We start from the raw sequence: 57671 nt of genomic DNA, 5'->3' as shown, positions 1-57671 counted from the left end.
GTGTGGTTGTCTATCTCTTAACTCATACATACCGACACTCTTTAACGATTCTTCAACCCTATGTTTTATTTCTATAGGATCTATCCCTAGGTTTTCTGGGCCAAAAGCAACATCTTCCTCTACTATTGTAGCAACAATTTGGTTATCTGGATTTTGAAATACCATACCTGCTGTTTGCCTTATATCCCATAATTTATCTTCTTCTTTTGTATTCATTCCATCTATAAGTATATCTCCTTCAGTGGGAACCAGTATAGCATTTAAGTTCTTAGATAATGTAGACTTTCCAGAACCATTGTGACCAATTATAGCAACAAATTCACCTTCTTTTACATCTAGTGTTAATCTGTCTATTGCTTTAAAAGTGCTATCTTCTGTAATATACTCATAAGATATATTATTCACTTTTACTATATTGTTCATTTATTTACTCCTTTTCATAAGTAATTAAAGCAACTTCGTCATATATAAATAACTAATACCTTATTAGTGTTAATAAACTCTATTTTTTGAACAAAAACCATTTTGACTAGTATTATATCATAGTTCATCGCAAAAAACACAAGTACGTTTATCTTAAAATCTACTTATATCTGCCGCTAGCATACATTTTTCTTAATTTTATAATTATATGTTCAATTATATTTTATGAACTATAAATATATCTAAACAAGGATCATATTTCAAATTATACATCATAGATTTTATCTACTATTCCCCCGTAATTTTTATCCTTTGTAAGTTTGTTTTTTGCACCTAACTTTATCTGAATATAAAAATATAGCCTTTATAAACTATAGAATCTATCATAGTTTATAAAGGCTATAAAACAAACCTACAGTGGATTAAAGATATTATTTTTGTACAAATTTATATTTAAAAAAGGATTAAGCTATAAGCTTAATCCTTCACAAGAATTATACTAATTCTATAAATGCCATTTCAGCAGCGTCCCCTCTTCTTGGACCCTTCTTTATTATTCTTGTGTATCCACCGTTTCTCTCAGCATATTTTGGAGCTATTTCAGTGAATAAGTTGTTTACTACAGTTTCATCTATAACATAAGCTAAAACTTGTCTTCTAGCATGAAGATCTCCTCTTTTAGCAAGAGTTATCATCTTTTCTGCCATTCTTCTAGTTTCCTTAGCTCTAGTAACAGTAGTTTCTATTCTTCCATTTCTTAGTAAATCAGTTACTAAGTTTCTTAACATAAGGTTTCTGTGAGCTGTCTCACGTCCTAATTTACGGTAAGTAGCCATGATATCCCTCCTTCACTAACTATTCTTCGCTTGGTTTTAGACCTAATCCAAGTTCTTCTAACTTTTGGATTACTTCTTCTAAAGATTTTTTCCCTAGATTTCTAACCTTCATCATATCGTCCTCAGACTTATTAGCTAATTCTTCAACTGTGTTTATTCCCGCTCTCTTTAAACAGTTGTAAGATCTAACTGATAAATCTAATTCTTCTATAGTCATTTCAAGAACTTTTTCTTTTTGGTCTTCTTCTTTTTCTACCATTATCTCAACATTGCTTACATGCTCTGTTAAGTCTATGAATAGATTTAAATGTTCAACTAAAACTTTAGCTGCAAGAGATATTCCCTCTTGAGGGTTTATGCTTCCATTAGTCCAAACTTCTAGTGTTAATTTGTCATAGTCTGACTTTTGACCTACTCTTGTATTTTCAACATGGTAGCTCACTTTTTCAATAGGAGTATAGATTGAATCTACAGGTAAAACTCCTATAGGCATATGCTCTGTCTTGTTTTCTTCAGCAGAAACATAACCTCTACCTTTATCTATCATTATTTCCATATTTAACTTAGCATTGTCATCTAATGTTGCTATTTTTAAATCTTTGCTTAATACTTCAACATCAGAAGGACATATTATATCAGCACCAGTTATAGTACATGGACCCTCAGCCTCTATTTTAAGAGTTCTGCTTCCTTCACCATCTATAGTAGCTGAAAGTTCTTTTAATGCTAATATTATTTCAGTAACATCTTCTTTAACACCAGCAACAGTTGAGAATTCATGAAGAACTCCATCTATTTTTATAGCATTAACTGCTACACCTGGTAAAGATGATAATAATATTCTTCTTAAAGCATTACCTACAGTTATGCCATAGCCTCTTTCAAGAGGCTCTATGACAAACTTTCCATATCTATAATCTTCGCTAAGCTCTATTATATCTACTTTTGGTTTTTCTATTTCTATCATGGACAAAACCCTCCTTTAAATTTATTAATCCACTGAGGGTAAACAAAATCTCAAAAATAAATTTTAAAATATATTTATTACTTAGAGTAAAGCTCTATTATTAAGTGCTCTGCTATTTCAAGATCTATATCTTCTCTTGATGGGTTAGCAACAACTTTAGCGCTCATTTCGTCTAAGTTAGTTTCTAACCACTTAGGAGCTATTCTTGTATTGTTTTCTACTAAAGCTTTGAATTTAGCAGATGATTTTGATCTTTCTTTAACTGTTATAACGTCACCTGGCTTAACTGTTATAGAAGCTATATCAGCCTTGTGTCCGTTTAATAAGAAGTGACCGTGTCCTACTAATTGTCTAGCTTCTTTTCTAGATGAAGCTAATCCCATTCTGTAAACAACATTGTCTAATCTTCTTTCTAATAAGCTTAATAAGTTTTCCCCTGTTATACCAGCCATTTTTTCAGCACGCTCGTATAGGTTTCTGAATTGAGTTTCTAAAACTCCGTATATTCTCTTAACTTTTTGCTTTTCTCTTAATTGTAATCCATAGTTAGAAACTTTCTTTCTTCCTTGTCCATGTTGTCCTGGAGCATAGTTTCTCTTAACTATAGCACATTTATCAGTATAACATCTGTCACCTTTAAGGAATAATTTCATTCCTTCTCTACGACATTGTCTGCATGATGCACCTGTGTATCTTGCCATGTCTTTACACCTCCTAATTTACTTGTTTATATAATTACACTCTTCTTCTCTTTGGTGGTCTACATCCATTGTGAGGGATTGGAGTAACGTCCTTTATCATAGTTACTTCTAATCCAGTAGCTTGTAATGCTCTTATAGCAGCTTCTCTTCCTGAACCTGGCCCCTTTACGAATACTTCAACAGTTTTTAAACCGTGTTCCATTGCAGCTTTAGCAGCAGTTTCAGCAGCCATTTGAGATGCGAAAGGAGTCGCTTTTCTTGATCCTTTGAATCCTAATTGTCCTGAAGATGCAGCTGATATAGCGTTCCCATGAACATCAGTTAAAGTTATTATTGTATTGTTGAAAGTAGATTGTATATGAGCTTGCCCACGTTCTATATTTTTACGCTCTTTTCTTCTTACACGTGTAACTTTCTTTTGCTTAGCCATTGTTTTCCCTCCTATCTAGTTTTTATTTATTACTTCTTCTTCTTACGAGATACAGTTTTTCTAGGACCTTTTCTAGTTCTAGCGTTAGTCTTAGTTCTTTGTCCTCTTAGTGGAAGACCTTTAGCATGTCTCATACCTCTGTAACATTTTATATCTCTTAATCTCTTTATATTTAAAGCGATTTCTCTTCTTAAGTCACCTTCAACTAAGAAATCATTATCTATTATCTTTCTTAATTCGTTAACTTGCTCTTCTGATAAGTCTTTTATTCTTACGTTAGGATCTATGTCAGCTTTAGCTAATATTTCGTTAGCAGTTGCCTTACCTATACCGTATATATAAGTTAAGCCTATTTCCGCTCTTTTTTCTCTAGGTAAATCTACCCCAGCTATTCTTGCCATTAGTTCGCACCTCCTACACTTAATTTTTTCGATTCTAAACTTGTGTTAATTCATGTTAAATCCGAAACAGATTTCAACGATTTTAAAGTTTAATTGCTAATATCACAATTAAATATTATACTACAAAATTTTACAAATTACTAGTATAATTTATTATCCTTGCTTTTGCTTGTGCTTTGGATTTTCACAGATAACCATTACTTTACCTTTTCTTTTTATAACCTTGCACTTTTCGCATATTGGTTTTACTGATGGTCTTACTTTCATTGTTAATCCCTCCTTAGACTAATATTAAAATAGTCTACTTCTTACGCCAAGTGATTCTTCCTCTTGTAAGGTCATATGGAGAAAGCTCAACATTCACCTTATCACCTTCAAGGATTCTTATGAAGTTCATTCTTAGCTTTCCAGATAAGTGACATAATACTTCATGTCCATTTTCTAATTTTACTTTAAACATAGCATTAGGTAAGTTTTCTGTAACTGTACCTTCTAGTTCTATAACATCTTTTTTGGCCATTAACTAACCAAACCTCCATTTCAATAAGTTAAATCCTTTGATCTAACTTAGTAAGTTGAGCTCTTAAAAAAGCATCTGTATTATTCTGCTTAGATATAATCATTTGTTTTGCTTCTTCGCTAATAAAGTCATATATCTTTAAGTGCTTAACTTTTTTTAGCTTAGGCTTACCAAGTTTTCTTGTCTTACCATCAGATATTAAAACATATTCATGGTCAACTACTTCTACTATAAAAAATAGTCTTCCTTGTTCTCTACCTGATAAAGCTTTTACAACTTGACCTATACTTAGCTTATTTAATAGCATTTATTCACCTACTTTATGATTAAAGTGCTGATAATATCAGCGGCTCATCTTCAGTGATTGCTATTGTATGCTCATAATGAGCTGATTTTTTGCCATCTATTGTGACAATTGTCCAGTCATCTGCTAATGTTTTAACGTGATATTTACCAGCGTTAACCATTGGCTCTACAGCTAAGACCATTCCTTCTAAAAGTCTTGGACCTTTACCTGCTGGACCATAGTTAGGTATTTGAGGATCTTCATGAAGTTCAGTTCCAACTCCATGACCAACTAAATCTCTAACTACTGAAAAACCATGTTTTTCAACGTGTGCTTGTACTGCGTGTGAGATATCAGATAATCTATATCCTAGTTTAGCAAATTTTAAACCTTCATAGAAGCTTTCTTTTGTTACTTCTATTAATTTCCTATCTTCTTCAGATATTATTCCTACCCCATGAGTTTTCGCAGAGTCTGAATGATATCCTTTATAATAGGCACCTACATCTAAACTTATAATGTCGCCTTCTTTTAAAATTCTGTTAGCATTTGGTATACCATGAACTACCTCTTCATTTATAGAAGCACATATAGATCCTGGGAAACCGCCATAACCTTTAAAAGATGGAATTGCATTATATTTTCTTATATTCTCTTCAGCTATTTTATCTAACTCTAGTGTAGATATTCCCGGAATAACAGCTGATTTCAATATCTCATGAGTTTCAGCGACAATTTTGCCCGCCTCTCTCATAAGTTCTATTTCTTTTTTTGATTTTAATGTAATCATTATTTTTCACTTCCTAAAGCGTTTACTATATCTTCAAATACCTTATCTATAGATTGTTCCCCATCTATGTTAGCTATTATACCTTGTTTGCTATAATAGTCAACTAATGGTCTAGTTTCATCTAAGTAAACTTGTATTCTCTTTGATACAGTTTCTTCTGTGTCATCTGCTCTTTGGTATAATTCACCTTGGCATACATCACATACTCCTTCAACTTTAGGAGGATTAAACTTAACATGATACGTAGCACCGCAAGATTTACATATTCTTCTTCCTACAGCTCTACCAACTAATATTTCCTTATCAACTTCGATATTAACTACCTTGTCTAAAGCTATATTAGTTTTATTTAAGAACGTATCTAAATGTTGAGCTTGAGCAACATTTCTTGGGAATCCATCTAACATAAATCCATTCTTACAGTCATCTTGAGATACTCTGTCTGTAACTAAACCTACAGTTAACTCATCTGGAACTAATAATCCTTGATCTATATATTCTTTAGCTTTCTTTCCAAGCTCTGTTCCTTCTTTTATGTTCTTTCTGAATATATCACCTGTTGATATATGAGGTATATTGTATTTTTCAACAATACCTGCTGCCTGAGTACCTTTACCAGCACCAGGAGGTCCAAGTAATATTATTCTCATACTATCATCTCCAATTTATTTTAAGAAACCTTGGTATGTTCTCATAACCAGATTTGATTCTAACTGTCTCTTAAGTTCTAATGCAACACCAACAACTATTAGTAAAGATGTACCTACTAGTGTTATTTGAAGTTTCATAAAGAACATTATTATAGCAGATACCATAACGATACAAGCTAAGAATAAAGCTCCAGCTAGAGTAAGTCTTGATAATATTCTATTTAAATAATCTATTGTAGGTTGTCCTGGTCTAATACCTGGTATAAACCCACCGTTATTTTTCATATTATTTGCTATATCTTCTGTATTAAATGATACAGTAGTATAGAAATAAGAGAAGAATACTATCAGCAGAACTTCAAGCGCTCTATAAATCCAAACTCCTGGAGATTGTACTGGATTTAAATATGTTTGCACAAAAGCTTGAGCATCTGCACCCATAAACATTGCTAAAGTTTGAGGGAATGCTAAAAGTGAACTAGCGAAAATTACTGGTATAACTCCCGATTGATTAACTTTCATAGGTATATGAGAACTTTGTCCTCCATACATCTTTCTTCCAACAACTCTTTTTGCATATTGTACTGGGATTTTTCTTGTGGCTTCTTGTATATATGTGACTGCAGTTATTGTTAAAAGTATTACTACTGCTAACAGAGCTACTGCCCATATAGCTATTTTGCCACTTTTTACTAAGTTTACAGTTGATATAACATCTACTGGTATTCTTGAGATAATACCTATAAATATTATAATAGAACTTCCATTACCTAATCCTTTTTCAGTAATTTTGTCCCCTATCCACATTAGAAGCATACTTGCTGATACTAATGTCAATATAACTGTTATAATAAAGAATGCATTATCACTTTTTAAAGCTCCTCTTACAATACCTAGCGTTATCGCTATAGCTTGAACAAAAGCTAATGCTAATGCAATGTACTTAGTATATTTATTAATCTTTTTCTTTCCTTCTTCACCAGACTTTTGAAGTTCTTCCAAACTTTCAAAACCTACAGTTAGAAGTTGTATTATGATAGATGCTGTGATATATGGTCCTACACCTAATGCAAATAGTGTAAAGTTACTAAATGCACCTCCAGTGAACAGATTATATAGGGAAAGAAGACCATTTGAGTCAACCATTCCCTTTATAATACTTGTATCAACTCCAGGAACAGGTATAGCTGCACCTATCCTAAATACTACAATCATCATCAAAGTATATAATATTTTTCTTCTTACATCTTTAAGCTTCCAAGCTTGTTTTAAGTTTGACAGCACGATATCACCCCGCCTATTCGGCTAAGAGCAGCAGATTAGATTAAACTAATTCTGCCTTTCCTCCAGCTTTTTCTATTTTTTCTTGAGCTGAAGCAGTAAACTTAGCAGCCTTAACTGTTAACGCCTTTTCTAAGTTTCCTTCACCTAAGATCTTTATGCCGTCTTTTTCTATTTTGCTTATAACTCTAGCAGCCTTTAAAACTTCAGCAGTTATTTCAGTTCCGTTTTCGAATCTGTTTAAAGCAGCTACATTAACTTCTGTATAAACTTTCTTGAATATGTTGTTGAATCCTCTCTTAGGAAGTCTTCTAGCAAGTGGCATTTGTCCACCTTCGAATCCAACTCTAACTCCACCACCTGAACGAGACCATTGTCCTTTTTGTCCACGTCCTGCAGTCTTACCTTGTCCAGTAGCAGTACCTCTACCTAATCTTTTCTTAGCTCTTACTGCACCTTCAGCAGGTTTTAACTCATGTAACTTCATGGATTGCACCTCCTTATTCGTCTTATCTATTTATTACTCAGCTATTTCAGTTACTTCTACTAAGTGACTAACCTTAGCTATCATCCCTCTTATTTGGGCATTATCTTCTTTAACAACTACTTGTTCTCTTTTTCTTAATCCTAACGCTTCTACGTTTTTCTTTTGGTTAGGAGTAGTTCCTATTATACTTCTAACTAATTTTATTTGTAATTTAGCCATTTCTTACTACCTCCTTACCCTAGAAGGTCCTCAACTTTTTTACCTCTTAATTTAGCTATATCTTCAGCTCTCTTAAGAGATTTAAGTCCTTCTATTGTAGCATTTACCATGTTTCTTGGGTTGTTAGTTCCTAAAGATTTAGCTCTAACATCTGTTAAACCAGCTAACTCAAGTACGGCTCTAGCAGGTCCCCCAGCTATAACTCCTGTACCTTGCTTAGCAGGCATTACTAATATTTTACCAGCACCGAAGTGTCCGTGAACTTCGTGAGGTATAGTTGTACCAACTATAGGTACATTTATAAGATTCTTCTTAGCATCTTCTACTGCTTTCTTTATAGCATCTGGTACTTCCATCGCTTTACCAGTACCTATACCAACGTGTCCGTTTTCATCTCCAACTACTACTAACGCTGCAAATCTGAAGTTTCTACCACCTTTTACAACTTTAGTAACACGTCTAACTTCAACAACTTTTTCTTTTAAGTCAAGTTGTCTGGCATCTATAATCTTACGACGCATGTGCATTTCCCTCCTTTGTTTCTCTTATTAGAACTTAAGTCCAGCTTCTCTAGCAGCTTCTGCTAATACTTGAACTCTTCCGTGATATAAGTATCCACCTCTGTCGAATACAACTTCAGTGATTCCTTTTTCTACAGCTTTCTTAGCCACTAATTCTCCGACCATTTTAGCTGCTTCTTTATTTCCTGTATGACTAACAGCTCCTTTAACGTCTGCGTCTAATGAAGATGCAGATACTAAAGTAACTCTGTTTGTATCATCTATTATTTGAGCGTATATGTTATTAGAACTTCTGAATACACATAATCTTGGTCTTTGAGTAGTTCCAGTTATTTTTCTACGAACTCTCTTATGTCTTTGAAGTCTGTTTGCATTTTTATCAGCTTTCTTTATCACCAGGCTCACTCCTTTCTAGCGTTTAAGTTTGGTATTTATTACTTCTTACCAGTTTTACCTTCTTTACGTCTTACTACTTCACCAGCGTATCTTATACCTTTACCTTTGTATGGCTCTGGCTTTCTCCAGTCTCTTATCTTAGCAGCGTAGTTTCCTACTAATTGCTTATCTATACCTTTAACTGTTAACTCAGTTTGGTTTGGAACTTCAACTGTTATTCCTTCTGGATCTTCCATTTCTACCGGATGAGAGAATCCTAAACTCATAACTAATTTCTTTCCTTGCTTTTGAGCTCTGTATCCAACACCTACTAATTCTAATTTCTTTTCGAAACCGTTAGTAACACCTACTACCATGTTATCTATTAAAGTTCTAGTTAACCCGTGTAGTGCTCTGTGTTGCTTGTTGTTAGTTGGTCTTTCAACAGTTATAGTATTTTCTTCTTGCTTTATAGTTAAAGCAGCATCAAATTGCTTGCTTAATGTACCTTTTGGTCCTTTTACAGTAACTAAGTTTCCTTCAGCTATAGTAACTTCAACACCTGCTGGTACAGTTATTGGTTTAACACCTATTCTTGACATAATCGCACCTCCTTACATCTTTCGTCTATATTACCAAACGTAGCAGATTACTTCTCCACCAACATTTTCTTTTCTAGCTTGCTTATCAGTTAATATTCCTTTAGAAGTAGATATTACTGATATTCCTAAACCGTTTAATACTCTTGGTATTTCGTGCTTAGAAGCGTAAACTCTCATACCAGGCTTAGATATTCTCTTTAATCCTGATATAACTCTTTCTCCTGTTTGTCCGTACTTTAATTGTATTCTTATTATTCCTTGCTTTCCATCTTCTATTACATCGTATCCTCTAACGAATCCTTCTTCTAATAGTATTCTAGCTAATTCTTTCTTTATATTAGAAGCTGGAACATCAACAGTCTCATGTTTAACTACGTTAGCATTTCTTATACGAGTAAGCATATCTGCTATTGGATCTGTCATTGTCATATTGAAACCCTCCTTCCATTTATATCAAAGTTTTACCAACTTGCTTTTCTAACACCAGGTATTTGACCCTTGTAAGCTAATTCTCTAAAGCATATACGGCATATTCCGAACTTTCTAAGTACTGAATGTGGTCTACCGCATATAGTACATCTAGTGTATTCTCTAGTAGCGTACTTTTGTTTTCTTTGTTGTTTTACAACCATCGCTTTTCTAGCCACTGGAATCCCTCCTTCTTTTCTTAGCTTAGAAAATTGCCTTTTCTAAGCTTACTTAGAAAATGGCATTCCTAATAATTTTAATAATTCACGTGCTTCTTCGTCAGTTTTCGCAGTAGTAACAAATATTATATCCATTCCTCTTACTTTGTCTACCTTATCGTATTCTATTTCAGGGAATATTAATTGTTCTTTAACACCTAAAGCGTAGTTACCTCTACCATCGAATGCGTTAGCGTTAACTCCTCTGAAGTCTCTAACTCTTGGTAAAGATACAGATACTAACTTGTCCATGAAGTAGTACATTTTGTCAGCTCTTAATGTAACTTTTGCACCTATTGGCATACCTTCTCTTAATTTGAAGTTCGCAACAGATTTTCTTGCTCTAGTTATAACTGGCTTTTGACCAGATATCATTTCCATTTCTTCTACTGCTTTTTCTAATCCTTTTGGATTTTCTCTAGCATCTCCTATACCCATGTTGATAACTATTTTCTCTAACTTAGGTATTTCCATAACATTCTTATATCCGAATTTCTCCATTAAAGCAGGAGCAACTTCTTTCATGTATTTTTCTTGTAATCTAGAAGCCATTTAAGGTCCCTCCTTTCAAGCTAAATTATATTTCTTTTCCGCTCTTTACTGATACTCTTACTTTTTTTCCATCCTTCATTTCAAATCTAACTCTTGTACCTTTTCCTGTTTCAGGATCTACTGGCATTACGTTAGATATGTGTATTGAAGCTTCTTTGTTTACTATTCCACCTTGTGGGTTTATAGCAGTTGGTTTTTGGTGCTTAGTTATTACGTTTACACCTTCAACTAATACTCTGTTAGCCTTAGGGAATACTTTAGTAACTGTACCTTTTTTACCCTTATCTTTACCTGCTATAACTACAACAGTGTCACCTTTTTTAACACGCATCATGTCCTATTGCACCTCCTTATTATAGTACTTCTGGAGCAAGAGAAACTATTTTCATAAAGTCATTATCTCTTAACTCTCTAGCAACAGGCCCGAATATACGAGTTCCTACTGGAGTTTTATCGTCTTTTATTATAACTGCAGCATTTTCGTCGAAAGATATATAACTTCCGTCTTTACGTCTCACGCCTTGCTTAGTTCTTACTATAACAGCTTTAACAACTTTACCTTTTTTTACAACTCCACCAGGTGTTGCACTTTTAACAGTAGCAACTATTACGTCGCCTATGTTACCATATCTTCTTTTACTTCCGCCTAGTACACGTATGCATAGTATTTCTTTAGCACCAGAGTTATCCGCAACTCTTAAACGTGTTTCTTGTTGTATCATATCGTAATCCCTCCTTTACCAATAAACTACTTAACTTTTTCAACAACTTCAACTAATCTGAATCTCTTATCCTTTGATAAAGGTCTAGTTTCCATTATTTTAACTTTATCTCCGATTCTACAAACATTTTGTTCATCGTGAGCTTTGAATTTTTTAGTTCTCTTAACTGGCTTGTTGTATAATGGGTGACGTACGAAGTCTTCAACAGCAACAACTATTGTTTTGTCCATTTTGTCACTTACAACACGGCCTATTCTAACTTTTCTTCTTCCTCTTTCCATGGTTAAAAAGCCTCCTTTCCAAATTAAGCTCTAGTTTCGTTTAACTTTCTTTCAGCAAGTATAGTTTTAACTCTAGCTATATCTTTCTTAACGAATTTTATTCTTGCTGTGTTTTCTAATTGACCAGTAGCTAATTGGAATCTTAAGCTAAATAATTCACTTTTGAAGTCATTTAATCTATTCATTAGCTCTTCGCTTGTTAAATCTCTTAATTCTTTAGCTTTCATCCTATTCACCACCTTTTACTTCTAAATCTTCACGCTTTACAAACTTACATTTTACAGGAAGTTTGTGCATAGCAAGTCTCATTGCTTCTCTAGCTTTTTCTTCAGAAACACCTGCTAATTCGAACATAACTCTTCCTGGCTTAACAACTGCTACCCAGTATTCTGGTGAACCTTTACCGGCACCCATACGAGTTTCAGCAGGTTTTCTTGTTACTGGTTTATGTGGGAATATTTTTATCCAAACTTTTCCCCCTCTTTTTATAGATCTAGTCATAGCGATTCTGGCAGCTTCTATTTGGTTAGAAGTTATCCAAGAAGCTTCTAAAGCAACTAGTCCGAACTCACCGTAAGTAACTTTGTTACCCTTGTGAGCTTTTCCAGCCATACTTCCTCTATGAACTCTACGACGCTTTACTCTTTTTGGCATTAACATGAGTATTTCCTCCTTCCTCGAACCTTTTTAATATTAGTTATCTTTCTTTTCAGTTCTTTGAGGTCTTGATCCTTGAGGTCTTTGTCCTTGAGGTCTTTGTCCTCTGTTGTTTCCTCTATCATTCCCTCTTCTATCGTTTCTTCTGTTATCTCTTCTATCGTTTCTCTTGTTGTTTCTTCTGTTGTCTCTTCTATCTTCTCTTGGGTTTACACCGTTTCTAGTTGGAAGAACTTCTCCGTTACATATCCAAACTTTTATACCAGTTTTCCCGTAAGTAGTGTTAGCTTCAGCGAAACCGTAATCTATATCAGCTCTTAATGTTTGAAGAGGTACATTTCCTTCACTGTATCCTTCAGTTCTAGCCATTTCAGCTCCACCTAATCTTCCTGAAGCAGAAACTTTTATACCTTTAACTCCAGACTTCATAGCTCTTTGTATAGCTTGTTTCATAGCTCTTCTGAAAGCAACCCTTCTTTCTATAGCTAATGCTATATTTTCTGCCACTAATTGAGCATCTTTATCTGGGTTTCTAACTTCAACTATGTTAACTATAACAGTCTTCTTAGTCATTTTTTCTAATTCAGCTTTTAAAGCTTCTATACCAGCACCAGCTTTTCCTATAACTACACCTGGCTTAGCAACGTGTAAGTCTATCTTAACCTTGTTTGCTGATCTTTCTATTTCTATCTTCGCAACTCCTGAAGAATATAATCTATTCTTTAAGAATTTACGTATATTATGGTCTTCTAATAATAAATTTCCGAACTCTTTTTTATCTGCGAACCATCTTGAGTCCCAATCTTTTATAACACCGACTCTTAGTCCGTGTGGATTAACCTTTTGACCCATTACTTTCCCTCCTATCTATTTATTATTTTCTTTCCTTAAGAACAACCTCTATGTGAGAAGTTCTTTTTCTTATCATTGTTGCACGTCCCATAGCTCTAGGCATGAATCTCTTCATTGTTGGTCCTTGGTTTGCAACTATTGATGCAACGTATAAATTTTCAACGTTCATCTCATGGTTATTTTCAGCGTTTGCCTTAGCAGACTTAACAACCTTAGCTATTATATCAGCTGCTCCTCTTGGAGTGAACTTTAATATTGCTAACGCTTCGTCTACATTTTTTCCTCTAACAAGGCTGCAGATTTGTCCTGCTTTTCTTGGTGATACACGTACATATTTAGCAGTAGCTTTTGCTTCCATTTGCTATTCCTCCTTCCTTAGCGAAAAATTAATTATTTTCTCTTATTAGATTTTTCGTCGTCCTTGTGTCCTTTGAAAGTTCTTGTAGGAACGAATTCTCCTAACTTGTGTCCAACCATGTCTTCTGTTATAAATACAGGTACATGTCTTCTTCCATCATGAACAGCTATAGTATGTTCTACCATTTGAGGGAATATAGTTGAACTTCTTGACCAAGTTTTTATAACTTCTTTATTTCCACTAGCGTTCATAGCCTCTATTTTCTTTAAAAGTCTCGCATGTACGAAAGGTCCTTTTTTAGTTGATCTTGACATTTAAACTCCTCCTTTCCGAGCAAAAGTAAATCTATTACTTAGTTCTTCTTGATACTATTAACTTATCAGAAGCTTTGTTTTTCTTTCTAGTTTTGTATCCAAGAGCTGGTTTACCCCATGGAGTAACTGGTGAAGGTCTACCTATTGAAGTTCTACCTTCCCCACCACCGTGTGGATGGTCACAAGGGTTCATTACAGAACCTCTAACTGTAGGTCTTATACCCATATGTCTCTTTCTACCTGCTTTACCTATAACAACGTTACCGTGTTCTATGTTACCAACTTGTCCTATAGTAGCTTTACACTCTATAGAAACGAATCTCATTTCTCCTGATGGTAATCTTAATAAAGCTTTCTTTCCTTCTTTAGCCATTAATTGAGCAGAAACTCCAGCAGATCTTACTAATTGAGCTCCTTTTCCTGGCTTTAATTCTATGTTGTGTATTACAGTACCTACTGGCATGTCCTTTAATGCTAATGCATTTCCTGGCTTTATGTCAGCTGTTGGTCCTGATAATAATGTATCTCCAACATTTATTCCAACAGGTGCTAATATATATCTCTTTTCACCATCTGCATAGTGTAATAAAGCTATGTTAGCTGTTCTGTTTGGATCGTATTCAACAGTAGCAACCTTTGCAGGTACTCCGTCTTTATTTCTTTTGAAATCTATTATTCTATATTTTCTTCTGTTTCCTCCACCTCTGTGACGAACAGTTATTTTACCGTGAGCATTTCTACCAGAGTTCTTCTTTAATGAAACTAAAAGAGATTTTTCTGGTTCATTGCAAGTTATCTCATCAGAAACTAAAACTGTCATTTGTCTTAAGGCAGGAGAAGTTGGTTTAAACTTTTTTATAGCCATCTGTTTTCCCTCCTTCGTTTACTAGGGTTAAATTACATACCTTGGAAGAATTCTATTTCTTTGCTATCAGCAGCTAATTTAACTACTGCTTTCTTGAAGCTTGCAGTTCTTCCTTCGTATCTACCCATTCTCTTAACTTTTCCATCGTAGTTTAATGTGTTAACTTTTTCAACATTAACTCCGAATATAGCTTCTACAGCTTTCTTTATTTCAGTTTTGTTTGCACTCTTAGCAACAACAAAAGTGTATTTCTTTCCAACCATCTCAGTCATACTTTGTTCAGTAACAACTGGCTTTATTATTATATCATGTGGATTAGTCATTATGCGTACACCTCCTCCACTTTTTTAACAGCGTCTGTAGTTATTATGAATGAATCATACTTTAATATATCGTAAACATTTATAGTGTTAACTGTAGCAGTTGCAACACCTTCTATGTTTCTAGCTGATCTTATTACGTTTTCGTTGTTTTCAGCAGTTACTACTAAAGCTTTCTTAGCAGCGTTTATGTTCTTTAATATAGCAGCGAATTCTTTAGTCTTAGGAGCTTCCATTGTTAAAGCATCTAATACTATCATTTCACCATTTTGAACTTTTGAAGATAAAGCAGATTTCATAGCTAATCTTCTAACTTTCTTAGGTAAAGTATATCTGTAATCTCTTGGCTTAGGTGCAAAAGCAACTCCTCCGCCAACCCATTGTACAGCTCTTATAGAACCTTGTCTAGCTCTACCTGTTCCTTTTTGTTTCCAAGGTTTTCTTCCGCCACCTCTAACTTCTGCTCTAGTTTTAGCAGATTGAGTACCTTGTCTCTTGTTTGCTAATTGATTTTTAACAACTTCATATAAAACGTGTTCGTTAACTTCTACGTTGAATATAGCATCAGCTAATTCTATTTCCCCAACGTTTTGTCCAGTTATATTTAATACATTTAATTTTGGCATTGTGCTTCCTCCTTTCTTAGGTTAGTTATTATTTAGAAGCTTTAACAGCTTCCTTTATAGTTACTACTGAACCTTTAGCTCCTGGTATAGCACCCTTAACTAATATAAGGTTCTTATCAGCATCTACTTTAACAACTTCTAAGTTTTGTATAGTAACTTTAACGCTACCCATGTGTCCAGCTAATTTTTTGTTTTTGAAAACTCTACCTGGGAAAGAACATGCTCCCATTGAACCTGGTCTTCTGTGGTATCTAGAACCGTGAGATTCAGGACCTCTAGATTGTCCATGTCTCTTTATAGGACCTTGGAATCCCTTACCTTTACTTGTTCCAGTTACATCTATTTTTTCACCTGCAGCGAATAAATCAGCCTTTATTTCTTGTCCAACTGAGTATTCTTCTGTAGATTCTACTCTGAATTCTTTTAAGTGTTTCTTTAATACATTAGCAGCAGCTAAATGACCTTTTTGAGGCTTGTTTAAAGATTTTTCTTTAGCATCTTCAAAACCAACTTGAACTGCGTTGTATCCATCTTTTTCAGTTGTTTTAACTTGAGTTACAACTACTGGTCCTGCCTCAACCACTGTTACTGGTACTACTATACCTTCTTCAGTGAATATTTGAGTCATTCCAACTTTTCTTCCTAATATTCCTTTCATATTAGCACCTCCTATAATCTTACAGCGGATTATACTATTGTATAATCATTCTAAGATAGTTACCTTATAGGATAAGTATCTTAGGTTGCTATTATAACTTTATTTCTATATCAACACCAGCTGGTAAGTCTAATCTCATTAATGAGTCAACTGTCTTAGGTGTTGGGTTAGCTATGTCTATTAATCTCTTGTGAGTTCTTATTTCGAATTGCTCTCTAGAGTCTTTGTACTTATGAACAGCTCTTAATATAGTTACTACTTGCTTTTCTGTTGGTAGTGGCACAGGTCCTGAAACTTGTGATCCAGCTTTCTTAGCAGTTTCAACTATTTTAGCAGCTGAAAAATCTAATAATTTGTGATCATATGACTTTAATCTTATTCTTATTTGTTCATTTTTAGCCATTGTATTTTCCCTCCTTTATCGCACGTTATCTTTTAGTTACGCACGACTTATGCCGATACACACTTCCGGGTGTGTTGTGTTTTTTCACTCGACAGTCGGTCGCCCTTAACTAAGATTTAGTTTATATTTTCGTATCTCTCAAGCACACTATTATATTTTAAATCATTTTTTACTATTTTTCAAGTTTTTTTTATAATTTTACAAAGTTTATTTTTTTATGTAAAACTTAGGAACAAACTCGATTTGTGTCCTTTTCCAAGGCACTCATTTAGTATATAAAATTTTGTCTCCATTGTCAAATAAATATAACTAGCATTTTATCACTTTATTTCATTTTTATTACTTATATCAAAAAAGAGGGAGCAAGCTCCCCCTTTATATATAGATTAATCACTTAAGAAAAGATTACTCTATTATAGAAGCAACAACACCTGATGCTACTGTTCTTCCACCTTCTCTTATTGCGAATCTTAATCCTTCTTCTATTGCTATTGAGTTTATTAACTCTATAGTCATTTGTATGTTATCTCCAGGCATAACCATTTCTGTACCTTCTGGTAACTTACAAGTTCCTGTTACGTCAGTTGTTCTGAAGTAGAATTGTGGTCTGTATCCATCGAAGAATGGAGTATGTCTTCCACCTTCTTCTTTTTTAAGAACGTATACTTCTGCATTGAACTTAGTGTGAGGCTTAACTGTTCCTGGCTTAGCCATAACTTGTCCTCTTTCTATTTCATTTCTTTGTACACCTCTTATTAATGCTCCTATGTTATCTCCAGCTTGTGCTTGGTCTAATAACTTTCTGAACATTTCTACTCCTGTTACTACAACTTTTCTTGGCTCGTCAGCAAGTCCTACTATTTCAACTTCGTCTTGAACCTTTAATACTCCTCTTTCAACTCTACCTGTAGCAACTGTTCCTCTACCTGTTATAGAGAATACGTCTTCTACTGGCATTAAGAAGTCTTTGTCAACGTCTCTTTCTGGAGCTGGTATATATTCGTCTATTTGCTCGAATAATTCAACTATTTTGTCTCCCCACTCTGAAGAAGAATCTTGTAATGCCATTAAAGCAGATCCTCTTACTATTGGAGTGTCATCTCCTGGGAATTCGTACTCATTTAATAAGTCTCTAACTTCCATTTCAACTAACTCTAATAATTCTTCGTCGTCTACCATATCACACTTGTTTAAGAATACTACTATGTATGGTACACCAACTTGTCTTGATAATAATATATGCTCTCTTGTTTGAGGCATTGGTCCATCAGTTGCTGAACAAACTAATATAGCACCATCCATTTGAGCTGCTCCTGTTATCATGTTCTTAACGTAGTCAGCATGTCCTGGACAGTCAACGTGTGCGTAGTGTCTGTTTGGAGTTTCGTATTCAACGTGAGCAGTTGATATTGTGATTCCTCTTTCTCTTTCTTCTGGAGCTTTATCTATGTTAGCGAAATCTACTGCTTCTCCTAATTGATATCTATCGAATAAAGTTTTTGTTATTGCAGCTGTTAATGTAGTTTTACCGTGGTCAACGTGTCCTATAGTTCCTATATTAACGTGCGGCTTATTTCTTTCAAATTTAGCTTTAGCCATTTTGAAATACCTCCCTATATATATTTTATGTAAGACGAGGTAACCTCGTCTTACTTATTATACTTATTTTTAAAAAAATTATTATTTTCCTTCAGCTATTTTCTTAGCAACTGAAGCTGGAACTTGCTCGTAGTGGTCGAATATCATTGTGTATGTTGCACGACCTTGAGTAGATGATCTTAACTCAGTAGAGTATCCAAACATTTCTGAAAGTGGAACGAATGCATTTATAACTTGTGCACCAGATCTAGCTTCCATACCTTGTATTAAACCTCTCTTAGAGTTTAATCCACCCATAACATCTCCCATGTACTCTTCTGGAGTAACAACTTCAACTTTGAAGTAAGGCTCAAGTAATACTGCATTACCTTTCTTCATAGCTTCCTTCATAGCCATAGAACCAGCCATCTTGAATGCCATTTCTGATGAATCGACTTCATGGTAAGAACCATCGTATAATTCAACAGCAACGTCAACAACTGGGTATCCAGCAACTATACCAGATTGCATTGCACCTTGTATACCTGCATCAGTTGGTCCAACATATTCCTTAGGAACAGATCCACCAACAGTTTTGTTTTCAAACTTGTAACCAGCACCTGGCTCTTGAGGATTAACTCTGATCTTAACGTGTCCGTATTGTCCTCTACCTCCTGATTGCTTAGAGTACTTGTATTCAACATCTACTGGTTGAGTTATAGTTTCTCTGTAAGCAACTTGTGGAGCACCAACGTTAGCTTCAACTTTGAATTCTCTTAATAATCTATCAACTATTATCTCTAAGTGTAATTCACCCATACCAGATATTATAGTTTGTCCTGTTTCTTCATCAGTCTTAACTCTGAAAGTTGGATCCTCTTCAGCTAATTTTTGAAGAGCTATACCCATCTTTTCTTGAGCTGCTTTAGACTTAGGCTCTATAGCAACAGATATAACTGGCTCAGGGAATTCCATAGATTCAAGTATTATTGGATTAGCTGGATCACATAAAGTATCTCCAGTAGTAGTATCTTTTAATCCTACTGCTGCAGCTATGTCTCCTGCGTATACTTCTGTTATTTCTTCTCTTGTATTAGCATGCATTTGTAGTATACGTCCTATTCTTTCTCTCTTACCTTTAGTAGAGTTTAGTACGTATGATCCACCTTGCATTATTCCAGAGTAAACTCTGAAGAATGCTAACTTACCAACGAATGGGTCAGTCATTATTTTGAATGCTAAAGCTGAGAATGGTTCTTCATCAGATGAGTGTCTTTCTGCTTCTTCACCATTTTCTAATATACCTTTTATAGCAGCTATATCAGTTGGAGCTGGTAAATAATCAACAACTGCATCTAATAATAACTGAACACCTTTGTTCTTGTAAGCAGATCCACAGAATACTGGGTTCATTTCACAAGCTATAGTAGCCTTTCTTATAGCAGTTTTTAACTCTTCTATAGTTGGCTCTTCACCTTCAAGATATTTCATCATTAGATCTTCATCAGTTTCAGCTACTGCTTCAACCATTTTTTCTCTCCACTCTTGAGCTAATTCTTTCATATCTTCTGGTATTTCAGTTATTTCTATTTCTTTTCCTAAGTCGTCTTTATAGATATGAGCTTTCATTTCTAATAAGTCAACTTCACCTTCTAACCAATCTTCTTTACCTATTGGTAATTGCATTGGTACAGCATTTGCATTTAATCTTTCTCTCATCATTGATACAACGTTAAAGAAGTCTGCACCCATGATGTCCATTTTATTTACGAATGCTATTCTAGGTACACCGTAGTTATCAGCTTGTCTCCATACGTTCTCAGATTGAGGTTCAACCCCACCTTTAGCACAGAATACAGCAACTGAACCGTCAAGAACTCTTAGAGATCTTTCAACCTCAACTGTGAAGTCGACGTGTCCTGGTGTATCTATTATGTTTATTCTATGGTCTCTCCATGCAGCAGTAGTAGCGGCAGAAGTTATTGTTATACCTCTTTCCTTCTCTTGCTCCATCCAGTCCATTTGAGAAGCTCCTTCGTGAGTTTCTCCTATTTTATGTGTTTGCCCTGTATAGAATAGGATTCTTTCTGTAGTAGTAGTTTTTCCTGCATCTATATGAGCCATGATTCCTATATTTCTAGTTCTTTCTAAAGGAAACTTTCTAGCCATGGTTCTCCTCCTTACGATATCCCTTAAAAGGTATCTTTATATCCTACTATTAGAATCTGTAGTGAGCAAATGCTTTATTAGCCTCTGCCATCTTATGAGTATCTTCTTTCTTCTTTACTGAAGCTCCTGTGTTGTTTGCAGCGTCCATTATTTCTTTCGCTAACTTTTCAACCATTCCTTTTTCTCCACGAGCTCTAGTGTAGTTTACTAACCATCTTAAACCTAAAGTTTGTCTTCTTTCTGGTCTAACTTCAACTGGAACTTGGTAGTTAGCTCCACCAACTCTTCTAGCTTTAACTTCTAAAACAGGCATTATGTTATCCATAGCTCTGTTGAATACTTCTATGGCTTCTTCTCCTGTTCTTTCAGCTACTAAAGCAAAAGCATCATATACTATTGTTTGAGCTTTTCCTTTTTTTCCATCTATCATTAAATTGTTTATTAACTTAGTAACAACTTTACTTCCATACATTGGATCAGCTAATACTTCTCTCTTTGGAACATTACCTTTTCTTGGCATTTTGCTTCCCTCCTTAATTATTTGATATTATTAAATCATAGGTACTCGACATCATAATATGCCGTGATGCCATAAATATCTATATATATTTAAAGCACCGCACTATAATCAATTGTTAATTTTTACTATTTCTTTGCAGCTTTAGGTCTCTTAGCACCGTACTTAGATCTTGCTTGCATTCTCTTATCAACACCTGCAGTATCTAATGTACCTCTTAATATGTGGTATCTAACCCCTGGAAGGTCTTTTACTCTTCCTCCTCTTATAAGAACAACACTATGCTCTTGTAAGTTGTGTCCTTCACCTGGTATATAAGCAGAAACTTCTATTCCGTTTGTTAATCTAACTCTGGCAACTTTTCTTAAAGCTGAGTTAGGTTTCTTAGGAGTTACTGTTTTAACTGAAGTACAAACTCCTCTTTTTTGTGGTGAACTTGTGTTAGTAGATTTCTTGTGTAAAGAATCGTACCCTTTTTGTAATGCTGGAGCAGTAGATTTCTTTTCTATTGCTTGTCTTCTTTTACGAACTAATTGGTTAATTGTTGGCATCATCTGCACCTCCTTTTCCAAATTTTCGATCTTAATGACCGCCAACTACATCAATATGAAAGCATATTGATTCATAGTAACTTACGTTACTCACAATTAAATGTCTATTAACTCACATTCCTGTGGTTTTAGCTCTTTGCAGTTTGGTGCTGCTAGTTCTTTAATTATATAAAGTCCAATTGAAAACTCTAAGAGCCATAAGCTCTTAGATAACTTTCAATTGCACACTTTAACATTTTATCACCAGACATAATTACTGTCAAGTTACTTTCTAGCTATTAATCGGCTAGTTCAAGCTTACTCTTCAATTTTTTCAACAGCTATGTTCTTGTATCTCTTCATACCTGTTCCTGCTGGTATTAATTTACCTATTATAACATTCTCTTTAAGACCTATTAAGTGATCTTCCTTACCTTTTATAGCTGCTTCAGTAAGAACTCTTGTTGTTTCTTGGAATGAAGCTGCAGATAAGAATGATTCTGTAGCAAGAGAAGCTTTAGTTATACCAAGTAAAGTTCTCTTAGCAACTGCTGGTCTTAAACCGTTAGCAATAGCTTCTTCATTACATTTATTGAATGTTAATACATCTTCATAACCACCTGGTAATAATTCTGTATCTCCTGGATCTTCAACCTTAACTTTAGATAGCATTTGTCTAACTATAACTTCTATATGCTTATCGTTAACGTCAACCCCTTGCATTCTATAAACTCTTTGAACTTCTTTAACTATATAGTTTTGAACTCCACTTATACCTTGTACTCTTACTATATCGTGTGGATTTATAGAACCTTGAGTTAATGGATCTCCTGCTTCAACCATTTGACCTTGCTTAACTCTTATTCTCGATCCGTAAGGTATTGCGTATACTTGAGTTTCTCCTTCTTGTGGTATTACAGCTACTTCTTTTCTCTTACCAGTTTCATCTATTTCAACTCTACCAGCAACTTCTGTTATAACTGCTAAACCTTTTGGTTTTCTGGCTTCGAATAATTCCTCAACCCTTGGAAGACCTTGAGTTATATCTCCACCGGCAACCCCACCTGTATGGAATGTACGCATTGTAAGCTGTGTTCCTGGCTCCCCGATTGATTGAGCAGCTATTATACCTACAGCTTCACCTATGTTTACTTCCTTACCTGTTGCAAGGTTTCTACCATAACACTTAGAACAAACTCCGTGGTTTGTCTTACAGTTAAGAACTGTTCTTATTTCAACTTTTTCTATTCCAGCTTCAACTATTCTATCAGCATCAGCTTCTTGTATCATAGCATCAGCTTCAACTATAACTTCACCAGTTGTAGGATTTACTATAGGAGCTATAGTATATCTTCCAACAATTCTATCGTATAGTTCTTCTATTACTTCGTTTCCATCTTTTATTGCAGTAACTTCTGTTACATCACTAGTTCCACAGTCTATTTCTCTTACTATAACATCTTGACTGACATCAACAAGTCTTCTTGTTAAGTAACCTGAATCGGCTGTACGAAGCGCTGTATCGGCAAGACCTTTTCTAGCACCATGTGATGATGTGAAGTATTCCATTACTGTTAACCCTTCACGGAAGTTAGATTTAACTGGAACTTCAACTGTTTTACCAGATGCATTGGCCATCAGACCACGCATACCAGCTAACTGTCTTATCTGGTTCTTAGAACCTCTGGCTCCAGAGTGAGCCATTATGAATATATTATTAAGTCTTTCTAGACCTGACATAAGAGCATCTGTAACTTTTTCAGTAGTCTCTGTCCAAGTTTCTATAACTCTTTCATATCTTTCTTCGTCAGATATAAGACCTCTTCTATATGCTTTTTCATATTTATCAACTTTTTCTTCTGCAGCTGCTATATGATCCTTCTTCTCTTCAGGTATCTTCATATCTGCAACGGCAACTGTTATACCACCTCTAGTAGAGAATTTAAATCCTAAAGATTTTATGTGGTCTAACATCATAGCTGTTCTAGTGTTTCCATGTCTTCTGAAACACTTATCTATTATTTTACCTAGAGATTTTTTGTCAACTAAGAAATCAACTTCTAATCCAAATGGATCTTTCTCTCTATCAACAAATCCTAAGTCTTGAGGTATATTTTCATTGAATATAAATCTACCTACTGTACTTTCAACTAAAGAACTTCTTCCATCTTCAAGTACAACTCTCATCTTTACTAATGAATGTAATTCAACCGCTTTATTCTCATAAGCAAGTAACATTTCATTGTAATCTTTAAATATTGTACCTGTTCCTTTTTCTCCACCTTGGTCTTCTATTGTTAAGTAGTAACAACCTAGAACCATATCCTGAGAAGGAGTAGTTATTGGTGTACCATCTTTAGGTGCAAGTATGTTGTTTACAGATAGCATTAAGAATCTTGCTTCTGCTTGTGCTTCTACTGATAAAGGAACGTGAACCGCCATCTGGTCACCGTCGAAGTCAGCGTTGTACGCTGTACATACTAGTGGATGTAGTTTTATTGCTTTACCTTCTACTAATACAGGTTCAAATGCTTGTATACCAAGTCTGTGTAGAGTAGGAGCACGGTTAAGTAGAACTGGATGACTCTTTATAACTTCTTCTAAAACATCCCAAACTTCTGGCTTAACTTTTTCTACTATAGTTTTTGCACTCTTTATGTTGTGTGCATAACCTTCTTTAACTAATCTATCCATAACGAATGGCTTGAATAATTCAAGGGCCATTTTCTTTGGAAGACCACATTGATAGAATTTAAGTTCTGGTCCAACAACTATAACTGAACGTCCTGAGTAGTCAACACGCTTACCAAGTAAGTTTTGACGGAAACGTCCTTGCTTACCTTTTAGCATGTCTGATAAAGACTTAAGTGGTCTATTACCAGGTCCTGTTACAGGTCTACCTCTTCTACCATTGTCGATTAAAGCATCTACAGCTTCTTGAAGCATTCTCTTTTCATTTCTAACGATTATGTCAGGAGCTCCAAGTTCTAATAATCTCTTTAATCTGTTATTTCTATTTATAACTCTTCTGTATAAATCATTTAGGTCAGAAGTTGCAAATCTTCCACCATCAAGTTGTACCATTGGTCTTAAATCTGGTGGTATTACTGGAATAGCATCTAATATCATCCACTCAGGCTTGTTTCCTGACTTTCTGAATGCTTCCACAACTTCTAATCTTCTTATAGTTCTAACTCTCTTTTGTCCAGTGCTGTCCTTAAGGTCAGCTCTTAACTCTTTGCTTTCTTGCTCTAAATCAATATTTTGTAATAATTGTTTTACAGCTTCAGCACCCATACCTACTGTAAAAGTATTGTATCCATACTTATCAACTGCAGTTCTGTATTCTTTTTCTGTTAATAATTGCTTAGCATTTAATCCAGTTTCTCCTGGATCAACTACTACGTATGAAGCAAAGTATAGTATCTTCTCTAAAGATCTAGGAGACATATCAAGTAAAAGTCCCATTCTACTTGGTATCCCTTTGAAGTACCAGATATGAGACATAGGAGCTGCTAGCTCTATATGTCCCATTCTTTCTCTTCTTACTTTAGCTTTAGTAACTTCTACTCCACATCTATCACAAACTACACCTTTGTATCTTACTCTTCTGTATTTACCACAGTGACATTCCCAGTCTTTTTGAGGTCCAAATATTCTTTCACAGAAAAGACCATCTTTTTCTGGTTTTAGTGTACGGTAGTTTATAGTTTCAGGCTTTTTTACTTCTCCTCTAGACCATTGTCTTATTTTCTCTGGAGAAGCTAGTGCTATCTTTATCGACTCAAAATTGTTTAATTCAAACAAGGAGTTCTCTCCCTTCTATTTGATATTTACATTAATAAAAATATTATACATCAAAGTCTTCTGTATCATCATAGTCTATTTCATCATAAACTATGTCTTCTTCAAATTCAATGTTATCCATATCACCATTCTCGAAATCTTCTTCTTCGATTTCTTCTATTATATGGTCATCTTCCATTTCTTTAACATTTTCTATTATATCTAATTCAAATTCACCAGTAGTTTCTTCTACATCTAGTGATTCTCTGACTTCTATTTCTTGATCTTCATCAGTTAATACCTTTACATCTAAGCATAAACTTTGAAGTTCTTTTATAAGAACCTTGAATGATTCTGGTATTCCTGGTTCAGGTATATTTTCACCTTTTACGATTGCTTCGTATGCTCTAACACGTCCTACAACGTCGTCAGATTTAACAGTAAGTATTTCTTGAAGTATATGAGCAGCTCCGTATGCTTCTAGAGCCCAAACCTCCATCTCACCGAATCTTTGTCCACCGAATTGTGCTTTACCACCTAGTGGTTGTTGAGTTACTAATGAGTATGGTCCTGTACTTCTAGCATGTAACTTATCATCAACTAAGTGATGTAGTTTTAACATGTACATGTATCCAACTGTTATTGGGTTATCGAAAGTATCACCTGTTCTACCATCATATAAAGTTATTTTTCCATCTTCTGGGTATCCAGCTTCAACTAATGCTTTTCTTATATCTGGCTCTTTTGCACCATCAAATACTGATGTAGCAACATGCCATCCTAAAGCCTTAGCAGCAAGACCTAAATGAACTTCAAGAACCTGTCCGATGTTCATACGAGATGGTATACCTTGTGGGTTAAGAACTATATCTAATGGTGTTCCGTCTGGCATGAATGGCATATCTTCTTCTGGTAAGATTCTAGATATAACCCCTTTATTACCATGACGTCCGGCCATTTTATCCCCAACAGTTATCTTTCTCTTCTTAGCTATATAACATCTAACTAATTCATTAACACCTGGAGATAAATCGTCACCATTTTCTCTAGTGAACACTTTAACATCAACTATTATACCAGATTCTCCATGAGGAACCTTAAGTGAAGTATCTCTAACTTCTCTAGCTTTTTCTCCGAATATAGCACGAAGTAATCTTTCTTCTGCAGTAAGCTCAGTTTCTCCTTTTGGAGTTACTTTACCAACTAATATATCTCCAGAATCTACTTCAGCACCTATTCTGATTATACCTCTTTCGTCTAAGTTCTTTATAGCACTTTCTCCAACGTTAGGTATATCTCTAGTTATTTCTTCAGGTCCTAACTTAGTATCTCTAGCTTCACATTCATATTCTTCTATATGAATTGTTGATAATCTATCTTCTTTAACTAATCTTTCATTTATTAAGATGGCATCTTCGTAGTTATAACCTTCCCAAGTCATGAACGCTATGAAGCAGTTTCTTCCTAATGCTACTTCTCCAAGATCTGTTGAAGGTCCGTCAGCTATAACATCACCTTTTTCTATCTTATCTCCTTTATTTATTATAGGAGTTTGATTTATACAAGTACCTTGGTTTGAACGCTTAAACTTAAGTAATTTATATCTATCTTTGTTTCCATCTTCTCTTTTAATTATTATTTCATCAGCTGTAACTCTATCAGCTATACCAGAGTTCTTAGCAACAACAACTGCTCCAGAGTCTTTAGCAGCTCTGTACTCAACCCCTGTACCTATGATTGGAGCTTCTCTTCTCACTAGAGGTACTGCTTGACGTTGCATGTTCGATCCCATCAGCGCACGGTTGGCATCGTCATTTTCTAAGAATGGTATCATTGCAGTTGCTATAGAAACAACTTGCTTTGGAGATATATCCATGTAGTCAACTCTTGATACTGGAACTAGTTCAACAGCACCATTTTTAGTTCTACATACTAATCTCTTATTTATGAATGTTCCATCTTCTTCTAATGGTTCATTAGCCTGAGCTCTTATGAATAAATCTTCTTCATCAGCTGTTAAGTAATGTATCTCATCAGTTACTCTACCATTTTCCTTATCTACTTTTCTATAAGGAGATTCTATGAAACCAAATTCATTTATCTTAGCATAAGTACCTAATGAGTTTATAAGACCGATGTTTGGTCCTTCTGGTGTCTCTATAGGACACATTCTTCCGTAGTGAGAATGATGAACGTCACGAACTTCGAACCCAGCTCTTTCTCTTGAAAGACCCCCTGGTCCTAGTGCAGATAATCTTCTCTTGTGTGTTAACTCAGATAATGGGTTAGTTTGATCCATGAACTGAGATAACTGTGAACTACCGAAGAATTCTTTTATAGCAGCAGAAACAGGTCTTATGTTAACTAGAGCTTGAGGAGTTATTGCTTCCATGTCTTGAACAGTCATTCTTTCCTTTATAACTCTTTCCATTCTAGATAAACCTATTCTAACTTGGTTTTGTAATAACTCACCAACTGATCTTATTCTTCTGTTACCTAAATGATCTATATCATCTATGTAACCTATTTCATGGAATAAGTTGAATTGGTAGTTTATAGATGCTATTATGTCATCTAATAGTATATGCTTTGGTATAAGCTCTTTTATTCTAGATTTTATAGCTTCTTTTATTTCTTCTTCGTCACTATATTCATCCATTATCTCTTTTAAAGTTGGGTAATGAACTTTTTCTTTTATATTTAAATCATCTATATTGAATTCTATATGTGATTTTATATCAACAAAGTTATTACCTATAACCTTAGCAGTCTTTTCATCATCTAGTAATAAACTAACTACGTTTATTCCAGAATTTTGAATATCCTTAGCTACTTCGTAGCTTATTTTTTCTCCAGCTTTTACAAATACTTCTCCAGTTTCTGGATTAACTATATCTTCAGCTGAAACTCTGTTCATTATTCTGTAGCATAGAGCAAGCTTTTTGTTAAACTTATATCTACCTACTTTTGCTAAGTCATATCTCTTAGCATCAAAGAATAATGCATTTAATAATGATGATGCACTTTCTACTGTTGGTGGTTCACCCGGTCTTAACTTCTTGTATATCTCAATTAAACCTTCTTCAACAGAAGTAGTATTATCTTTTTCTAATGTTGCAGCTAATCTCTCATCTTCTCCAAGAAGTTCGATTATTTCTGCATCCGTACCTATTCCTAGAGCTCTTAATAATACTGTTACTGGTTGCTTTCTAGTTCTGTCAACTCTTACAGATATTACATCATTAGAATCTGTTTCGTATTCTAACCATGCTCCTCTGTTAGGGATTACAGTAGATGATATTAACTTCTTACCTGTTTTATCTCTCTCTAAAGCATAGTAAACGCCAGGAGATCTAACTAACTGACTTACTATAACTCTCTCAGCACCATTTATTATGAAAGTTCCTTTTTCTGTCATTAAAGGGAAATCTCCCATAAATACTTCTTGCTCTTTTATTTCCCCAGTTTCCTTATTTATAAGTCTAACCTTAACTTTTAGAGGTGCACAGTATGTGGCATCTCTATCTTTACATTCTTCTATGTCATACTTAGGCTTATCGTCTAAAGAGTAATCAACAAATTCTAATATAAGATTACCTGTGTAATCTTCTATTGGAGATATGTCTTCGAAAACTTCTTTTAATCCATCTTCGATAAACCACTTATAAGAATCAACTTGTAATTCTATAAGATTTGGCACATCAGCTATTTCTTTTATCTTAGAAAAGCTCATTCTAGTTCTTTTACCTATCGTGACAGGATGTGGCATTCACTTTTCACCTCTCAATAATAAAAAATAAAACCATAGTTTATTCTAACGCATCTAATAATTTTATCATAATGTCAAGCATTTTTCAATATGTATATTATTCTATTCTTTACATTTAATTTATCCTACAAAATATGCATTATTTATTATGCGCAAAATATTAAACTAAAATTCTCATTTTTTACATATTTTTTTAGAAAACAAAAAAGGTGCCCCAAACAGGACACCTCTTAAAAGAAAACTACTTAACTTCTACTGAAGCTCCAGCAGCTTCTAATTTTTCTTTCATTTGGTCAGCTTCTTCTTTAGAAACTCCTTCTTTTAATGTCTTAGGAGCGTTGTCAACTAATTCCTTAGCTTCTTTTAATCCTAATCCAGTTATTTCTCTAACAGCTTTTATAACTCCAACTTTTGAAGAACCAGCGTTAGCTAATACTACGTCGAATTCTGTCTTTTCTTCAGCAGCTCCACCAGCAACTGCACCAGCCATCATAACTGGAGCTGAAGCAGATACACCGAATTTTTCTTCAGCAGCTTTAACTAATTCATTTAATTCTAAAACTTTCATATTTTCTATAGCTTCTAATATTTGTTCTATTGTCATTTTTAGCACCTCCGAATTATTTTCGTTAATTTTTAATTAATTATATAACCAATCCAATTTTTTCTTGGTTAATGTTTATTAAGCTTCTTGACCTTCTTGTTTCTTTATCATTGCATCTAATAAGTATGCGAAGTTTGACATTGGAGCTTTTAAGCTTCCAAGTAATTTTGCAAGAAGAACTTCTCTTGATGGTATGTTAGCGAACTCAACTATTTGAGACTCGTTGTAGAATTCTCCTTCTACTATACCCATCTTTAATTGCATTTTTGGATGAGAATCCATGAATTCTTTTAATATTCTAGCTGGAGCAACAGGGTCTTCGTATCCGAAAGCTATTGCATTAGTTCCAACTAATAATTCATCGTTGAATTGTTCTATACCAACTTCTTTAGCAGCTTTTCTAACTAAAGTGTTTTTGTATACTTTGTATTCAACACCAGCTTCTCTCATTTTCTTTCTTAGTTCAGTAACCTCTTCAACTGTTAATCCTTTGTAATCAACAACAACAGCAGCAGATGACTTTTCTAATTTTTCAACTATTTCAGCCACAACTTGTGATTTAAGTTCTATAGCTTTTCTCATCTAGATGTGCACCTCCTTCACCTGATTAGGTTTAGTATTCGCCGCAATCTCATTTAAAAAAGCTTTCGTGTCTAAAAGTAGACAACAAAAGCTTTAGTAATTTCAATTTATCTAAAACCTCGGTAGGATATTAAGCCCTTAAGCACCTACTGTCTACGGCAAATCTATTCTTTTTTATATCAACAAATGTTATATTAACATTTTTGTTTAGCCATGTCAACAGTTTTTATTATTCTGCTATTTTAGCTGGGTTTATTTTAACTCCAGGTCCCATAGTAGATGCAACTGTTATACTTCTTAAGTATTGTCCTTTAGCAGCAGCTGGCTTAGCTTTAACTATTGCTTCCATTAAAGTTGCAAAGTTTTCAGCTAACTTTTCTCCACCAAATGATACTTTTCCTACTGGAACGTGTATTATGTTAGTTTTGTCTAATCTGTACTCAACTTTACCTGCTTTTATTTCATCTATAGCTTTAGCTACATCAAATGTAACTGTTCCTGATTTAGGGTTTGGCATTAAACCTTTAGGTCCTAATACTCTACCTAATCTACCAACTACACCCATCATGTCTGGAGTAGCAACAACTATATCGAAATCAAACCAGTTTTCACCTTGTATTTTTTGAACTAATTCTTCAGCTCCTACAAAGTCAGCTCCAGCTTGTTCAGCTTCCTTAGCTTTTTCACCTTTAGCGAAAACTAAAACTTTCTTAGTTTTACCAGTTCCGTGAGGTAATACTACAGCACCTCTAACTTGTTGATCAGCGTGTCTTGAGTCAACACCTAATTTTATATGAGCTTCAACAGTCTCATCGAACTTAGCAGTAGCTATTTCACTAACTAATGCTAAAGCTTCTGTAGCATCGTAGAATTTAGCTCTGTCTACTTTGCTTAATGCTTCTACATATTTCTTTGCTTTTTTAGCCATTTTTATTTTCCTCCTTGTGGTTATATTCGGTTTTTAAACCTCCCACTTCTTAAAGAAGTGTCTAATTTATTTGAAATTAGTCTTCTACAACGATTCCCATACTTCTTGCAGTACCAGCTATCATTCTCATAGCAGATTCTACTGAAGCAGCGTTTAAGTCAGGCATCTTTAATTCAGCTATTTCTCTTATCTTAGCTGAAGATAAAGTAGCAACCTTCTTCTTGTTTGGTTCTCCTGATGCAGTATCTAAACCAGCAGCTTTCTTTAATAATACTGCAGCTGGTGGAGTTTTTGTTATGAATGAGAATGATCTATCTTGGTATACAGTTATAACAACTGGTATTATCATTCCAGCTTGATCTGCAGTCTTAGCATTGAATTCTTTTGTGAATCCCATTATGTTAACACCGTGTTGTCCTAATGCTGGACCAACTGGTGGTGCTGGAGTAGCCTTTCCTGCAGGTATTTGTAATTTTATTTGACCTATAACTTTTTTAGCCATTTTTCGTACCTCCTTATTTTTATATTTGAGTAACTATTATAATTTCTCTATACTATCTGACTCTACAACAAATAGAGTCTTCTTTCCAAATGCATCTATGCACACTTTAACTTCTTTAGTTTCTACGTCTATCGCTTCAACTGTACCTACTTGTCCAGCGAATGGCCCGTTTGAAACTTCAACAGCATCTCCTATTTCTAAGTCGATATCGCTGTTACCTATTTTAGGTTCAGTTAATTCTATGCCCATAGCTAGTACTTCATCTTCACTTAATGGTACCGGCTTAGACCCTGGTCCAACAAATCCAGTAACTCCCTTAGTATTTCTTACGACATACCAAGATTCATCAGTGATTATCATTTTTACTAGAACATAACCTGGAAATATCTTACGTTGTCTAGTTTTTTCTTTCCCTGTTTTAGTAGTTTCAACTACATCTTCAGTAGGTACAACTACTTGCTTTATGTAGTCTTCCATACCTCTAGTTTTTACAGCTTTTTCTATCGTAGCTTTAACCTTATTCTCATGTCCTGAATAAGTATGTGCAACATACCATCTTGCTTCTTGTAATTCCGACATTTTGATTCTCCTTTTCTATTTTAGTATCAGCCCTAGTGCACCAGATAATACACTATCTAAAACCCACACTAATATAGTAGATGAAATAACTACAGTTAAAACTACCCCTGTATTTTTAAGTAATTCTTTCCTACTTGGCCATGAAACTCTACTAAGTTCTTGTTTTGTTTCTTTTATATAAGATACTAAACCAGTTCTCTTTTTCTTAGTTCCTGCGCCTTGATTTGCTTGGGCAGCCATTTAATCCACTCCTTATAAAAAACTATTTTGTTTCTTTGTGAGTAGTGTGCTTCTTACAGAATCTACAGTATTTTTGTAATTCTATTCTGTCTGGGTTGTTTTTCTTGTTCTTAGTAGTGTTGTAGTTTCTTTGATTACACTCTGTACATGCTAAAGTTACTTTAACTCTCATCTGCTACACCTCCAACTTTTTTATGCAATAATAATTAATATATATATAATAATATAACACCTTAATTATTTATTGAGGTATTATTACCTTCCTGAATCATTACCTTGTATAAGTTATCACAAAATTATAGTGGTGTCAATGTTTTTGTGGTTTCTCTCTTTAAAAAAAGAGGGGGTTAAAACCCCTCTTTTATCTATAGATTAATCACCTAAGAAAAGATTACTCTATTATAGAAGCAACAACACCTGATGCTACTGTTCTTCCACCTTCTCTTATCGCGAATCTTAATCCTTCTTCTATTGCTATTGAGTTTATTAACTCTATAGTCATTTGTATGTTATCTCCAGGCATAACCATTTCTGTACCTTCTGGTAACTTACAAGTTCCTGTTACGTCAGTTGTTCTGAAGTAGAATTGTGGTCTGTATCCATCGAAGAATGGAGTATGTCTTCCACCTTCTTCTTTTTTAAGAACGTATACTTCTGCATTGAACTTAGTGTGAGGCTTAACTGTTCCTGGCTTAGCCATAACTTGTCCTCTTTCTATTTCATTTCTTTGTACACCTCTTATTAATGCTCCTATGTTATCTCCAGCTTGTGCTTGGTCTAATAACTTTCTGAACATTTCTACTCCTGTTACTACAACTTTTCTTGGCTCGTCAGCAAGTCCTACTATTTCAACTTCGTCTTGAACCTTTAATACTCCTCTTTCAACTCTACCTGTAGCAACTGTTCCTCTACCTGTTATAGAGAATACGTCTTCTACTGGCATTAAGAAGTCTTTATCAACATCTCTTTCTGGAGCTGGTATATATTCGTCTATTTGCTCGAATAATTCAACTATTTTGTCTCCCCACTCTGAAGAAGAATCTTGTAATGCCATTAAAGCAGATCCTCTTACTATTGGAGTGTCATCTCCTGGGAATTCGTACTCATTTAATAAGTCTCTAACTTCCATTTCAACTAACTCTAATAATTCTTCGTCGTCTACCATATCACACTTGTTTAAGAATACTACTATGTATGGTACACCAACTTGTCTTGATAATAATATATGCTCTCTTGTTTGAGGCATTGGTCCATCAGTTGCTGAACAAACTAATATAGCACCATCCATTTGAGCTGCTCCTGTTATCATGTTCTTAACGTAGTCAGCATGTCCTGGACAGTCAACGTGTGCGTAGTGTCTGTTTGGAGTTTCGTATTCAACGTGAGCAGTTGATATTGTGATTCCTCTTTCTCTTTCTTCTGGAGCTTTATCTATGTTAGCGAAATCTACTGCTTCTCCTAATTGATATCTATCGAATAAAGTTTTTGTTATTGCAGCTGTTAATGTAGTTTTACCGTGGTCAACGTGACCTATAGTTCCTATATTAACATGTGGTTTATTTCTTTCAAATTTAGCTTTAGCCATTTTGAAATACCTCCTGTTTTTATATTATTAGTTATAGCTTACATTAAGCTTATGATAAGTATTTTACTATTAATTATTCCTGTTTTCAAGATGTTTTTCTAATTTTCTCTTGACTCTTTGAAGAGCATTATCTATTGATTTTACATCTCTTTCAAGCTTGTCTGCTATATATTGATAAGACTTACCGTTTAAGTATAGTTCTAATACTTCTTGTTCTAGATCACTTAAAAGCTCATCCATCTTACGTTGAATGTGTTTTAGCTCCTCTTTACTTATTATAAGCTCTTCTGGATCACTAACTATGCTTGTTGTTATTATATCTAAAAGAGTTCTATCAGACTCCTCATCATATATCGGTTTATTTAATGATATGTAGGAATTTAAAGGTATATGTTTTTGCCTAGTTGCTGTTTTTATAGCAGTTATTATTTGTCTAGTTATGCATATTTCAGCAAAGCCTCTAAAAGAATTTGTTTTAGTAGCATCAAAATCTCTAACTGCTTTGTATAAACCTATCATACCTTCTTGTATTATATCTTCTTTGTCTGCCCCTATTAAAAAATATGATTTCGCTTTTGCTTTAACGAAATTTTTATATTTTTTTATAATATATTCTAATGCTATTGTATCCCCATTACTCGCTTTTAATACTATTTCGTACTCATCTTGTTGCGAATTGTCTATTAACCCATATTTTTCGTCATTAGCTACGAACATGTAAATCTCCCCCAATAAAAACATTTTCATAGCTATATTATAAGCGAATAATTTTAGTAATTTCAATGCATTCTACGAATGTTCTCAAGTTTCGACAATGTCTCTTTATCTAATCTTTCTTCTAACCAATTTCGCTGTATCTTTTTTTGGTTACTACTGTTTTTTTCCCTTATATTCGACTTAGCTTTGTCTAAGTCTAACTTTAACTCTCTGGCAGATATTCTTGTTGCTCCTTTTCCTAAAATAATTTGCTGCTCTGCATAATCATTTGTAGCAACTCTTATATCGTCATATCTTGAAAGAGTACTTATAAATTTTTCTATGTAGCTATCTGCGGTTTGATGCTCTCTAGTGTACACCACAGTTATGTATTTCCTGTCTTCTACAGTTTCTCTACTATGTTTTACATTATATGCATCAAACACTATTATAGCTTTTCTTCCTGTAAATTCAGCATATTCGATTATTATGTCTATTAATTTTTCCCTAGCACTTTCTAGACTTGTTTGAGCAATGTCCTTTAACTCATCCCATGCGTTTATTATATTGTAACCATCTATTATTAGATAACTTTTTACATTTCTTCTCAATTTATTTTACACCTGATCTTTGTTTAAATATCTCATAAAGAAGTATTCCACCTGCTACAGATGCATTTAGTGATGTAACATTACCTATCATAGGCATTTTTATAGTGAAGTCGCAGTTTTGTTTAACTAATCTAGATATACCAAAACCTTCACTTCCTATTACAAGACCTAATGCACCTGTAAGGTTTTGTTCATAGAATACTTGTCCATCCATATCAGCTGCTGCTATCCATAGACCTTCTTCTTTTAATCTTTTTATTGTATTAACTATATTAGTTACCTTACATATAGGTACATATTCTACAGCTCCTGCTGATGCTTTAGCAACTACTGGAGTAACATGAACTGATCTTCTTTTTGGTATTATAACCCCATGAGCTCCAACTGCATCTGCTGTTCTAATTATTGAACCTAAATTGTGAGGGTCTGTTATTTCATCTAGTATTATAAAAAATGGATCTTCTCCTTTTTCTTTAACGCTATCTATTAAATCATCTAATTCCCAATACTTAAGTTCACTTACTTGAGCTATTACACCTTGATGAGAGTGACTTGTACTAATTTCATCTAATTTATGCTTATCAACATATTGAACTATTATGTTCTTCTCTTTAGCCATTGCTATTATTTTTTTTATTGATCCTTCTTTTGCAGAGTTAGCTATCATTATCTTATCTATTTCTCTGCCATTTTTTATTGCTTCTATTACAGGATTTCTACCTTCTATACTTGCCAATTCTTCCACCGCCTATAAATTTTTAAACTTTTCTCTTATCTGAACTATATTACCACATGTCATGTTACCTTCTGGGCAAGGTCCTTTTACACATTTAGGTCCTATATTGTTAAATAAGATTGGAGCTACTTGCTTTAATTGTCTTAGCATTTCTATTGATAGCTCTCTTATTTCCCATTGTGCCCTCTCACAGCATCTATGATTTAAGAAATTATATAAACTTCTTGTATTCATAGTAAATACTACTTTTGTTTCACATGCATTAGGGAATACGTATCTAGCATCTTCTATTGCTTTCTTTTCAGCTTGTCTTTTAGCTTCTTTTTCATTTTTTCCATCTTTTATCATTTTATTATAATGTTTATCAAATAATATATCCACTAATTTATCATATGATTTTTGATCTTCTTCCATCGCTTGTATAAACACTTCTTTAGCTTCTTTTACTGCTTCTATCTCTGGTGGTATTATATATTCAAATTGATCTAACTTGACATACCTTTGACTTTGTTGTGAATAGCTTGCTATACGATGTCTAACTAATTGATGAGAACAAGCTCTTGATATTCCTTCAACTGCAAATGTAAATGATACATGCTCTAATGGAGATTCATGCCCTATATTTATTAACATATTTAAAAATCTATCCACCGATTCATCTGTTAGGTTCTCTTCTATTTGATCCACACCTACTGCTGAATAACATAGCTTTGCAGCCATTGATATTACCTTTTCTGGATCTGGTGTATGTGCTAATAATTTTACTTTCATCTCTAAAACCTCTTCCTTAAAATATTCATATTTTTTATTATACAATATTAAAATTATATTTTTTTATTTATTTTGTCTATCATAATAAAGTATATATACTCATATATAAAAAGGTATTGTTTTTAACAATACCTTTACATATTTTTTTCTATGATATTTATGCCTTTTTCAACTATATAGTCAAGCCTATCTTTCTCTCCACCTAAATGCAAATATCCCACTAAAGCTTCGAATCCAGTTGCACATTTATAGTCTATAATATCTGCATTTTTAGGAGAAGTATGAGATTTTTGATTTCTACCTCTTTTGTAGATTCTTAATTCATCTTCACTTAATTCCTCTTCTATTTCATGCATTACTGTAGCCTGTGCCTTAGCATTAACATACTTTATAGCTGACTTGTGAAGGTCATTGACCTTTTTATTGATGTTCTTTCTTATTAGATACTCTCTTATATATGACTCATATATTGTATCACCTATATAGGCTAATACTAATGGAGACATTGTTATTAATTCCGTTCTATTCATAATTATGCTCTCTTCCACTTAGTTCCTTGTCTAGTATCTTCTAGTATTATGCCTCTCTCTAGTAACTCTTGTCTTATCTCATCTGCTAATTTATAATCTTTGTTTTTCTTAGCATCTACTCTTTTTTGTATAAGATTTTCTATTTCTTCATCTAATATATCATCATTTTTCTTATTAACTATATTTAATACAGAAGTTAATTCATTAAATTCATCTAGACATAATTTAGCAAATTCTAAAGAAGAATTTTCATTTACGTTAGTGTTTATAAACTTAGATAATTCAAATATAGCACTTATTGCGTCTGCTGTATTTAAGTCATCTTCCATAGCATTTATAAACTTATCTCTGTAGCTATTTAATTCAGATACTAGATCCTTTTCACCTTCAGTTAAAGAACCTTCTTTTAAGTTTTCTATTGTGAATTCTAATTTTTCTTTAGCATTGTAAAGTCTTTCAAGTCCTGCTTTAGCTTGTGCTAACATTTCATCACTGAAGTTAACTGGATTTCTGTAATGCGCAGATAACATGAAGAATCTTACTATTTCTAAATCATATTTTTCAGATATCTCCCTTACTGTAAAGAAGTTTCCTAGAGATTTACTCATTTTTTCATTATTTATGTTTATATATCCATTGTGTACCCAATAATTAGAGAAAGTTTTTCCACTTCTAGCTTCACTTTGAGCTATTTCATTTTCATGGTGAGGGAATGTTAAATCTTGACCTCCAGCATGTATATCTATAGTCTCACCTAAGTATCTATTAGACATAACTGAACATTCTATATGCCATCCTGGTCTACCTTCTCCCCATGGACTTTCCCATCCTGGTTCTCCTTCTTTTTTTGCCTTCCATAGAACGAAATCCATTGGATGTCTCTTTTGACTATTAACTTCTATTCTTGCTCCAGCTTCTAAATCGTCTTGATTTTGTTTAGAAAGTTTTCCGTATCCTTCAAACTTTTTAGTGTCAAAGTATACATCTCCGTTAGATTCATAAGCATATCCTTTTTCTTCTAATTCCTTAACAAAATCTATTATTTGTTGTATGTTATCTGTTACTCTAGGATGAACATCTGCTCTTTTTATTCCTAATCCATCAGCATCAACAAAATACTCATTTATGTATTTATTAGCCACTTCTTCTGGTGTTATGTTTTCTTCATGACTTCTTTTTATTATTTTATCATCTACATCTGTAAAGTTTTGAACGTAAGTTACATCAAAACCTCTATATTCTAAATATCTTCTAAGTGTATCAAACATTATAAAAGGTCTAGCATTACCTATATGTATATAGTTGTAAACTGTAGGTCCACACACATACATTTTTACCTTTCCTTCTTCTAATGGAACAAATTCTTCTTTTGTTCTTGTTAATGTATTGTATAACTTCACTCTTATCACCTCACTGATTGTTATATTATTTCTTAAATATCTATATATTATATTATAGTTTAAATTCTTTACAATTAATAGTACTACTATTATGTCCTTATGATTTTAAAAAAATCTGATTGTAAAAAATTATAGGCTTATTCTTCTAAAAATGAAATCTTTTTTAAAGAACAAGTATTATAAGTTTCTTCACTTATAATTTTTTCTTTTTTCAACTTCTCTAGTATGTTAACATAATCTACACATAAACTTTTCAACTCTTTTTTTATATCATCTTTATTATTACTATACATAGTTACCCTCCCTGGTATAAAGTAAAACTATATTGTATTTTAAAAATAACTTTTCAAATAATTTATTTTCTTATGCTTTTTATATATTAACTTTGTTTTAAATAATCCCTTTAGTTATACCCATAAATCTTTTCATCAAAATACTACACAAATAATTTTTTACTCTTCATAGTACTAAAAATTAACATATATTTCTTTCTTTCTATTTTGTTTATTTCTCTTATTATATATAAAACTCCTAGATATGCTACATTTTTTGAATATAATATATTTAGTAAAATTTTAAAATAAATATAATTATTATTTAATGCTATTTATATAATCTATGTTGAAATTAATAAAAAAACTCACCTAACTAGGTGAGTTTTTTTCATATTATAATATGTTGTTTTTAACGTATGCTATTCTCTCTAAACAATTTTCTTTTCCTAGAACTTCCATAGTCTTTGGTAAATCTGGTCCATGCATTTGTCCTGTTAATATTACTCTAGAACCCATGAATAAGTTTTTACCTTTTATACCGTGTTCTTTTTGTATTTCTTTAAACATAGCTTTAACAAATGCTTCATCTACAACTTCTGCATTTTCTATCTTAGTTTGTAATGCATCTATTAAAGTTGGTATATGTTCTAAGTTTAAGAATTCTCTACATTCTTCAGTTTCTAATTTAACTTCATTTGAGAAGAATATATTAGCATGTTCAGTTATTTCTTTTACATATTGTAATTTTTCTTTAACAACTGATACCATTCCTTTTATAAAATCATACTTAGTAGTAGCTTCTTCTTCTGTTATAAGACCAGCTTCAACTAAGAAAGGTATAGCTAAGTCTGTTAAGTAGCTATCATCTGCTTCCTTTATATAATGTTGGTTAACCCAGTTTAGTTTTTCTGTATCAAATACTCCACCACTCTTAGATACTCTTTCTACAGAGAAAGCTTTCTCTAATTCTTCCATAGTGAATATTTCTTGGTTGTCTTCTGGAGACCAGCCAACTAATGCAACATAGTTAACTAATCCTTGTGGTAAATATCCTTTTTTCTTGAAGTCTTCAACTGCAACATCACCATGTCTCTTACTTAACTTTTTCTTTTCTTTGTTAAGTATATTTGGTAAATGTACAAATGTTGGTGCTTCCCATCCAAATGCTTCATATAAGTAAACATGCTTTGGAGTTGAAGAAACCCATTCTTCTCCTCTTATAACATGAGTTATTTTCATTAAATGGTCATCAACTACAACTGCAAAGTGATAAGTTGGGAATCCATCAGTCTTTATTAAAACTTGGTCATCTAAATCATTAGTGTTAAATTCTGTTTCACCTCTAACTAAGTCAGTGAATTTTATAACATGATTTTCAGGTAATTTTAATCTTATAACGTAAGGTTCTCCTGCTGCTATCTTAGCTTCAACTTCTTCTTTAGAAAGATCTCTACAGTGACCATCGTATCTTGGAGTTTCTCCAGCTTCTTTTTGCTTTTCTCTTACTTCGTCTAATCTTTCTTTTGTACAGAAACAGTAGTATGCTTGTCCATTATCTAATAATTGTTTTATATAATCTTTATATATATCTAATCTTTCAGATTGTATATATGGCCCATTTTCACCTACTTGAGTTATGTTTCCATTTTCATCTATCATAACACCTTCGCTATGATTAACTCCAGCCCAACTCATAGCATTAAGCATATTTTCTATTGCACCATCTACTAATCTAGTTTGGTCTGTGTCTTCTACTCTTAATATGTACTCTCCACCCATTCTCTTTGCAAATAAGTAGTTATATAAAGCAGTTCTTAAACTACCTATGTGTACAAATCCAGTTGGACTTGGAGCAAATCTTACTCTTACATTCATTTGAATAGCCTCCTCTAATAGTTGTTATGTATAAATTTATAATATCAGAATAACACATATATTGTAATGTTATTTTACCCAAATCTATGTTAAAATCGCGATATTATTATATTTTTATACCTACAAGTATACACCTATAAATCTATTTTATAAGTACTAACTTAAAAAAATTTAAATTTATCTTATTTTAAGCTCTTATTTTATATTAAAATTTTGTGGATAATATGATTTTCTACACAATTAAAATAGTATATATATCCACATATTAACCATTTTTTGTTGATAGTTTAGTGAATTATATATACTATTTATTATCTATACTATCCTAACTTAACGTTATTCTTAACAAACTCAGCTTCTATTTTAGATTTTATTTCATCTAAGCTTATTAATTCTTTATCTTGGGCATCTCTTAATTTAAATTCAACTTTACCGTCAGTTATATCTTTACCAACTGTGATTCTCATTGGTATACCTACTAATTCGCTATCCTTGAACTTAACTCCAACTCTTTCGTCCCTATCATCTAATAATACTTCTACACCCATAGATTGTAACTCATTGTATATCTTTTCAGCAGCTTCCATTTGCTCTGCTTTTTTGATATTCACTGGTACAACTACTACATGATATGGAGCTATTGATAATGGCCATATTATACCATTTTCATCATGATGTTGCTCTATTATAGCAGCAGCAGTTCTTTCTATACCTATACCATAGCATCCCATTACTATTGGCTTAGATTTTCCATCTTTATCTATATAGTTAGCTCCCATAGTTTCTGAGTACTTAGTTCCTAACTTGAATATATGACCAACTTCTACCCCTCTAGCTATTTCTAATTCAGAACCACATTTAGTACATTTATCTCCTTCAGTAACATTTCTGAAATCTCCAACTGTACCTTCGAAATCTCTTCCATAGTTAGCATTTTGTATGTGGTATTCATCTTTATTAGCACCTATAACTAAATTATTTTGTTCAGCTACTTCATTATCTATAAATACATAGTCAGCTTCAACACCTATTGGTCCAGCAAATCCTATACCTGCTTTAGTTACAGCCCTTACAACTTCTTCTCTAGCAAGTTCAAACTCTACTGCTCCACCTATAGCATTAGCAACCTTAGTTTCATTAACTTCTCTATCTCCTCTTACTACAACCACAACAGTCTTTCCATCTACTTCATATACTAAAGTCTTAGCAAATCTATTTGCTGGTAAGTTGAAGAATTTTTCTAAATCTTCTATTGTGTGAACATTTTGGGTGTGTATTTCTGTTAATTCTTTCATTTCTTCTTTATCTAAAGAAGTATTTACTGAAACAGCTTTTTCCATATTTGCTGCATAGTCACATCCACTACAGAATACTATTTCATCTTCTCCTACTTCTGATTTAACCATGAATTCTGCTGAAACAGATCCACCTATTGCTCCTGTATCTGCTTGAACTGGACTATTATCTAATCCACATCTAGCGAATATATTTGTATAAGCATCATACATATCTTGGTATGATTTATCTAATCCTGCTTCATCTATATCAAAACTATATGCATCTTTCATAGTGAAAGTTCTAGTTCTCATAACCCCAAATCTAGGTCTTCTCTCATCTCTATATTTAACTTGTATTTGATATAAGTTAAGTGGTAATTGCTTGTAAGAAGTTATTTCTTGTCTTATTAAATCTGTGAACACTTCTTCATGAGTTGGTCCAAGGCAGAAATCTCTATCATTTCTATCTTTCACTCTCATCATTTCTGCACCCATTACGTCCCATCTTCCAGACTCTTTCCATAACTCAGATGGTATTAATCCTGAACATAGTATTTCTTGGCATCCTTTTTTCTCTAACTCCTCTCTTACTATGTTTTCTATTTTTTTGAAAACTCTTATACCCATTGGTAATTGATTATATACTCCTGATGCCATCTTTCTTATCATACCAGCTCTCATCATTAATTGATGACTTGTTATTTCTGCATCAGCTGGAACTTCTCTTAATGTTGGCATAAACATTTTTGACATTTTCATAGTTATTTCCTCCTGTTTTATATTTTGAAAGTCTTAATATTAAAAAAAACCTTCCGTCTCTATACATATGTATAGAGACGGAAGGTTGAATTTCCGCGGTACCACTCTAATTAGCCATTGGCTCTCTTTAGGGGATATAACGGTCCCTACCGTAAAGGTTTGTTACCACCTTTATGCTAAAAGATTGGTTCAAAGATTATATCTTAGGAACTTTCACCAAATGTTCCCTCTCTGTGAAGACTCTAGTCTTTTACTATTTCTTTATTATAGCTTTGATTTATGTTTTTTATTTATTGTATGTTGTTATTAATAATAATATTATTGTATTCATTTATTGTTGCACATTTTAAGGAATAATTAATTATTAATTTTATTTTTCCATACTTATGAGATAATATTATATTATTTCATATTAGTTGTCAACTTTAACTAATAAACAAATACTTTGTGATGCTATACCTTGCTTTGTACCTGTAAAACCAAGTCCTTCTTCTGTTGTTGCTTTTACATTTATTCTGTCTAAGTTAGTATTTAAAGCATTAGCTATATTCTCTCTCATACTTTGAATATGTGGTGCCATTTTTGGCGCTTGCGCTATTATTGTAGCATCTATGTTACCTATAGTATATCCCTTTTCTATTATTAGATTATTTACATGTCTAAGTAATTCTATACTATCTGCTCCTTTATATCTTTCATCTGTATCAGGGAAATGCTTACCTATATCTCCTAATGCTAATGCTCCTAACATAGAATCCATTATTGCATGAACTAAAACATCTGCATCTGAATGTCCTAATAATCCTGTTTCATGTGGAACATTAACTCCACCCATTATAAGCTTTCTACCTTCAACTAATTTATGAACATCATATCCTAATCCTACTCTCATTATATAGCCTCCGTTAAATTTGATCTTTTAATATTTGTGATCCTATACTTAAATCTTCTTGTGTTGTTATCTTAATGTTATTATATGAACCTTCTATCATTTTAACCTTATATCCTATTCTCTCTACTAACATTGCATCATCTGTTCCGTAGAAATTATTTTTAAAGGCATCTTCATATGATTTTAGTAATATATCGTATTTAAATGTCTGTGGTGTATGAACTGCCCACAAAGTACTTCTATTCGGTGTATCTATTATATCTTTATTTTCATTAACCACTTTTATAGTATCTTTTACCGGTACTCCTACAACTACTGCATTATTTTCTTTGGCTTCGTCTATTGATTTTCTTATAATTTCTTTTGTTACAAATGGCCTTGCCCCATCATGTATTAATACTATCTCACAATCTTTATTTAAACTTTTAAGTCCATTATATACAGAGTCTTGTCTTTCCTTCCCACCAAAAGCAATCTTTATGTTATGTAAATTATACTTTTCTATAATTTCTTTCTTAAAGAATTCTTCTTCTTCTTTTTTTATAACTACAACAATATCTTGTATATCATCATTTTTATAAAACTTTTCTATTGTATATGCTATTATTTCTTTGTTATTAAGCTTTATAAATTGTTTATTTATCCCCATTTTCATTCTACTTCCACTACCAGCTGCTACTATAACAACGCCATTCATTTAATCACCTCTTTATATACAATTAACACTTATATATTAACTACTTTATCTAATAAATTATATCAAAAAAGCCTTCGAAAATACGAAGACTTTTAAAATTTAAACTTTAGGTTTTCCAAATATCATTCTTCCAGCTGGAGTTTGTAATACAGATGTAACTAAAACACTTATAGTTTGTCCCATGTATTTTTTACCTCCATCTACAACTATCATAGTACCATCATCTAGGTATGCTATACCTTGACTATGTTCTTTACCTTCTTTTACTACTTGAACCACCATAGCTTCTCCTGGTATTGCTACTGGCTTAACAGCATTAGCTAGTTCATTTATGTTTAATACCTCAACACCTTGAACTTGTGCTACTTTGTTTAAATTGTAATCGTTAGTTACAACCTTACCATTTAGAGTCTTAGCTAGCTTTAAAAGCTTACTGTCTACTTCAGCTATATCGTCAAAATCAGTTTTAGTAATTTCAACTTCTATTTGTAGTTCTTCTTTTATTATATTAAGTATATCTAATCCTCTTCTTCCTCTAACTCTTTTTAAGTCATCTGAAGAGTCCGCTATATGTCTTAATTCATCTAAAACGAATTCAGGTATAACTAATTTACCTTCAACGAATCCAGTTTTGCATATGTCTGCTATTCTACCATCTATTATTACACTCGTATCTAATACTTTAGGTGGTATAACCCTGTTTATTTCCTTCTTAGATCCTTTATCTTTCATAGATCCTGAAATTTTGCTTAACTTTCCTAAGTTAAATAAGTCATCTTTACTCTTTAATGCTACTCTTATACCTAAGTAGCCCATAAACCCATATGTAATAAAAGCTAAGAATCCTCCGATTATAGGTATTGTGCTCATTATACCACTTACTAAGTAAGCTATTACGAACCCAACTATAAGACCTATAGATCCTAGTAATATATCTGTTTGAGGATATTTTGATATTTCTTTATCCATAACCTTAGCAATATCCTTAAATTTATCAGTAAACCACGGCTCTATTGCATAGAATATGATTCCTACAACTATCCCAACTGAAACAGATGCAATTAAACCATATATCTCTGCACCAAATTTAAGTGCCGGAAATGCTTTCATTAAAGTTGCATATGTAGTCATACCTAGAGCAAACCCCAGTATGCTTGTTATAAATCTTATCACTTTTGGTATCAATTCTTCACCCCCGGATTAATACTTAATATTTTTTTATTATAATCTATAATACCATATTTATTCAACAACAAAGTCCTTAAATATATCTTAAATCCTTATTAATAAATTATATAAGTCTATCTAGTAATACTAATTGTTTCATTTTTATTAGTCCATTTCTTATATATGTTGCCCTTATTTCACCTATCCCCTCTACATCATCTAAATCTTCAATAGATGCATCTAGTATTTCTTGGAAATCTTCAAAGTAATTTACTAAATTTTCAATTATAGTTGATGGTAATCTATGTATCTTATTTAATACTCTATACCCTCTTGGTCTTATCTCCATATCCATATTTTCAGAGAATCCACTATAACCTAAAAGTTTAGCCATATTAGTTAAATCTACTAATTCTTCGGGAGATAATGTTTTTATTTTCTTTTTAAATAACTTTATGTCTATATCTTCTTTGCTATAATCTTTTAGTATAAGTTTTTGGTCAATTTTAGTTGTTCCAACTAATTCTTCTAACTGCATTCTGACTAGTGTTCCTTCTTGCCCAAGCTCTATAATATATTTTTCTATTATACTTGTAATTCTCATAACCATTTCCATTTTTTGAAGTACAATTGCTACATCGTATATAGTTACTAAATCATTAAATTCTAATGCATTTAGGCTTGCTACAGCTTGATCTAATACTGCTTTATATTTTTCTAAAGTCTGTAATGCTTGATTAGCTTTTGTAAATATTTTTGATATTTCTTCTAGCGCATACTTTTGATCTCCTCTGTATACAGTTATTACATTTCTTCTTTGAGATATAGCAATAACTATAGAACCAGTCTGCCTTGCAACTCTCTCTGCTGTTCTATGTCTTGTCCCTGTTTCAGATGTAGGAATAGAATAATCAGGTATTAATTGTGCATTTGCAAATAATATCTTCTTAACATCTTGACTAAGTACTATAGCCCCGTCCATTTTTGCTAATTCATATAAATATGCAGGTGAATAATCTGCATTTATATTAAATCCTCCATCTACAACCTTCATTGTATCTTCTCCATTTGATATAACTATCAAACCACCGGTCTTAGCTTTTAGTACATTTTCTAAACCTTGTCTTAATGGACTTCCAGGAGATATCATTTTTAATGCGTGTAATACATTCTTATTATTTAAGATATCTTCCATTATTATTTATTACCCCCTAGTACTATATTTATAGCTTGTCTTAAATTATCAACTGGCCATATTTCTATACCTTTAACATCTTTTACTGCATCATAATTACTTCTTGGTATAACCATTTTTGAAAATCCTAATTTTTTACACTCAGCTATTCTCTTTTCTATATAGCTAACTGCTCTTACTTCTCCTGTTAAACCTACTTCTCCTGTTACTGCTATTTTTTCATCAACTTCAATGTTTCTAAAACTTGATGCAACGGCAATTATTATACCTAAATCTATTGAAGGCTCATTTATTTTTATACCCCCTACAATATTTAAATACACATCTTGATTTTGAATTTGCAATCCTACTCTCTTTTCTAAAACAGCTAATAACATAGCAACTCTATTATAATCAACCCCTGTAGCTGTCCTTTTAGGAATACCAAAACTAGTTGGTGATACTAATGCTTGCAGTTCTAAAAGCATTGGTCTGGTCCCTTCTACTGTAGATATTATTACAGAACCAGCCACATCTTTTGGCTTTTCTGATATAAGTATCTTAGATGGATTTTCTAACTCTACCAAACCTAAATCTCTCATTTCAAAGACACCTAGTTCATTAGTCGAACCAAATCTATTCTTTACAGCTCTTACTAATCTATATGTATTATATCTTTCTCCTTCAAAATATAAAACTGTATCCACCATATGCTCTAATAATTTAGGACCTGCCAATGAACCTTCTTTTGTTACATGTCCAACTACGAAGGTTGATATACCCATTTTTTTAGAAATTTTCATGAATTTAGATGTACCTTCTTTAATTTGGCTAACAGTTCCTGGAGCTGATGATATTTCTGGGCTATAAACAGTTTGAATAGAATCTAATATGATAAGTTCTGGATTTATACTTTCTAAATGAGCTTCTATTATACTTAAATTATTCTCTGCGAATATATACAGATTATCTGAACTTATACCTAACCTTTGAGCTCTCATTTTTATTTGAGATTCAGACTCTTCTCCTGATATGTAAAGTACTCTTTTTCCTGAGTTTGCAACATTGCTTGAAACTTGTATTAGTAGTGTAGATTTACCTATCCCTGGGTCTCCTCCAACAAGAACTAATGAACCCTTTACAACACCTCCACCTAACACTCTATCCAATTCATTTATACACGTTGAAAATCTTTCTTCTTCTTTAGTTTGTATAGAATTTATACTTACTGGTCTTGATGATGATTTATCTATAATGAAAACTTCTTTTTTACTTCCTTTTTGCTCAATTTCCTCTACGAAAGTATTCCACTTTGTACATTCAGGGCATTTCCCTAACCATTTTGAAGTTTCATACCCACATTCTTGACATACATATTTTGTTTTTATTTTTGCCATATAATTCACCCTTAAATTCTTTTTGTCTATATAATTTTAGCATATCTATATAATATTATGTAGAATCTTTAAAATCCTTTATAGCTAATATACCTATATATTATACTAATATTTTTTGCTTATAAAAATAAAGGGGAATACTCTCCCCCTTATTATATATATTACTACTATTTGCACTTAAATACTATCTTATTATTTTCTACCTCTGCTATAACAACATTTCCACCTCGTATGTCTCCTTTTAGTATTACTTCTGAAAGTGGATTTTCTATCTCTTTTTGTATGGCTCTTTTTAGTGGTCTTGCACCATACTGTAAGTCTAATCCAACTTTTGATATAAATCTTATGGATTCTTCGGTCATATTTAGGTTTATGTTCATAGCTTGCAACCTCGATGCTAATTCTTTTGTCATTAATTTTACTATTTCATCTAAATCTTCCTCTGTTAGTGAATGGAATACTATTATATCATCTATTCTATTTAAAAATTCAGGTCTAAATTTTTGTTTAACTTCTTCCATTATACATTCTTTCATATTTTCATAATCACTCTTGACTTTTTCCTCTTTATTTCTATTTGTAGAGAATCCTAATATTCTTTGAGAGCTTATTTTTGTTGCCCCTACATTAGAAGTCATTATTATTATAGTATTTTTAAAGTCTACAGTTCTACCTTTGGAATCTGTTAGTCTTCCATCATCTAATATTTGCAATAAAATATTAAATACATCTATATGCGCTTTTTCTATTTCATCAAGTAAAATTACAGAGTAAGGATCTCTCCTTACTTTTTCTGTTAATTGGCCACCTTCTTCATAACCTACATATCCTGGTGGTGACCCTATTAGTCTAGATACTGCATGTTTTTCCATATACTCAGACATATCAAGTCTTATTATCTTATTTTCATCTCCAAATTGCACTTCTGCTAAGGCTTTTGATAATTCTGTCTTGCCTACTCCTGTAGGACCTAAGAATAAGAAAGATCCAATTGGTCTATTTGGATCTTTTAATCCTGCTCTTGACCTTCTTATAGCTCTCGAAATTGACTTCACTGCCTGCTCTTGACCAACCACTCTTTCATGTAATATTTTCTCTAACCTTAATAATTTGCTAGATTCAGATTCTACTATTTTATTTACAGGTATACTGGTCCATAATTCTACAACTTCTGCAATATCTTCTGGTTTAACTACTTCTGTATATTTTCCCATAGCATTCCATTGTTGTTTTACTTCTTTAAGTTCTTTCTTCAAATTTTCTTGCTGTTTTTTTATTTTATCAATTTTCTCAAAATCTTGATACATTACTGCTTTGTCTTTTTCCTTATCTATGCTTTCGATTTCTTCTTCTAATCCTAAAATTTTAATTGATGATTTGCCTATTTTTAACCTAACTCTTGATGCAGCTTCATCTATTAAATCTATAGCTTTATCTGGTAAAAATCTATCAGTTATATATCTTATAGATAAATCTACTGCTGCAACTAAAGATTCATTACTTATTTTTAATTTATGAAAATCTTCATATTTATCTCTAATACCCTCTAAGATTTTTATACTTTCTTCTCTAGATGGTTCTTTAAGCACTACTGGTTGAAATCTTCTTTCAAGAGCTGAATCCTTTTCTATATGCTTTCTATATTCATCTATTGTTGTTGCTCCTATAATTTGTAGTTCTCCTCTTGATAGTACAGGTTTAAGTATATTTGATGCATCTATTGTACTTTCTCCAGTTGCACCTGCACCTATTATTGTGTGTATTTCATCTATAAATAGAATTACATTGCCATTTTTTATAACCTCATCTATAACTTGCTTTATTCTATCCTCAAATTCACCTCTATATTTTGCACCTGCTAGCATAGAACCCATATTTAAAGTATATAAGCTTTTATTTTTTAAAGTTTCAGGCACATTTCCTTCTGATATGTTTATAGCTAATCCTTCTATTATAGAAGTTTTTCCTACGCCTGGATCTCCTATTACAACTGGATTATTTTTTGTTCTTCTACTTAATATTTGTATAACTCTCTCTATTTCAATTTTTCTACCAACTACAGGGTCTAATTTACCTTGGGAAGCTAGTTTTACAAGATTCTTACCATATTTATCTAAAAGTTTTAGAGATTCCTCTTGTACCTTAACTGTGTATTTTTCTTCTTTTTCTTGTTGTATTGAGTACTCCTCTAATCCCATCATATCAATTATTAATTGCACAATAGCTCTCTCATCAATACCTTCTAAGTTTAATATTTTCATAGCAGTACCATTGCCTTCTTGAACTATCGCTAACAAAATATGCTCTGTTCCTATATAATTAGTTCTTAACTTATTAGCAAACATGCCAGAGAGCTCTAATATTTGTTTACTCCTTGGACTTAATGTTACATCTTCTACTGGCTCATTAGCGTTGCCTTTTATTTCAATTATTTTTGATTTGATTATGCTATCTGTTAGCCCTAACTGCATTAATACTTTTCCTGCTATTCCTTCCTTTTCCTTTAATAAGCCAAATAAGATATGTTCACTACCTACCACTTTATGACCCAAACTTTGTGCACTTTCTATACCTATATCTATTGATCTCTTTGCCCTTTGAGTAAATCTGTTGAAATACAAACTTTACCCTCCTCTCTATTATAATAATTACTTAATGCTATATATATTTGATTAATTTAGTAATTAATTATAGTCAACCTTTTTAATATCATTCAGTTACTTCATAATACACATCTACTAAATGTATATTTAATCTAATTTATATGCATTTTTTTCATTATTGTTCCAAGGTTTAACTTGTACTTTCTAAAAAATTTAAGGCTCTAGATGAGCAATCTAGAGCCTTAAATTTTATTTATTATTTTCCAACTCTATTATTTTTTGAGCTAATTGAGCTGGAACTTCTTCATATGTTTCTAATTCCATCTCAAAATAACCTCTTCCCTGAGTCATGGCCCTTAAATCTATTGCATATTTAAAAGTTTCTGCTTGTGGAGCATTTGCATATATTATTTGTTTTCCTTTTTCATCAGATTCCATTCCAAGTATTTTTCCTCTTCGCTTATTTATATCCCCCATTATATCCCCCATATACTCTTCTGGAACAGTTATCTTAAACTTCATTATAGGCTCTAGTAAAACTGGCTTAGCCTCTTCCATACCCTTCTTAAATGCTATACCTGCTGCTAATTTAAATGCCATTTCTGATGAGTCTACATCATGATATGACCCATCATATAAAGTTGCTTTTATATTTGTAACTGGAAAACCTGCTAAAACTCCCTTTACCATGGAATCCTTTATACCTTTTTCTACTGCTGGGATATATTGTTTTGGTACAGATCCACCAAATATTTCTTCAGCAAACTCAAAATCTAAATTACTTCTTTCAAATTTAATTTTGACATCTCCGTATTGCCCATGACCTCCTGACTGCTTTTTATGCTTACCTTGAACTTCAGCTTTTCCTTTTATAGTTTCTCTATAAGCTACTTTTATATCTTCTAAACCAATATCTACACCAAACTTTGACTTAATCTTATTTTTTATAGTATTTATATGGAGTTCCCCTTGACCTCCTATTAATACTTGTTTTGTCTCAGGATTTCTATACCACTTAATAGTTGGGTCTTCTTCAACCACTTTATTTAATGCAGAACCTATCTTATCTTCATCTCCTTTATTTTTAGGAACCACTGCATAATATATTTGTGGCTTTGGTAAGTTTATATCTTCTAATTCGTATTCATCCTTACTTATAGATACAGTATGACCAGTTTGAAGTGAATTTACTTTTGTTACGATTATTATATCTCCACATCTAGCCTCACTTAGCTCTATAAGATCTCCATTTTTCATAGTATATATATTATATATTTTTTCTTTCTCTGATTTATTCAAATTAAATAATTCACAGTCTTTATTTATTTTACCTTGAGTTACCTTTATATAAGACATTTTTCCTATGAATGGGTCTACTATTGTTTTAAATACTTGCCCTTTAAATTTAGCCTCTATATTAGAGTACTTTGGCTGCAAATATTTTGAAACAGTTTCTAATATTTCAGTTATTCCTATATTGTTTATAGTTGAACCACATATAACAGGAATTATATCTCCTCTTTGCATACCTATAGTTATCCCTTTTTGTATATCTGCATCACTTAAATCTTCTCCACTAAAATACTTATCTAATAACTCATCATCTGTTTCTGCTATAAGCTCCATTAGCGCTTCTTTTACACTCATAGCTTCTTGCTTAAATTCTCCATCTAATCCATCCATATTTTCAAAAACATTATGTAATTTTATAAATTCTTTATTCTTATATATAGGTATAATCATTGGTACTACTTTATTGCCATACTTCTCTCTAAGCATAGCTAGTGTATCTTTATATCTAGATTTTTCATTATCAATTTTATTTATGAACATTATTTTTGGCATGTTTTCAGTTAATTCTAATGATTTTTCTGTTCCCACTTGGACGTCAGTTGTTGCATCTATAACTATTATAGCTGCATCACTTGCATTAAGAGATGATATTACTTCTCCACAGAAGTCAAAGTAACCTGGTGTGTCTAATAGATTGTATTTATAGTCATTATACTCTACTGGGGTTAATCCTATACTGTATGTCATATTCATTTTATCAGTTATTCTCGGTATTTTACTAGTTAACTTTGATGTGTATGCTATGGCTTCAATTAAGTTTGTCTTCCCGCATCCACTATGACCTAGTATTGCTATATTTCTTATATTACTACTATCGTAAATTTTCATATAAGCACCTACCTTTATAATTTATAAATTACTTTGAGTATTTCACTATAATTACATAACTAAATTTTATTTTTTGATAATAAGTATGTAAACATCTTAACTCTAGGTGGTGATATAAATATTTCCCAAGAAATAGTTAGTACTTAAGGTCTTAGTCATTAATTCTATACTTATTACCTCTTTCCTCTCTTTTACTGTAATTTCATATTTAATAATAAATTTTATTTTATATATATATATTCAATAATCTATATATAATTCCACTTATTATTTATACAATTCTAATGTAGTATATTAATAATAATTTTTCTCATATTTTACTATTGATATACATTTTATCTATTTATCGAAGTTTAATTTATTTAATTGATTATGTCTTTATACTGACAATTATTTCTTCTATTTTTCGATAAATAAAAGAACTTATGCCTTTTAAGCATAAGTTCTTTTTTAGCTTATCATATTATTACAAACTAACTTTAAAGAAGAATATCTTCATATTTTAATCTATTTAATTTATATTAGAAATTCTTAAGTATTGTTTTATATGAGTTAAGCGAATTTTTTATTTATCTTTCATAGTTATAAGTAATTGCTTATCTCTTACTAATTCCCCTTCTTCAACTTTTATTGATTTTACAATACCATCTGCTTTAGCAACTATTATAGTTTCCATTTTCATTGCTTCTATAATAATCATTGGTTGATTTTGTTTTACTTCATCATCTTCTTTAACTAAAATTTTAACTACTTTTCCAGGTATACTAGCTCCTATTTGCATAGGGTCATTCATATCAGCTTTTATTATATCTTTTATGTTCCCAGAGTAGTTATTGTCTTTTATATCTATATCCCTCATCATACCATTTAATTCAAATGATACTGTTCTATTTCCATTTTCTTTAACATCACCTATATCTACTAACTTTATAGTAAGTATTTTACCTTCTTCTATCTCTACTTCACACTCTTCACCTTTATTTAATCCATAGAAATACACATGACTATCTAGCTTTGATATATCATTATATAGTTGCAGATGTTTTAGGTAATCTTCATATACCTTTGGATATAAAGTATAACTTAATATATTTCTTATATTTGTATTCATTTTGAATCTCTTATCTAAATCAGCTTTTATACTTTCAAAATCTTCCTTTGGAATTAATTTACCAGGTCTTTCTTCTATCGGAGTGTCTCCTTTTAATACTACCCTTTGAATATCTTTTGGTATTCCTCCTTCTGGTTGACCTATCATTCCTTTACAGTAGTCTAATACAGAATCTGGAAATGATAATTTTTCACCTTCTTCTATTATGTTATTCTTATCTAATTTATTTTTTACCATAAATATAGCAAGGTCTCCTACTACTTTAGATGATGGAGTTACTTTTATAATATCTCCCAATATTTCATTTGCTTCTTTATACTTTTCTTTTACTTCATCAAATTTATTTGACAGTCCTAAGCTATCAGCTTGTGGTTTTAGATTTGTATATTGTCCTCCTGGTATCTCATATTTATATATTTCAGCAGAAGGATTTGATAAATCACTTTCAAATCTAGAATATATTTTTCTTAAATCTTTATAATAGTTTCCTATTTCTTCATATCCATATAAATTAATCTGAGTATCTCTTTCAGTATTTTTAAGTGCTTCTACAATAGCGTTTAGTGATGGTTGGCTAGTTAAACCTGCCATAGTTTCTAATGCTCCATCCACTATGTCCACCCCTGCCTCAGATGCCATAAGGCAAGTTGCAATACCATTTCCACTTGTATCATGTGTATGAAGATGTATAGGAGTATTGACATTATTTTTTAATTCTTTTATAAGAGTATATGCTGAATATGGCTTAAGTAAGCCTGCCATGTCTTTTATGCATATTATATCTGTACCTAATTCTTCTAGCTCTTTAGCCATTCTTATATAATATTCTAAATTATATTTATTCTTTGTTGGATCTAATATATCTCCTGTGTAACATATACTAGCCTCTACTATTTTTCCAGTTTCTAAAGCTGTTGATATAGATGGCTTCATATTTTCCACCCAATTTAGAGAGTCAAATATTCTAAATACATCTATTCCCTGTTCTGCTGATTGTTTTATAAATTCTTCAATTACGTTATCTGGATAATTTTTATATCCAACTCCATTTGATGCTCTAAATAACATTTGGAATAATACACTAGGTATCTCTTCTCTAAGTTTTTGTAGTCTAATCCATGGAGATTCTTTTAAAAATCTATATGCAACATCATAGGTTGCTCCTCCCCACATCTCAATAGAAAATAAATCTTTCATATACTCATTAGTTGGTTTTGCTACTTTTAATAAGTCATATGTTCTAAGTCTTGTAGCTAGTAATGATTGATGTGCATCTCTCATAGTTGTATCTGTCAGCAATAGTTTCTTTTCATTTTTAATAGATTCCATATACTTTTCTTTACCTAATCTATTAAACAGATCCCTACTTCCTTCATTAAGTATTATATCTTTATTTATCTTAGGCTGATATATTGAATCAAATGAAGGTTTATCTTCGCATTTATTTTCATTTACTACTGTATTCCCTATAAATTGAAGTAATTTTGTACCTCTATCTTTACTTTCTCTTATCTCAAATAATTCTGGATTAATATCTATAAATCTGGTGCTACATTTTCCCTCTACGAATATAGGATTATTCAATACATTTACCAAAAATCCTATATTAGTTTTAACACCTCTAACCCTAAATTCTTTGATAGATCTTATAGTTTTATTTATTGCACCTTTAAATGTTCTATCCCAAGATATAGTCTTTACAAGTAGACTATCATAGTATGGACTTATATTTGCCCCTGCAAATCCATTACCTCCATCTAGTCTAATACCAAATCCTGAACCAGTTCTATATACTTGTATTTTACCTGTATCTGGCATAAATCTATTTTTAGGGTCTTCTGTTGTTATTCTACATTGAATAGAATATCCTCTTAGTTTTACATCTTCTTGAGATTTTATATTTATCTCATCACTATCTAATCTATATCCTTGAGCAATTAATATTTGACTTTGCACTATATCAATACCGGTTACCATTTCAGTTACCGTATGTTCTACTTGGACCCTTGGGTTCATTTCTATAAAATAGTATTCTCCACTATCATCTACTAAAAATTCTAAAGTACCTGCATTTATATATCCTACATGCTTAGCTATTTTAACTGCGTCATTGCATATATTTTCTCTCAATTTATCGCCTAGAGAAAATGCTGGTGAATATTCTATTATCTTTTGATGTCTTCTTTGTACTGAACAATCTCTTTCATACAAATGTACTATATTTCCATACTTATCCCCTAATATCTGTACCTCTATATGTTTAGGATTAGCTATATACTTTTCTATGAATATCATATCTTCACCAAAAGCTTTTTTTGATTCACTACATGCTGTTTCATATTCTATACTTAAATCTGATTCGTTATAAACAACCCTCATACCTCTACCGCCACCGCCGTTAGAAGCTTTAAGCATTATTGGATATCCTATTTCTTTAGCTATTTCTTTGGCTCTTTTAATATCTTTGATTGGTTCATCTATTCCTGGTATAGTAGCTACATCCACCTCTTTTGCTATTCGTTTTGAATTTATTTTATCTCCCATCATATTCATTATATCTGCTGATGGACCTATGAATGTTATTCCATTTTTCTCACACTTCTTTACGAATTCTGGGTTTTCAGATAAGAAACCATATCCTGGATGAATTGCATCTACATTTTTCTTCTTAGCTAATTCTATAATACTATCTATATCTAAGTATGCGTCTATTGGACCTTTATCTTCTCCTATTAAATAAGATTCATCTGCTTTTGTTCTAAACAAACTATATTTATCTTCTTTACTATATATCCCCACGCTCTTTATCCCCAATTCAGAGCAGGCTCTAAATATCCTTATAGCTATTTCTCCCCTGTTAGCAACTAAGATTTTATTAAATTTTTTAAACATAATCCTAATCCCCTCCCTTTTTCTTTTAATATTAAAGATTATAAACTATGTTATTTAATGTTTAAATACGTTTACTTGAAGTCCTTAATAAATAATATAAATACATTTAAATAAATAACTTTTATCTTATATAACAAAAAATACCTAACTTTAGTTAAGGCGGTTTAGATCATATTATTAAGTATTTAAATTTTTTTATTTTTAATATAGAAATTTATTCGAATTGATGCATATTTTGAACTAATCGTTTGTTTAGATATCATTTAATATAGCAAATTTATCACATTTGCATTAAATAAATGATTTTTGAAATATTGTATGGCTTAGTATTGATTTTTATAAAGACTTATTTTTTATTATATGTTTTAAAATATAAATATTACTATTTTTTCGCATAAAAAAAAGATTACGTGGCTACGTCTTACTCTCCCAGGAGGTCGCCCCCCAAGTACCATCAGCGCTAAAGAGCTTAACT

General features: G+C 32.4%; 64 protein-coding genes and 2 other annotated features (1 of these 66 running past the window's edge). All 64 genes read right to left on the bottom strand.

Features of this window, described 5'->3' with window-relative positions:
- Window positions 1-423 carry the 5' portion of an energy-coupling factor transporter ATPase gene (locus ABCP60_RS12590; protein WP_092921846.1) on the bottom strand. It extends 408 nt beyond the left edge of the window, so only the first 423 of its 831 coding nucleotides appear in the window; it begins with the start codon at window positions 421-423; its stop codon lies beyond the left edge, outside the window.
- Between the two features lie 494 nt (window positions 424-917).
- Window positions 918-1259, bottom strand: a complete 342-nt coding sequence (rplQ, locus tag ABCP60_RS12585) for a 50S ribosomal protein L17 (protein ID WP_092921844.1) — start codon at window positions 1257-1259, stop codon at window positions 918-920.
- Between the two features lie 19 nt (window positions 1260-1278).
- On the bottom strand, window positions 1279-2226 hold the full coding sequence (locus ABCP60_RS12580) for a DNA-directed RNA polymerase subunit alpha (protein ID WP_092921842.1): 948 nt from the start codon (window positions 2224-2226) through the stop codon (window positions 1279-1281).
- A gap of 77 nt (window positions 2227-2303) precedes the next feature.
- The gene (gene rpsD, locus ABCP60_RS12575; RefSeq protein WP_166506192.1) at window positions 2304-2927 is read right to left on the bottom strand and encodes a 30S ribosomal protein S4; all 624 of its coding nucleotides are present in this window, start codon (window positions 2925-2927) and stop codon (window positions 2304-2306) included.
- Between the two features lie 34 nt (window positions 2928-2961).
- Complete coding sequence (gene rpsK / locus ABCP60_RS12570) at window positions 2962-3357, bottom strand: 30S ribosomal protein S11 (RefSeq protein WP_092921838.1); 396 nt, start codon at window positions 3355-3357, stop codon at window positions 2962-2964.
- 29 nt (window positions 3358-3386) lie between these two features.
- Window positions 3387-3758, bottom strand: a complete 372-nt coding sequence (gene rpsM / locus ABCP60_RS12565; RefSeq protein WP_092921836.1) for a 30S ribosomal protein S13 — start codon at window positions 3756-3758, stop codon at window positions 3387-3389.
- 153 nt (window positions 3759-3911) lie between these two features.
- Entirely contained in the window at window positions 3912-4025 is a 114-nt protein-coding gene (gene rpmJ, locus ABCP60_RS12560; protein WP_002509257.1) for a 50S ribosomal protein L36, read from the bottom strand.
- A 34-nt stretch (window positions 4026-4059) separates the two neighbouring features.
- A complete protein-coding gene (infA, locus tag ABCP60_RS12555; protein ID WP_092727842.1) occupies window positions 4060-4278 on the bottom strand; it encodes a translation initiation factor IF-1 in 219 nt (72 codons plus the stop codon).
- Between the two features lie 28 nt (window positions 4279-4306).
- Window positions 4307-4585, bottom strand: a complete 279-nt coding sequence (locus tag ABCP60_RS12550) for a KOW domain-containing RNA-binding protein (protein WP_092921834.1) — start codon at window positions 4583-4585, stop codon at window positions 4307-4309.
- A gap of 19 nt (window positions 4586-4604) precedes the next feature.
- Window positions 4605-5354 (bottom strand): type I methionyl aminopeptidase, encoded by a 750-nt coding sequence (gene map / locus ABCP60_RS12545; protein ID WP_092921832.1) that lies wholly within the window; start codon window positions 5352-5354, stop codon window positions 4605-4607.
- The gene (locus ABCP60_RS12540; RefSeq protein ID WP_195238531.1) at window positions 5354-6004 is read right to left on the bottom strand and encodes an adenylate kinase; all 651 of its coding nucleotides are present in this window, start codon (window positions 6002-6004) and stop codon (window positions 5354-5356) included. The genes map and ABCP60_RS12540 overlap by 1 nt, the downstream gene beginning before the upstream one ends.
- A 15-nt stretch (window positions 6005-6019) precedes the next feature.
- Window positions 6020-7288, bottom strand: a complete 1269-nt coding sequence (secY, locus tag ABCP60_RS12535; protein ID WP_092921828.1) for a preprotein translocase subunit SecY — start codon at window positions 7286-7288, stop codon at window positions 6020-6022.
- A gap of 40 nt (window positions 7289-7328) precedes the next feature.
- Entirely contained in the window at window positions 7329-7772 is a 444-nt protein-coding gene (rplO, locus tag ABCP60_RS12530) for a 50S ribosomal protein L15 (RefSeq protein ID WP_092921826.1), read from the bottom strand.
- 33 nt (window positions 7773-7805) lie between these two features.
- Window positions 7806-7991 (bottom strand): 50S ribosomal protein L30, encoded by a 186-nt coding sequence (gene rpmD / locus ABCP60_RS12525; RefSeq protein WP_092921824.1) that lies wholly within the window; start codon window positions 7989-7991, stop codon window positions 7806-7808.
- Between the two features lie 14 nt (window positions 7992-8005).
- Complete coding sequence (rpsE, locus tag ABCP60_RS12520) at window positions 8006-8512, bottom strand: 30S ribosomal protein S5 (protein ID WP_092921822.1); 507 nt, start codon at window positions 8510-8512, stop codon at window positions 8006-8008.
- Between the two features lie 27 nt (window positions 8513-8539).
- Window positions 8540-8908: a 50S ribosomal protein L18 gene (gene rplR, locus ABCP60_RS12515; RefSeq protein ID WP_092921820.1), complete on the bottom strand. Its 369-nt coding sequence runs from the start codon at window positions 8906-8908 to the stop codon at window positions 8540-8542.
- A 38-nt stretch (window positions 8909-8946) separates the two neighbouring features.
- A complete protein-coding gene (gene rplF, locus ABCP60_RS12510) occupies window positions 8947-9489 on the bottom strand; it encodes a 50S ribosomal protein L6 (RefSeq protein ID WP_092921818.1) in 543 nt (180 codons plus the stop codon).
- A gap of 30 nt (window positions 9490-9519) precedes the next feature.
- Window positions 9520-9918: a 30S ribosomal protein S8 gene (gene rpsH / locus ABCP60_RS12505; protein WP_092921816.1), complete on the bottom strand. Its 399-nt coding sequence runs from the start codon at window positions 9916-9918 to the stop codon at window positions 9520-9522.
- A gap of 32 nt (window positions 9919-9950) precedes the next feature.
- Window positions 9951-10136, bottom strand: coding sequence for a type Z 30S ribosomal protein S14 (locus tag ABCP60_RS12500; RefSeq protein WP_071119031.1), 186 nt, complete (start codon window positions 10134-10136; stop codon window positions 9951-9953).
- A gap of 48 nt (window positions 10137-10184) precedes the next feature.
- Window positions 10185-10727: a 50S ribosomal protein L5 gene (rplE, locus tag ABCP60_RS12495; RefSeq protein WP_092921814.1), complete on the bottom strand. Its 543-nt coding sequence runs from the start codon at window positions 10725-10727 to the stop codon at window positions 10185-10187.
- 25 nt (window positions 10728-10752) lie between these two features.
- Complete coding sequence (rplX, locus tag ABCP60_RS12490) at window positions 10753-11058, bottom strand: 50S ribosomal protein L24 (protein ID WP_092921868.1); 306 nt, start codon at window positions 11056-11058, stop codon at window positions 10753-10755.
- Between the two features lie 22 nt (window positions 11059-11080).
- Window positions 11081-11449 (bottom strand): 50S ribosomal protein L14, encoded by a 369-nt coding sequence (gene rplN, locus ABCP60_RS12485; protein ID WP_092921812.1) that lies wholly within the window; start codon window positions 11447-11449, stop codon window positions 11081-11083.
- Between the two features lie 26 nt (window positions 11450-11475).
- On the bottom strand, window positions 11476-11730 hold the full coding sequence (gene rpsQ, locus ABCP60_RS12480) for a 30S ribosomal protein S17 (protein WP_092921810.1): 255 nt from the start codon (window positions 11728-11730) through the stop codon (window positions 11476-11478).
- Between the two features lie 23 nt (window positions 11731-11753).
- Complete coding sequence (gene rpmC, locus ABCP60_RS12475) at window positions 11754-11957, bottom strand: 50S ribosomal protein L29 (RefSeq protein ID WP_092921808.1); 204 nt, start codon at window positions 11955-11957, stop codon at window positions 11754-11756.
- A 1-nt stretch (window position 11958) separates the two neighbouring features.
- Window positions 11959-12390 (bottom strand): 50S ribosomal protein L16, encoded by a 432-nt coding sequence (gene rplP, locus ABCP60_RS12470; RefSeq protein WP_092921806.1) that lies wholly within the window; start codon window positions 12388-12390, stop codon window positions 11959-11961.
- 33 nt (window positions 12391-12423) lie between these two features.
- Entirely contained in the window at window positions 12424-13239 is an 816-nt protein-coding gene (rpsC, locus tag ABCP60_RS12465) for a 30S ribosomal protein S3 (protein ID WP_092921804.1), read from the bottom strand.
- Between the two features lie 22 nt (window positions 13240-13261).
- Window positions 13262-13597: a 50S ribosomal protein L22 gene (rplV, locus tag ABCP60_RS12460; protein ID WP_092921802.1), complete on the bottom strand. Its 336-nt coding sequence runs from the start codon at window positions 13595-13597 to the stop codon at window positions 13262-13264.
- A 32-nt stretch (window positions 13598-13629) separates the two neighbouring features.
- Window positions 13630-13911 (bottom strand): 30S ribosomal protein S19, encoded by a 282-nt coding sequence (gene rpsS, locus ABCP60_RS12455; protein WP_092921800.1) that lies wholly within the window; start codon window positions 13909-13911, stop codon window positions 13630-13632.
- A 34-nt stretch (window positions 13912-13945) separates the two neighbouring features.
- Window positions 13946-14776 carry a 50S ribosomal protein L2 gene (rplB, locus tag ABCP60_RS12450; RefSeq protein WP_092921798.1) on the bottom strand — a complete coding sequence of 277 codons (831 nt, stop codon included), beginning with the start codon at window positions 14774-14776 and terminating at the stop codon, window positions 13946-13948.
- A 32-nt stretch (window positions 14777-14808) separates the two neighbouring features.
- Window positions 14809-15099, bottom strand: coding sequence for a 50S ribosomal protein L23 (gene rplW / locus ABCP60_RS12445; RefSeq protein WP_092921796.1), 291 nt, complete (start codon window positions 15097-15099; stop codon window positions 14809-14811).
- Entirely contained in the window at window positions 15099-15722 is a 624-nt protein-coding gene (gene rplD / locus ABCP60_RS12440; RefSeq protein WP_092921794.1) for a 50S ribosomal protein L4, read from the bottom strand. The genes rplW and rplD overlap by 1 nt, the downstream gene beginning before the upstream one ends.
- Before the next feature lie 28 nt (window positions 15723-15750).
- Window positions 15751-16380: a 50S ribosomal protein L3 gene (gene rplC, locus ABCP60_RS12435; RefSeq protein WP_092921792.1), complete on the bottom strand. Its 630-nt coding sequence runs from the start codon at window positions 16378-16380 to the stop codon at window positions 15751-15753.
- A gap of 91 nt (window positions 16381-16471) precedes the next feature.
- Window positions 16472-16783: a 30S ribosomal protein S10 gene (gene rpsJ / locus ABCP60_RS12430; protein ID WP_092921790.1), complete on the bottom strand. Its 312-nt coding sequence runs from the start codon at window positions 16781-16783 to the stop codon at window positions 16472-16474.
- Window positions 16784-17188: 405 nt separating this feature from the next.
- Window positions 17189-18382: an elongation factor Tu gene (gene tuf / locus ABCP60_RS12425; protein ID WP_092921788.1), complete on the bottom strand. Its 1194-nt coding sequence runs from the start codon at window positions 18380-18382 to the stop codon at window positions 17189-17191.
- Between the two features lie 81 nt (window positions 18383-18463).
- Complete coding sequence (gene fusA / locus ABCP60_RS12420) at window positions 18464-20530, bottom strand: elongation factor G (protein ID WP_092921786.1); 2067 nt, start codon at window positions 20528-20530, stop codon at window positions 18464-18466.
- Between the two features lie 49 nt (window positions 20531-20579).
- Window positions 20580-21050: a 30S ribosomal protein S7 gene (rpsG, locus tag ABCP60_RS12415; RefSeq protein ID WP_092921784.1), complete on the bottom strand. Its 471-nt coding sequence runs from the start codon at window positions 21048-21050 to the stop codon at window positions 20580-20582.
- Between the two features lie 125 nt (window positions 21051-21175).
- Window positions 21176-21598: a 30S ribosomal protein S12 gene (rpsL, locus tag ABCP60_RS12410; protein WP_092921782.1), complete on the bottom strand. Its 423-nt coding sequence runs from the start codon at window positions 21596-21598 to the stop codon at window positions 21176-21178.
- A 297-nt stretch (window positions 21599-21895) separates the two neighbouring features.
- The gene (gene rpoC / locus ABCP60_RS12405; protein ID WP_092921780.1) at window positions 21896-25384 is read right to left on the bottom strand and encodes a DNA-directed RNA polymerase subunit beta'; all 3489 of its coding nucleotides are present in this window, start codon (window positions 25382-25384) and stop codon (window positions 21896-21898) included.
- A 43-nt stretch (window positions 25385-25427) separates the two neighbouring features.
- Entirely contained in the window at window positions 25428-29132 is a 3705-nt protein-coding gene (locus tag ABCP60_RS12400; RefSeq protein ID WP_092921778.1) for a DNA-directed RNA polymerase subunit beta, read from the bottom strand.
- A 241-nt stretch (window positions 29133-29373) separates the two neighbouring features.
- Window positions 29374-29736 carry a 50S ribosomal protein L7/L12 gene (gene rplL / locus ABCP60_RS12395; protein ID WP_092921776.1) on the bottom strand — a complete coding sequence of 121 codons (363 nt, stop codon included), beginning with the start codon at window positions 29734-29736 and terminating at the stop codon, window positions 29374-29376.
- Between the two features lie 78 nt (window positions 29737-29814).
- Window positions 29815-30318, bottom strand: coding sequence for a 50S ribosomal protein L10 (rplJ, locus tag ABCP60_RS12390; protein ID WP_092921773.1), 504 nt, complete (start codon window positions 30316-30318; stop codon window positions 29815-29817).
- Between the two features lie 46 nt (window positions 30319-30364).
- Window positions 30365-30495, bottom strand: a sequence feature (ribosomal protein L10 leader region).
- A 52-nt stretch (window positions 30496-30547) separates the two neighbouring features.
- Window positions 30548-31246, bottom strand: coding sequence for a 50S ribosomal protein L1 (gene rplA, locus ABCP60_RS12385; RefSeq protein WP_092921771.1), 699 nt, complete (start codon window positions 31244-31246; stop codon window positions 30548-30550).
- 76 nt (window positions 31247-31322) lie between these two features.
- Window positions 31323-31748, bottom strand: a complete 426-nt coding sequence (rplK, locus tag ABCP60_RS12380) for a 50S ribosomal protein L11 (protein ID WP_021121982.1) — start codon at window positions 31746-31748, stop codon at window positions 31323-31325.
- Window positions 31749-31784: 36 nt separating this feature from the next.
- On the bottom strand, window positions 31785-32327 hold the full coding sequence (gene nusG, locus ABCP60_RS12375; RefSeq protein ID WP_092921769.1) for a transcription termination/antitermination protein NusG: 543 nt from the start codon (window positions 32325-32327) through the stop codon (window positions 31785-31787).
- 15 nt (window positions 32328-32342) lie between these two features.
- Complete coding sequence (gene secE, locus ABCP60_RS12370) at window positions 32343-32567, bottom strand: preprotein translocase subunit SecE (RefSeq protein ID WP_092921768.1); 225 nt, start codon at window positions 32565-32567, stop codon at window positions 32343-32345.
- Between the two features lie 22 nt (window positions 32568-32589).
- Window positions 32590-32739: a 50S ribosomal protein L33 gene (rpmG, locus tag ABCP60_RS12365; protein ID WP_092921766.1), complete on the bottom strand. Its 150-nt coding sequence runs from the start codon at window positions 32737-32739 to the stop codon at window positions 32590-32592.
- Window positions 32740-32958: 219 nt separating this feature from the next.
- Window positions 32959-34152 (bottom strand): elongation factor Tu, encoded by a 1194-nt coding sequence (tuf, locus tag ABCP60_RS12360; protein WP_092921788.1) that lies wholly within the window; start codon window positions 34150-34152, stop codon window positions 32959-32961.
- Window positions 34153-34221: 69 nt separating this feature from the next.
- Window positions 34222-34869, bottom strand: a complete 648-nt coding sequence (gene sigH / locus ABCP60_RS12355; protein ID WP_176698624.1) for an RNA polymerase sporulation sigma factor SigH — start codon at window positions 34867-34869, stop codon at window positions 34222-34224.
- Between the two features lie 62 nt (window positions 34870-34931).
- Entirely contained in the window at window positions 34932-35459 is a 528-nt protein-coding gene (locus tag ABCP60_RS12350) for an NYN domain-containing protein (RefSeq protein ID WP_092921764.1), read from the bottom strand.
- 1 nt (window position 35460) lies between these two features.
- Complete coding sequence (gene rlmB / locus ABCP60_RS12345; RefSeq protein ID WP_176698623.1) at window positions 35461-36195, bottom strand: 23S rRNA (guanosine(2251)-2'-O)-methyltransferase RlmB; 735 nt, start codon at window positions 36193-36195, stop codon at window positions 35461-35463.
- A 12-nt stretch (window positions 36196-36207) separates the two neighbouring features.
- Window positions 36208-36966 carry an FAD-dependent thymidylate synthase gene (gene thyX, locus ABCP60_RS12340; RefSeq protein ID WP_092921760.1) on the bottom strand — a complete coding sequence of 253 codons (759 nt, stop codon included), beginning with the start codon at window positions 36964-36966 and terminating at the stop codon, window positions 36208-36210.
- A gap of 134 nt (window positions 36967-37100) precedes the next feature.
- Window positions 37101-37496, bottom strand: a complete 396-nt coding sequence (locus ABCP60_RS12335) for a ribonuclease III domain-containing protein (protein ID WP_195238536.1) — start codon at window positions 37494-37496, stop codon at window positions 37101-37103.
- Window positions 37497-37498: 2 nt separating this feature from the next.
- Window positions 37499-38896: a cysteine--tRNA ligase gene (gene cysS / locus ABCP60_RS12330; RefSeq protein WP_343101835.1), complete on the bottom strand. Its 1398-nt coding sequence runs from the start codon at window positions 38894-38896 to the stop codon at window positions 37499-37501.
- A 137-nt stretch (window positions 38897-39033) separates the two neighbouring features.
- Entirely contained in the window at window positions 39034-39189 is a 156-nt protein-coding gene (locus ABCP60_RS12325; RefSeq protein ID WP_092921754.1) for a hypothetical protein, read from the bottom strand.
- Window positions 39190-39564: 375 nt separating this feature from the next.
- A complete protein-coding gene (gene gltX, locus ABCP60_RS12320; RefSeq protein ID WP_166506181.1) occupies window positions 39565-41046 on the bottom strand; it encodes a glutamate--tRNA ligase in 1482 nt (493 codons plus the stop codon).
- 320 nt (window positions 41047-41366) lie between these two features.
- Window positions 41367-43082 carry a proline--tRNA ligase gene (locus tag ABCP60_RS12315; RefSeq protein WP_343101834.1) on the bottom strand — a complete coding sequence of 572 codons (1716 nt, stop codon included), beginning with the start codon at window positions 43080-43082 and terminating at the stop codon, window positions 41367-41369.
- A 70-nt stretch (window positions 43083-43152) separates the two neighbouring features.
- Window positions 43153-43359: a binding site (T-box leader), on the bottom strand.
- A gap of 135 nt (window positions 43360-43494) precedes the next feature.
- A complete protein-coding gene (gene ispF, locus ABCP60_RS12310) occupies window positions 43495-43974 on the bottom strand; it encodes a 2-C-methyl-D-erythritol 2,4-cyclodiphosphate synthase (protein ID WP_092921748.1) in 480 nt (159 codons plus the stop codon).
- A 13-nt stretch (window positions 43975-43987) separates the two neighbouring features.
- Window positions 43988-44671, bottom strand: coding sequence for a 2-C-methyl-D-erythritol 4-phosphate cytidylyltransferase (gene ispD / locus ABCP60_RS12305; protein WP_343101833.1), 684 nt, complete (start codon window positions 44669-44671; stop codon window positions 43988-43990).
- Window positions 44672-44770: 99 nt separating this feature from the next.
- Complete coding sequence (locus tag ABCP60_RS12300) at window positions 44771-45856, bottom strand: PIN/TRAM domain-containing protein (protein ID WP_166506179.1); 1086 nt, start codon at window positions 45854-45856, stop codon at window positions 44771-44773.
- Window positions 45857-45962: 106 nt separating this feature from the next.
- A complete protein-coding gene (gene disA, locus ABCP60_RS12295; protein WP_166506178.1) occupies window positions 45963-47033 on the bottom strand; it encodes a DNA integrity scanning diadenylate cyclase DisA in 1071 nt (356 codons plus the stop codon).
- 2 nt (window positions 47034-47035) lie between these two features.
- Window positions 47036-48409, bottom strand: a complete 1374-nt coding sequence (radA, locus tag ABCP60_RS12290; RefSeq protein WP_092921740.1) for a DNA repair protein RadA — start codon at window positions 48407-48409, stop codon at window positions 47036-47038.
- Between the two features lie 167 nt (window positions 48410-48576).
- Window positions 48577-51030, bottom strand: coding sequence for an AAA family ATPase (locus ABCP60_RS12285; RefSeq protein ID WP_343101832.1), 2454 nt, complete (start codon window positions 51028-51030; stop codon window positions 48577-48579).
- A 231-nt stretch (window positions 51031-51261) separates the two neighbouring features.
- Window positions 51262-53193, bottom strand: coding sequence for an elongation factor G (locus tag ABCP60_RS12280; RefSeq protein ID WP_343101831.1), 1932 nt, complete (start codon window positions 53191-53193; stop codon window positions 51262-51264).
- 565 nt (window positions 53194-53758) lie between these two features.
- Window positions 53759-57196: a pyruvate carboxylase gene (locus ABCP60_RS12275; RefSeq protein ID WP_343101830.1), complete on the bottom strand. Its 3438-nt coding sequence runs from the start codon at window positions 57194-57196 to the stop codon at window positions 53759-53761.
- Window positions 57197-57671 lie beyond the last annotated feature (475 nt).

The organism is Romboutsia sp. MSSM.1001216sp_RTP31141st1_G3_RTP31141_220114 (genome assembly GCF_039031195.1).
Lineage (GTDB): Bacteria > Bacillota > Clostridia > Peptostreptococcales > Peptostreptococcaceae > Romboutsia_C > Romboutsia_C hominis.
Note: the sequence above shows the minus strand (reverse complement) of the source record. Positions and strands in the feature narration are given on the sequence as shown.

Excerpts from the sequence above, each read along its gene's own strand:
- rpsC (WP_092921804.1), bottom strand. The coding sequence starts at position 13,239 with ATGGGTCAAAAGGTTAATCCACACGGACTAAGAGTCGGTGTTATAAAA.
- ispD (WP_343101833.1), bottom strand. The coding sequence starts at position 44,671 with ATGAATGGCGTTGTTATAGTAGCAGCTGGTAGTGGAAGTAGAATGAAA.
- rplN (WP_092921812.1), bottom strand. The coding sequence starts at position 11,449 with ATGATACAACAAGAAACACGTTTAAGAGTTGCGGATAACTCTGGTGCT.
- rplW (WP_092921796.1), bottom strand. The coding sequence starts at position 15,099 with ATGACTAATCCACATGATATAATAATAAAGCCAGTTGTTACTGAACAA.
- ABCP60_RS12280 (WP_343101831.1), bottom strand. The coding sequence starts at position 53,193 with ATGAAAATTTACGATAGTAGTAATATAAGAAATATAGCAATACTAGGT.
- rplL (WP_092921776.1), bottom strand. The coding sequence starts at position 29,736 with ATGACAATAGAACAAATATTAGAAGCTATAGAAAATATGAAAGTTTTA.
- thyX (WP_092921760.1), bottom strand. The coding sequence starts at position 36,966 with ATGAAAGTAAAATTATTAGCACATACACCAGATCCAGAAAAGGTAATA.
- rpsK (WP_092921838.1), bottom strand. The coding sequence starts at position 3,357 with ATGGCTAAGCAAAAGAAAGTTACACGTGTAAGAAGAAAAGAGCGTAAA.
- ABCP60_RS12325 (WP_092921754.1), bottom strand. The coding sequence starts at position 39,189 with ATGTATAGTAATAATAAAGATGATATAAAAAAAGAGTTGAAAAGTTTA.
- rplV (WP_092921802.1), bottom strand. The coding sequence starts at position 13,597 with ATGGAAGCAAAAGCTACTGCTAAATATGTACGTGTATCACCAAGAAAA.
- rpsS (WP_092921800.1), bottom strand. The coding sequence starts at position 13,911 with ATGTCAAGATCAACTAAAAAAGGACCTTTCGTACATGCGAGACTTTTA.
- secE (WP_092921768.1), bottom strand. The coding sequence starts at position 32,567 with ATGGCTGCCCAAGCAAATCAAGGCGCAGGAACTAAGAAAAAGAGAACT.
- rplQ (WP_092921844.1), bottom strand. The coding sequence starts at position 1,259 with ATGGCTACTTACCGTAAATTAGGACGTGAGACAGCTCACAGAAACCTT.
- rplK (WP_021121982.1), bottom strand. The coding sequence starts at position 31,748 with ATGGCTAAAAAAGTTATAGGTCAAATAAAATTACAAATACCTGCAGGA.
- gltX (WP_166506181.1), bottom strand. The coding sequence starts at position 41,046 with ATGAATGTAAGAGTAAGATTTGCTCCAAGTCCAACTGGATTTGTACAC.
- rpsD (WP_166506192.1), bottom strand. The coding sequence starts at position 2,927 with ATGGCAAGATACACAGGTGCATCATGCAGACAATGTCGTAGAGAAGGA.
- rpsH (WP_092921816.1), bottom strand. The coding sequence starts at position 9,918 with ATGACAATGACAGATCCAATAGCAGATATGCTTACTCGTATAAGAAAT.
- radA (WP_092921740.1), bottom strand. The coding sequence starts at position 48,409 with ATGGCAAAAATAAAAACAAAATATGTATGTCAAGAATGTGGGTATGAA.
- tuf (WP_092921788.1), bottom strand. The coding sequence starts at position 34,152 with ATGGCTAAAGCTAAATTTGAAAGAAATAAACCACATGTTAATATAGGA.
- rplF (WP_092921818.1), bottom strand. The coding sequence starts at position 9,489 with ATGTCAAGAATAGGTGTTAAACCAATAACTGTACCAGCAGGTGTTGAA.
- rpsQ (WP_092921810.1), bottom strand. The coding sequence starts at position 11,730 with ATGGAAAGAGGAAGAAGAAAAGTTAGAATAGGCCGTGTTGTAAGTGAC.
- ABCP60_RS12335 (WP_195238536.1), bottom strand. The coding sequence starts at position 37,496 with ATGAATAGAACGGAATTAATAACAATGTCTCCATTAGTATTAGCCTAT.
- rplJ (WP_092921773.1), bottom strand. The coding sequence starts at position 30,318 with ATGAGAAAAGCTATAGAACTTAAATCACAAGTTGTGGCTGAAATAGTT.
- rplE (WP_092921814.1), bottom strand. The coding sequence starts at position 10,727 with ATGGCTTCTAGATTACAAGAAAAATACATGAAAGAAGTTGCTCCTGCT.
- disA (WP_166506178.1), bottom strand. The coding sequence starts at position 47,033 with ATGGAAGATATCTTAAATAATAAGAATGTATTACACGCATTAAAAATG.
- ispF (WP_092921748.1), bottom strand. The coding sequence starts at position 43,974 with ATGAGAGTAGGATTAGGATATGATGTTCATAAATTAGTTGAAGGTAGA.
- rplX (WP_092921868.1), bottom strand. The coding sequence starts at position 11,058 with ATGCGTGTTAAAAAAGGTGACACTGTTGTAGTTATAGCAGGTAAAGAT.
- ABCP60_RS12275 (WP_343101830.1), bottom strand. The coding sequence starts at position 57,196 with ATGTTTAAAAAATTTAATAAAATCTTAGTTGCTAACAGGGGAGAAATA.
- rplC (WP_092921792.1), bottom strand. The coding sequence starts at position 16,380 with ATGAAAGGAATATTAGGAAGAAAAGTTGGAATGACTCAAATATTCACT.
- rplO (WP_092921826.1), bottom strand. The coding sequence starts at position 7,772 with ATGAAGTTACATGAGTTAAAACCTGCTGAAGGTGCAGTAAGAGCTAAG.
- map (WP_092921832.1), bottom strand. The coding sequence starts at position 5,354 with ATGATTACATTAAAATCAAAAAAAGAAATAGAACTTATGAGAGAGGCG.
- ABCP60_RS12315 (WP_343101834.1), bottom strand. The coding sequence starts at position 43,082 with ATGAAAATGTCAAAAATGTTTATGCCAACATTAAGAGAAGTTCCAGCT.
- rplA (WP_092921771.1), bottom strand. The coding sequence starts at position 31,246 with ATGGCTAAAAAAGCAAAGAAATATGTAGAAGCATTAAGCAAAGTAGAC.
- rpsM (WP_092921836.1), bottom strand. The coding sequence starts at position 3,758 with ATGGCAAGAATAGCTGGGGTAGATTTACCTAGAGAAAAAAGAGCGGAA.
- rpmJ (WP_002509257.1), bottom strand. The coding sequence starts at position 4,025 with ATGAAAGTAAGACCATCAGTAAAACCAATATGCGAAAAGTGCAAGGTT.
- fusA (WP_092921786.1), bottom strand. The coding sequence starts at position 20,530 with ATGGCTAGAAAGTTTCCTTTAGAAAGAACTAGAAATATAGGAATCATG.
- rpmC (WP_092921808.1), bottom strand. The coding sequence starts at position 11,957 with ATGAAAGCTAAAGAATTAAGAGATTTAACAAGCGAAGAGCTAATGAAT.
- rpsE (WP_092921822.1), bottom strand. The coding sequence starts at position 8,512 with ATGCGTCGTAAGATTATAGATGCCAGACAACTTGACTTAAAAGAAAAA.
- ABCP60_RS12580 (WP_092921842.1), bottom strand. The coding sequence starts at position 2,226 with ATGATAGAAATAGAAAAACCAAAAGTAGATATAATAGAGCTTAGCGAA.
- rplD (WP_092921794.1), bottom strand. The coding sequence starts at position 15,722 with ATGCCAAAATTAAATGTATTAAATATAACTGGACAAAACGTTGGGGAA.
- rpsJ (WP_092921790.1), bottom strand. The coding sequence starts at position 16,783 with ATGGCTAAAAATGAACAAATAAGAATAAGATTAAAGTCATATGATCAC.
- infA (WP_092727842.1), bottom strand. The coding sequence starts at position 4,278 with ATGGCCAAAAAAGATGTTATAGAACTAGAAGGTACAGTTACAGAAAAC.
- ABCP60_RS12550 (WP_092921834.1), bottom strand. The coding sequence starts at position 4,585 with ATGCTATTAAATAAGCTAAGTATAGGTCAAGTTGTAAAAGCTTTATCA.
- rpsG (WP_092921784.1), bottom strand. The coding sequence starts at position 21,050 with ATGCCAAGAAAAGGTAATGTTCCAAAGAGAGAAGTATTAGCTGATCCA.
- rpmD (WP_092921824.1), bottom strand. The coding sequence starts at position 7,991 with ATGGCTAAATTACAAATAAAATTAGTTAGAAGTATAATAGGAACTACT.
- rpsL (WP_092921782.1), bottom strand. The coding sequence starts at position 21,598 with ATGCCAACAATTAACCAATTAGTTCGTAAAAGAAGACAAGCAATAGAA.
- rplB (WP_092921798.1), bottom strand. The coding sequence starts at position 14,776 with ATGGCTATAAAAAAGTTTAAACCAACTTCTCCTGCCTTAAGACAAATG.
- ABCP60_RS12540 (WP_195238531.1), bottom strand. The coding sequence starts at position 6,004 with ATGAGAATAATATTACTTGGACCTCCTGGTGCTGGTAAAGGTACTCAG.
- tuf (WP_092921788.1), bottom strand. The coding sequence starts at position 18,382 with ATGGCTAAAGCTAAATTTGAAAGAAATAAGCCGCACGTTAATATAGGA.
- rplP (WP_092921806.1), bottom strand. The coding sequence starts at position 12,390 with ATGTTAATGCCAAAAAGAGTAAAGCGTCGTAGAGTTCATAGAGGAAGT.
- nusG (WP_092921769.1), bottom strand. The coding sequence starts at position 32,327 with ATGTCGGAATTACAAGAAGCAAGATGGTATGTTGCACATACTTATTCA.
- rpmG (WP_092921766.1), bottom strand. The coding sequence starts at position 32,739 with ATGAGAGTTAAAGTAACTTTAGCATGTACAGAGTGTAATCAAAGAAAC.
- sigH (WP_176698624.1), bottom strand. The coding sequence starts at position 34,869 with ATGTTCGTAGCTAATGACGAAAAATATGGGTTAATAGACAATTCGCAA.
- ABCP60_RS12400 (WP_092921778.1), bottom strand. The coding sequence starts at position 29,132 with ATGCCACATCCTGTCACGATAGGTAAAAGAACTAGAATGAGCTTTTCT.